At 47.5% G+C, this 57,671-nt stretch carries 37 protein-coding genes, 1 rRNA gene and 1 pseudogene (1 of these 39 running past the window's edge); 35 read left to right on the top strand and 4 right to left on the bottom strand.

The window, feature by feature from the left end; translation table 11 throughout:
* The 6 genes from AC1DLI_RS06465 to fliT form a co-directional block, all read left to right on the top strand.
* Positions 1-2,984 carry the 3' portion of an Ig-like domain-containing protein gene (locus AC1DLI_RS06465; protein ID WP_477600738.1) on the top strand. 1,054 nt of this gene lie to the left of the window's left edge, so only the last 2,984 of its 4,038 coding nucleotides appear in the window; the start codon falls outside the window, past its left edge; the stop codon is at positions 2,982-2,984.
* 110 nt (positions 2,985-3,094) lie between these two features.
* A complete protein-coding gene (locus AC1DLI_RS06460) occupies positions 3,095-4,162 on the top strand; it encodes a glycosyltransferase (RefSeq protein WP_477600736.1) in 1,068 nt (355 codons plus the stop codon).
* A gap of 94 nt (positions 4,163-4,256) precedes the next feature.
* On the top strand, positions 4,257-4,670 hold the full coding sequence (locus tag AC1DLI_RS06455) for a flagellar protein FlaG (protein WP_477600734.1): 414 nt from the start codon (positions 4,257-4,259) through the stop codon (positions 4,668-4,670).
* Between the two features lie 28 nt (positions 4,671-4,698).
* Complete coding sequence (gene fliD, locus AC1DLI_RS06450; protein WP_477600732.1) at positions 4,699-6,165, top strand: flagellar filament capping protein FliD; 1,467 nt, start codon at positions 4,699-4,701, stop codon at positions 6,163-6,165.
* 11 nt (positions 6,166-6,176) lie between these two features.
* Entirely contained in the window at positions 6,177-6,602 is a 426-nt protein-coding gene (gene fliS / locus AC1DLI_RS06445; RefSeq protein WP_477600730.1) for a flagellar export chaperone FliS, read from the top strand.
* Positions 6,562-6,900, top strand: coding sequence for a flagellar protein FliT (gene fliT / locus AC1DLI_RS06440; RefSeq protein ID WP_477600728.1), 339 nt, complete (start codon positions 6,562-6,564; stop codon positions 6,898-6,900). The genes fliS and fliT overlap by 41 nt, the downstream gene beginning before the upstream one ends.
* 209 nt (positions 6,901-7,109) lie before the next feature.
* Here the strand turns inward: fliT and AC1DLI_RS06435 are convergent, their stop codons facing one another.
* Complete coding sequence (locus AC1DLI_RS06435) at positions 7,110-7,277, bottom strand: transposase (protein WP_477601177.1); 168 nt, start codon at positions 7,275-7,277, stop codon at positions 7,110-7,112.
* Between the two features lie 72 nt (positions 7,278-7,349).
* Here AC1DLI_RS06435 and AC1DLI_RS06430 point away from each other — a divergent pair.
* From AC1DLI_RS06430 to argH, 13 genes and pseudogenes are all read left to right on the top strand, one after another.
* A pseudogene (locus tag AC1DLI_RS06430) lies at positions 7,350-7,595 on the top strand (type II toxin-antitoxin system PemK/MazF family toxin); the annotation flags it as partial.
* Positions 7,596-7,792: 197 nt separating this feature from the next.
* The gene (locus AC1DLI_RS06425; protein WP_028608231.1) at positions 7,793-7,990 is read left to right on the top strand and encodes a cold-shock protein; all 198 of its coding nucleotides are present in this window, start codon (positions 7,793-7,795) and stop codon (positions 7,988-7,990) included.
* Between the two features lie 254 nt (positions 7,991-8,244).
* Positions 8,245-8,790, top strand: coding sequence for a ribosome hibernation-promoting factor, HPF/YfiA family (hpf, locus tag AC1DLI_RS06420; RefSeq protein ID WP_477600726.1), 546 nt, complete (start codon positions 8,245-8,247; stop codon positions 8,788-8,790).
* Positions 8,791-8,929: 139 nt separating this feature from the next.
* On the top strand, positions 8,930-11,437 hold the full coding sequence (gene secA, locus AC1DLI_RS06415; RefSeq protein WP_477600724.1) for a preprotein translocase subunit SecA: 2,508 nt from the start codon (positions 8,930-8,932) through the stop codon (positions 11,435-11,437).
* Between the two features lie 67 nt (positions 11,438-11,504).
* A protein-coding gene (gene prfB / locus AC1DLI_RS06410; RefSeq protein WP_477600722.1) for a peptide chain release factor 2 occupies positions 11,505-12,612 on the top strand; the annotation gives its coding sequence in 2 pieces (ribosomal slippage) (positions 11,505-11,576 and positions 11,578-12,612; 1,107 coding nt in all).
* An 87-nt stretch (positions 12,613-12,699) separates the two neighbouring features.
* Positions 12,700-13,584, top strand: coding sequence for a YitT family protein (locus tag AC1DLI_RS06405; protein WP_477600720.1), 885 nt, complete (start codon positions 12,700-12,702; stop codon positions 13,582-13,584).
* Between the two features lie 302 nt (positions 13,585-13,886).
* Entirely contained in the window at positions 13,887-14,936 is a 1,050-nt protein-coding gene (gene argC / locus AC1DLI_RS06400) for an N-acetyl-gamma-glutamyl-phosphate reductase (RefSeq protein WP_477600718.1), read from the top strand.
* 64 nt (positions 14,937-15,000) lie between these two features.
* The gene (gene argJ, locus AC1DLI_RS06395; RefSeq protein WP_477600716.1) at positions 15,001-16,242 is read left to right on the top strand and encodes a bifunctional ornithine acetyltransferase/N-acetylglutamate synthase; all 1,242 of its coding nucleotides are present in this window, start codon (positions 15,001-15,003) and stop codon (positions 16,240-16,242) included.
* Between the two features lie 51 nt (positions 16,243-16,293).
* The gene (argB, locus tag AC1DLI_RS06390; protein ID WP_477601175.1) at positions 16,294-17,079 is read left to right on the top strand and encodes an acetylglutamate kinase; all 786 of its coding nucleotides are present in this window, start codon (positions 16,294-16,296) and stop codon (positions 17,077-17,079) included.
* 5 nt (positions 17,080-17,084) lie between these two features.
* Complete coding sequence (locus tag AC1DLI_RS06385) at positions 17,085-18,287, top strand: acetylornithine transaminase (RefSeq protein ID WP_477600714.1); 1,203 nt, start codon at positions 17,085-17,087, stop codon at positions 18,285-18,287.
* Positions 18,288-18,332: 45 nt separating this feature from the next.
* Complete coding sequence (gene argF / locus AC1DLI_RS06380; RefSeq protein WP_477600712.1) at positions 18,333-19,292, top strand: ornithine carbamoyltransferase; 960 nt, start codon at positions 18,333-18,335, stop codon at positions 19,290-19,292.
* Between the two features lie 50 nt (positions 19,293-19,342).
* Positions 19,343-20,572 carry an argininosuccinate synthase gene (locus AC1DLI_RS06375; RefSeq protein ID WP_477600710.1) on the top strand — a complete coding sequence of 410 codons (1,230 nt, stop codon included), beginning with the start codon at positions 19,343-19,345 and terminating at the stop codon, positions 20,570-20,572.
* A 26-nt stretch (positions 20,573-20,598) separates the two neighbouring features.
* The gene (argH, locus tag AC1DLI_RS06370; RefSeq protein ID WP_477600708.1) at positions 20,599-22,014 is read left to right on the top strand and encodes an argininosuccinate lyase; all 1,416 of its coding nucleotides are present in this window, start codon (positions 20,599-20,601) and stop codon (positions 22,012-22,014) included.
* A 202-nt stretch (positions 22,015-22,216) separates the two neighbouring features.
* Here the strand turns inward: argH and AC1DLI_RS06365 are convergent, their stop codons facing one another.
* A complete protein-coding gene (locus tag AC1DLI_RS06365) occupies positions 22,217-23,671 on the bottom strand; it encodes a VanW family protein (RefSeq protein ID WP_477600706.1) in 1,455 nt (484 codons plus the stop codon).
* A 203-nt stretch (positions 23,672-23,874) separates the two neighbouring features.
* Here AC1DLI_RS06365 and ftsE point away from each other — a divergent pair, with 203 nt between their 5' ends.
* From ftsE to AC1DLI_RS06340, 5 genes are all read left to right on the top strand, one after another.
* On the top strand, positions 23,875-24,561 hold the full coding sequence (gene ftsE / locus AC1DLI_RS06360) for a cell division ATP-binding protein FtsE (RefSeq protein ID WP_477600704.1): 687 nt from the start codon (positions 23,875-23,877) through the stop codon (positions 24,559-24,561).
* Positions 24,551-25,468 carry a permease-like cell division protein FtsX gene (gene ftsX, locus AC1DLI_RS06355; RefSeq protein ID WP_477600702.1) on the top strand — a complete coding sequence of 306 codons (918 nt, stop codon included), beginning with the start codon at positions 24,551-24,553 and terminating at the stop codon, positions 25,466-25,468. The genes ftsE and ftsX overlap by 11 nt, the downstream gene beginning before the upstream one ends.
* Positions 25,469-25,480: 12 nt before the next feature.
* Complete coding sequence (locus AC1DLI_RS06350) at positions 25,481-26,740, top strand: murein hydrolase activator EnvC family protein (RefSeq protein ID WP_477600700.1); 1,260 nt, start codon at positions 25,481-25,483, stop codon at positions 26,738-26,740.
* Positions 26,741-26,921: 181 nt separating this feature from the next.
* Entirely contained in the window at positions 26,922-28,379 is a 1,458-nt protein-coding gene (locus AC1DLI_RS06345; protein ID WP_477600698.1) for a S41 family peptidase, read from the top strand.
* A 205-nt stretch (positions 28,380-28,584) separates the two neighbouring features.
* The gene (locus AC1DLI_RS06340; protein ID WP_477600696.1) at positions 28,585-29,889 is read left to right on the top strand and encodes a serine protease; all 1,305 of its coding nucleotides are present in this window, start codon (positions 28,585-28,587) and stop codon (positions 29,887-29,889) included.
* 63 nt (positions 29,890-29,952) lie between these two features.
* Here AC1DLI_RS06340 and AC1DLI_RS06335 read toward each other — a convergent pair whose 3' ends face one another.
* Positions 29,953-36,915, bottom strand: a complete 6,963-nt coding sequence (locus AC1DLI_RS06335; RefSeq protein ID WP_477600694.1) for an SdrD B-like domain-containing protein — start codon at positions 36,913-36,915, stop codon at positions 29,953-29,955.
* A 372-nt stretch (positions 36,916-37,287) separates the two neighbouring features.
* On the opposite strand from AC1DLI_RS06335, the gene AC1DLI_RS06330 reads away from it, so the two are divergent.
* The 4 genes from AC1DLI_RS06330 to AC1DLI_RS06315 all read left to right on the top strand — a co-directional run bounded on the left by AC1DLI_RS06330 (position 37,288) and on the right by AC1DLI_RS06315 (position 44,277).
* A complete protein-coding gene (locus AC1DLI_RS06330; RefSeq protein ID WP_477601173.1) occupies positions 37,288-38,451 on the top strand; it encodes a response regulator in 1,164 nt (387 codons plus the stop codon).
* Positions 38,452-38,670: 219 nt separating this feature from the next.
* Positions 38,671-40,671 carry an excinuclease ABC subunit UvrB gene (gene uvrB / locus AC1DLI_RS06325; protein WP_477600692.1) on the top strand — a complete coding sequence of 667 codons (2,001 nt, stop codon included), beginning with the start codon at positions 38,671-38,673 and terminating at the stop codon, positions 40,669-40,671.
* 16 nt (positions 40,672-40,687) lie between these two features.
* Positions 40,688-43,570 (top strand): excinuclease ABC subunit UvrA, encoded by a 2,883-nt coding sequence (gene uvrA / locus AC1DLI_RS06320; protein ID WP_477600690.1) that lies wholly within the window; start codon positions 40,688-40,690, stop codon positions 43,568-43,570.
* 491 nt (positions 43,571-44,061) lie between these two features.
* Complete coding sequence (locus AC1DLI_RS06315) at positions 44,062-44,277, top strand: hypothetical protein (RefSeq protein ID WP_477600688.1); 216 nt, start codon at positions 44,062-44,064, stop codon at positions 44,275-44,277.
* Between the two features lie 164 nt (positions 44,278-44,441).
* On the opposite strand, the gene AC1DLI_RS06310 is transcribed toward AC1DLI_RS06315, so the two are convergent.
* Complete coding sequence (locus AC1DLI_RS06310) at positions 44,442-45,410, bottom strand: sugar phosphate isomerase/epimerase family protein (protein WP_477600686.1); 969 nt, start codon at positions 45,408-45,410, stop codon at positions 44,442-44,444.
* 312 nt (positions 45,411-45,722) lie between these two features.
* On the opposite strand from AC1DLI_RS06310, the gene AC1DLI_RS06305 reads away from it, so the two are divergent.
* The 7 genes from AC1DLI_RS06305 to AC1DLI_RS06275 form a co-directional block, all read left to right on the top strand.
* Positions 45,723-46,838, top strand: a complete 1,116-nt coding sequence (locus AC1DLI_RS06305) for a S1C family serine protease (RefSeq protein WP_477600684.1) — start codon at positions 45,723-45,725, stop codon at positions 46,836-46,838.
* 56 nt (positions 46,839-46,894) lie between these two features.
* The gene (locus AC1DLI_RS06300) at positions 46,895-48,820 is read left to right on the top strand and encodes a stalk domain-containing protein (RefSeq protein ID WP_477600682.1); all 1,926 of its coding nucleotides are present in this window, start codon (positions 46,895-46,897) and stop codon (positions 48,818-48,820) included.
* A 200-nt stretch (positions 48,821-49,020) separates the two neighbouring features.
* Positions 49,021-51,537 (top strand): U32 family peptidase, encoded by a 2,517-nt coding sequence (locus tag AC1DLI_RS06295; RefSeq protein WP_477600680.1) that lies wholly within the window; start codon positions 49,021-49,023, stop codon positions 51,535-51,537.
* 185 nt (positions 51,538-51,722) lie between these two features.
* The gene (gene pcrB / locus AC1DLI_RS06290; protein ID WP_477600678.1) at positions 51,723-52,442 is read left to right on the top strand and encodes a heptaprenylglyceryl phosphate synthase; all 720 of its coding nucleotides are present in this window, start codon (positions 51,723-51,725) and stop codon (positions 52,440-52,442) included.
* A 258-nt stretch (positions 52,443-52,700) separates the two neighbouring features.
* Entirely contained in the window at positions 52,701-55,079 is a 2,379-nt protein-coding gene (pcrA, locus tag AC1DLI_RS06285; protein ID WP_477600676.1) for a DNA helicase PcrA, read from the top strand.
* Between the two features lie 64 nt (positions 55,080-55,143).
* Positions 55,144-57,147: an NAD-dependent DNA ligase LigA gene (gene ligA, locus AC1DLI_RS06280; RefSeq protein ID WP_477601171.1), complete on the top strand. Its 2,004-nt coding sequence runs from the start codon at positions 55,144-55,146 to the stop codon at positions 57,145-57,147.
* Positions 57,148-57,531: 384 nt separating this feature from the next.
* Positions 57,532-57,671: ribosomal RNA gene (locus AC1DLI_RS06275) — 16S ribosomal RNA — on the top strand; the annotation flags it as partial.

Raw genomic sequence — 57,671 nt, 5'->3', positions numbered from 1 at the left:
GATCAATCCCTATCGACAAATACGACCAGCTAGGCGTGTACAAGCTTAACTCTATTACTTTATATGACAATAAGTCGAATGCAAGGCAGATCTATGACAGCAATGTGATGAACTTATATCAGAATACGATAGACTTTAGCTCTTTCCATTTTGTGGTTAGAGGTGTCATAACTGTACCGCCGGCAGTTCCTTTCAGTGTGTTATTAACGCCAAAGGAGTTAACGCTGGAGCCAGGTCAGAGCAAGCAGCTTCAAGCTATTTTGCATATGACTGATGCAAGCTCACAGGATGTTACATTGCAAACTGCGGAAACGGAATATACAAGTTCTGATCCTTCCAAGATTGAAGTGGATCAGAATGGCCTGATAACGGTTGCTCCGGACGCTAGTCCAGGCATTGTCTATATCGAGGCTTTGAACAGCGGGTTAAGTGGGCAAACTGTAATCACGATTTCAGGAGAGCCTGTAGAAGAGTTTAAAGGCAATCTTAGGATCAATCCGCTGAAAACCAGTTTAGCTCCTGGAGATTCGAAGCAGTTCAATGTCATTGTTACATTGCCGGACGGAACGGCAAAGGATGTGACTTTAGGCTCCGCGGGTACGCAATACGTCAGCATGAATGAGACGGCAGTCAGCGTGAGCCCTGATGGGTTAATTCAGACATCCGCTGATGCGCAAGTAGGAAGGTATATTATTAAGATTAGCAATAACGGATTAAATGCAACCAGTACGGTCATTGTAACCCCTCCTCCTACGGTGAGAAGTCTGTTGGCGTCCCCCGCTACTGCGGAGGTTGTTGCTGKACAGACGGTTCAAATGAGCGTAAGGGCATATATGACTAACGGTTCGACGCGGGATGTCACACTAGGTGAAAGTGGAACGATCTATTCCTCTACGAATACCAATAGAGCAACCGTTGACGATAATGGTTTGATTACGTTACCGGCAGATGCTACTAGCGGAATGGTTTACATTTATGCGAAAAATAGCGGGGGCATAGCTCGAACAGCCATTACGGTAATTAATGATCCTGCGAATCAAGTAATGGAGATGAGCATTGATCCGGAAACTGCAATTCTAGCTCCTGGAATGACACAACAGATGACGGTAAACGCTCTGATGGGTGACGGCAATCAGAAAGATCTAACTGCAGCATCAACTGGAACAATCTATAAAGTTAGTAATGCAAGAGCGACAGTGGATTCACAAGGAAAAGTGTGGATATCTTCGACCTCCACCTATGGTCCAGTTGTCATTACAGCTATCAATAAAGGGAAGAGCGCGACGTTGAGTATTACCGTGCAGAATCAGACGTCGAATGTGGATAGCATTATTGTAGAACCAAACGTCGCTGTGATGGGAAGAGGCGACAGTTTATCTTTAAAAGTAACAGCATCGATGTCGGATGGGATGGCAAAGGACGTTACTGCGGTGGCTAGCGGAACGAGCTACAAAACAAGCAATAACCGCGCAACAGTGGATGAGCTAGGGAACGTGACGATTCCCGCGACGACCACACTCGGCCCAGTAGTCATTACAGCAAATAACGGAGGTAAGGTTGCAACCGTTAGTATCACGGTACAAGAATCGACAAAAAAAGTAGAGAGTTTGAGCATAGAACCTAATGTTACGGTGCTTGCTAAAGGTCAAAGTTTTGCCTTAAAAACAACAGCAACGCTGACGGATGGAACAACAAAGGACGTTACTGCGGTCGCCAGCGGCACAACCTACAAAACGAGCAATAACCGCGCGACGGTGGACGATCAAGGAATCGTAACGATCCCGGCAACAACCACGAATGGACCGGTAGTCATTACTGCGAATAATGAGGGCAAGGTTGCATCCGTCAGCATCACTGTACAAGACTCGACGACAAAAATAGAGAGTCTAGTAGTGGAACCTAACAACGTGGCAATTGGGAAAGGCGACAGTGTCGCATTGAAGGTAACAGCGACGCTGATGGATGGTACGACAAAGGATGTTACTGCGGTCGCTAGTGGAACAACCTATAAGACGAGCAATAGCCGCGCAACAGTGGATGAGCAAGGAAACGTGACGATCCCAGTATCGGCTACCTATGGCCCAGTGCTTGTTACAGCGACCAACGAAGGGAAAATGGCCACCGTCAGTATTACGGTGAAGGACACAAGTCTCTCAGTAACCAGCATAAGCGTTACGCCGAGTGTCGCAACGATTCAGAAGGGTGACAGCTTGCAATTGGCGGTAACGGCGGCGATGGCGGATGGAACGACAAAGGATGTTACTACGGTCGTCAGCGGAACCAGCTATAAGACGAGCAACAGTCGCGCTACAGTGGATGAGCAAGGAAACGTGACGATCCCAGTTTCGGCTACCAATGGCCCAGTGGTTGTTACGACGACCAACGAAGGGAAAACGGCTACCGTCAGTATTACGGTGAAGGACACAAGTCTCTCAGTAATAAGCATAAGCGTCACACCGAGTGTAGCAACGATTCAGAGGGGTGACAGCTTGCAATTGGGAGTAACGGCGGCGATGGCAGATGGAACGACAAAGGATGTTACTGCGGTCGCCAGCGGAACCAGCTATAAGACGAGCAACAGTCGCGCTACAGTGGATGCGCAAGGAAATGTGACAATCCCGGTATCGGCTACCAATGGCCCAGTGGTTGTTACAGCGACTAATGGAGGGAAAACGGCAACCGTCAGCATTACGGTGAAGGAAACCAATCCTACGGCAACGAGCTTGAGCATAACACCAACCGTTGCTACACTTCGACTCGGAGAAAGCATCCAATTGACAGTAACGGGGACGATGTCGGATGGAACGACTAAGGACGTTACATTAGGTACGAGCGGAACAACATACAAGACGAGCAACAGTCGTGCAACAGTAGATGCTAATGGTCTTGTGACAATTGCCTCCGGCGGCACCGTTGGTCCGGTCGTGATCACAGCAGTCAATGGCAGTCAAAAAGTAACTACATCAATTACTGTTCAAAAATAAACTCATAAGTAAGAGGTCTTGGTATTATCTAGGGTCTCTTGCTTATGTAATACCTTCTCGGATACCCTAAATTGAATTACGTCACCATAAGAGCATGAGGAGTTGAGGAATTGAGTACGATCTCATTAGTAATGATTGTTAAGAACGAAGAAAAAAAATTGGAAAGATGTTTGCAGAGCGCGCGGCATCTAGTGGATGAGATTGTCATTGTCGATACTGGCTCGTCTGACCTTACGAAGCAAATTGCATATTCATATCAAGCGATGGTTTATGACTATGGATGGGTCAACGACTTTTCCTCCGCAAGAAATTTTGCTCTGGAGCAATCGAATGGTGATTGGAATCTCATATTGGATGCGGACGAATATATCATGAATGATTGTGGTAAGAAGTTGAAGCAGTTCATCAGCCAAGGTAAATCGATTGGGCGGGTAAAACGGATTGATGAATTTTTTCAAGATGGAGAGCTTAAAAGGTCACAATCTTTTTTATCAAGACTTATTCCAAGAGGAGTACGTTTTACGGGAAGCATACATGAGCAAGTCGTATCGGATATGCCTCGAGTTAACGTAGAAATTGAGATTTTTCATGATGGTTACATCGAGGATGACAAAACCGAAAGAAACCTGAACCTTCTGATAAGGGAATTAGAAAAGAATCCTTCCGATGCTTATATGCTTTATCAAACGGGAAAACAGTTTAAACTAATGAAAGCATTTGGAGAAGCAGAGACTTATTTTATTGATAGTTATAACCGGGGAAATTCAAAGGAGTGGTATAGTCATTCGCTGGTCATTGATCTTTTGTATACAAATATAGCAACAAAAAATTTCCAGGCAGGCGTTGATCTTATCAACATGGAAAGAGAACGCTTTACGCTATTTCCGGATTTTCATTTTGTTTGTGGGCTTTTTTTTACGGAACTCATATTCAGTGATGTAAAGAAGTACTCTTATATTTTCCCAAATATCGAGCAAATGTATCTGGAGTGCATGAAAATTGGAGAGACGAATGACTATGATAGTGTGTTAGGAGTTGGTAGCTTTCTGCCAGCTTACAACTTAGGAGTCCTTTATGAACTGATGGGTCAAATAGAAAAGGCTGTTGATTATTATCAAATATCATCAGTATTAGGCTATAAAAAAGCAAAGACTCAATTAGAAAGCTTAAATAATTGACAAGGTTTTATTACGTTCAATATATTAGCTAATCATTTGTAAAATAATCGCCGATATAAGAAGTAGAATATTATTGTTGGAGGATTGATTTGGAATGAATATTCATACCTCTACAACAGGAGCGGGTGGGTATGTCGAACGTAATAATTCAGCAACCGATTCTACAGAATTTGCTGCTCAGCAGGTCGAGCTGAATTCGCCTAATTCATCTAGATCTGTCTCGACGATTACGAATACAGGCGAACTAAAAAAAGCGGAACTGCAGGGTGAACACTACACTGTAAGCGATGAGCAAATTGTCAAAGCAATCGAAAGAGCGATCAAGGCCATGCAGGGTAAGGCAACCACTCTTGAATTCTCTATCCACGAGGAGACAAAATTAATTGCTGTAAAAGTTATGGATAGAGATTCAGGTGAGGTTATCCGTGAGATACCGCCGGAAAAAACATTGGATTTTGTAGCGAAACTTTGGGAGATGGCAGGTATTCTTGTCGATGAAAAAAGATAATGATATTTAAAATGAAGGAGTGATGATAATGCGTCTAAGCGGACTTGCGTCTGGTATGGATACAGATGAAATTGTAAAGAAGTTGATGAGTGCACAGCGAATTCCACTGGATAATATGTCGCAAAAAAAGCAATTACTGGAGTGGAAGCGCGACGATTATCGGGCGCTAAACAACAAAATACTGGAGTTTCGTAATGCAGCATTCGATATGAAGCTTCAGTCCAGTTATTTGACAAAGAAGGTTAGTTCAACACATGAGCAAATTGTATCTGCAGTTGGATCGGCTGTTACGAACGATGGCCAGTATACAATTAAGATAAAGGATTTGGCAAAACCGCCGGCGATTAATTCCGCTGCGCTTACTGGCAAAACTGGTAGCTCGGCAGTAGGTTTAACTGCTGATGCAACACTTGCTATTGAGGGGAGTAAAGGTACGGCAAACATTATMATCGATCAAGACGAAACAATTGATGGTTTAGTAAAGGCCATTAATCAAGAATCGGYAGCAACTGGTGTGAAAGCATCATTCGATAATACGATGAAACGAATTTTTTTTACATCGACTACAACAGGAGACGCATCGGAGATCAAACTTAATAATGGAGCTTCCAATGATTTGAATACCGTTTTGGGAATCGGCACTTACGCGAAAGGAACCGACGCTGTAGTTGAATTTAATGGAATCGAATCAAGATATTCGTCGAATACATTTACGATTTCTGGCATAACGTTTACCGCCAAAGAGAAGAGCGACACCGTTGTGAATGTAAATGTCGCTCAAGATACACAGGCAACGGTTGATGTTATTAAAAACTTTGTTGATAAATACAATTCACTTATAGATGAAGTTAACAAAGAGTTGCTCGAGAAGAGAGAAAGGAACTATCAACCGCTAACTAGCTCTCAACGCGATGAGATGAGCGATGACGAAATTGAAAAGTGGGAAGCCAAGGCAAGGAACGGAATGTTGGCTCAAGACCAGTTATTAACCAGCGGTTTGACGAATTTACGCCGTTCTTTATCTGATGCTGTAGGTGGACTTCCTACAGGCCAATTAAATAGCTTGGCAGATATCGGTATTTCAAACACGAATATTAAGAGTTCGGGTATCAGTGGATCTTATTTAGATTTAGGTAAACTCTACATTGATGAAACAAAACTCAAGAATGCAATAACTAACAATCCTGAAGAAGTGATGGCATTATTTACTACGGATAGCACGACAGAAGCGAATGACGGTATTGCAACTCGATTGTATGTGAAAGCGTCTGGTTTGTTTCAACAAATAGCTGATAAGGCGGGTAGTAAAGAATCCCTCGAGAGCAACTATTTGATTGGTAAAGAGAGTATTGCGATAAGCAAACAGATGTCTAATCTCACCGTCAGATTGCAAGATCTTGAAACTCGGTATTATAAACAATTTTCTGTTATGGAATCTTACATTAATAAAATGAACTCCCAAAGCACTTGGCTTAGCCAACAGTTTAGCTCATAGGAGGATATGGAATGCAATTACAGCAGCGTAACAAGTACTTGGAAACAACAATTCAAACAGCTACTCCAGCTCAACTACTCCTAATGCTGTATGATGGCGCAATACGTTTTTGTCGCCAGGGTATTGAAGCGATAAAAGAAAATAGGTACGCGGATGCCAATACTTTTTTAATAAAAACACAGAATATAATAAATGAGTTTATTATTACTATTGACAGATCATCTCCAGTTGCAGAAAATTTGCTTCGCTTATACGATTATTTCAATGTGAAGTTAATAGAATCGAATACAAAGAAGAGGACTGAACCTGCCGAAGAAGTGCTCGCCCATCTAGTAGAATTAAAAGAAACCTGGATGCAAGCCGCCAAACAGCATAATCAATTGGCTGGTCAAACAAATGGAAACACGTATACAACAACTCATTCAACTGTCGTCTAACTTAATTGCTACTATTGATAGCTGGGAGTTTGAGGATTTGGAGGCATATATGGAGGAGCGGGACCATATATTCACTGAATTAAACCAAGTCCTTTCTGTATCTGAGCAGACTTCATCCTTTCGTTCCCAAGTGGAAAGAATAATAGAAATGGATACCGTTATTATCGGCAGAATGACGGTTAAGCTTGCTGAAATTAATATTGAAATAGATAAAATTACTAAAGGGCGCCGAACGAAAACTTTATATGATTCTGGCTCTTATGGCGATGGAAGCCTTTTTTTTGACGCAAAAAGATAATTAAATGGACCTGTTTCGTTAAGGACGTCATGTCTCTAGTGGACAGGTTTTTTTGTGTCAACAAATATTAAACATCTAGGGTAAGGAATTAAGCCTCTTCGCAACTAGCAATGATACTCGAGCAAAGGTGTTCTACCAATTACCAATAAGTTTTTGGAATTCGGACAAGGGAATTGGTTCAGGTACGAGCGAAGAGTGAATCCAGTCCTTTAGCACCATCGGTGAGAATACGACTGGGTAATGGCAGATATCTTGTAAAATCTAGCGTATTCGGTACGCCTTGCTTCATCAACAGCGTCGTTTACAGCTTGAATAATATGAAACAACTTATCAAAGGTAATCAAGGCACCAGGGTAGTACTCTGTTGCTCCCGTGATTGAATAACATTTGGTGCAGGTAGGTGCTACTGGATCACGGTATGGAGAAAGCAGGGTTCTTCGGGATAACCTATGTCTGAAACCGAATTTAATGATCTAACCGGATTTGCAGTTGTGTGTCCTATCACCAACCAAGCAAAAGATTACGTCTTTGAAGTTCTACTGCCGGAAGGCCTTCCGTTTACTGGAGTCATTCTAACGGATCAATTAAAGAGCTTAGATGTGAGAAAGCGCAAAATTAAAGTCGTTGGCAGCAATTCGAATGATTCGGAAGTCATGAAGGTATTCCTCCGGAATAATCGATCAATCTTTGCATAAGACAAACCTACTATAAATACGGGAGTTGAATGTATCTTTTTCGACATGAATCGCCAACCGAAATCTCCCGTAAACCCTCAAATGAATTCGCTTACAATAAATTGTTTGACAATTCCGTGAAGTGGGTGTTATAGTCAAATTGTGGGTTATACAATGAGATGCCTCACAGTATTTGAAGATGAAGGGAATGTTTGCACATGCAAGGTAAAGTTAAATGGTTTAACGCAGAAAAAGGTTATGGATTTATCGAGACTGAGCAAGGCGGCGACGTATTTGTTCATTTCTCCGCTATCCAAACCGAAGGTTTCAAAACACTTGAAGAAGGCCAATCCGTCGAATTCGATATCGTTGAAGGCGCTCGTGGTCCACAAGCAGCAAACGTAGTTAAACTGTAATCATTCGGCTGATCCAGCCAACCTATATTTTGGATCATTAAACAAGTAAATAACATAAGCTCCGGGAAACCGGGGCTTTTTTTTGTGCATGATAAGCTCATTGACTGTACTGTATCGCGAGGCTTAGCTGCGTTGATTTTAAATCTACTAGTTCTACAGCATTAATTATCTGAAAATTCTAAATAAAACAAAAACTATTTTGATTCGAGCACTTACATATGATATAATAAACCCATGTAAAGGAGGAGTTCCCCATGAACTACAACATTCGAGGTCAACACTTTCAAGTGACAGACGCATTGAGAGACTACGTCGAAAAAAAACTCAGCCGATTGGATAAATATTTTGAAGCACCAATCACCTCCGATATTAACGCAACATTATCCGTCACCAAAGGTAGACATGCAGTTGAGGTGACCATTCCGCTCACCGGTGTCATGCTAAGAGCCGAGGAGAAAAGCGAGGATATGTACGCATCCATTGATTTGGTCGCGGACAAACTCGAACGACAAATACGCAAACATAAAACGAAAGTAAATCGTAAGTTCCGCCAAGGCAGCGGCGTACGCTCCTTATTCAAGGAGGAAGGCTCAGCAGTGGGCGTTCTGGAGGAAGAAGACGATTTGGAACTCGTACGTACCAAACGTTTTGCGCTCAAGCCTATGGATGTGGAAGAAGCGATTTTGCAAATGAATATGGTAGGGCATAATTTCTTCGTTTTTTCGAATGTAGACAACAAAGAGATTAGCGTTGTTTACAAACGCAGCGACGGAAAATATGGATTAATTGAGCAAGGCTAACCGTCATTATACTTAAATAAAAGGGCCTTTTCTCCAATATGGGGAAAGGCTTTTTCTTTTAGATGCATCCTCGTTGCGGCGGTGTCGACAAACTGATACAATTTAATGCAAAGAGGCGTCATTACGAAAGGGGAATTCCATGCTCGGATTAGTGAAGAAGATATTTGGTGACCATAACGAGCGCGAGGTAAAACGGCTCCAGCGGACGGTAGATGAAATAAATGCGATAGAGTCGAAGTTTACGTCTTTATCCGATGAAGCGCTGCGCGCGAAGACTGAGGAATTCAGAGCGAGAATTGAAAAAGGCGAAACGCTAGACAAAATTTTGCCGGAGGCTTTTGCAACGGTGAGAGAGGCTTCCAAGCGTACGCTTGGCATGCGTCACTTTGATGTGCAACTGCTCGGCGGTATGGTTCTGCACGAAGGCAAGATCGCGGAGATGAGAACAGGTGAAGGTAAGACGCTTGTTGCGACGCTCCCGGTTTATTTGAATGCTTTGCTGGGCAAAGGCGTTCACGTAATTACGGTCAATAACTACCTGGCTCAGCGTGACAGCGAGCTTATGGGTGAGTTGTATGGCTTCCTAGGCATGACAGTCGGCTGTAACCTACACGGCTTGTCGCATGACGAGAAGCAAGAGGCTTATGCTTGTGATATAACTTACGGTACGAACAATGAATTTGGATTCGATTATTTGCGCGACAACATGGTTCTTTACAAGGAACAAATGGTTCAGCGCCCGCTTTATTTTGCCATTATCGATGAAGTGGATTCCATTCTAGTCGATGAAGCGCGGACGCCGCTTATTATTTCGGGACAAGCTGCGAAATCGACAGAGCTTTATTTTGCCGCTGACCGCTTTATTAGCCGTTTGAAACCTGAAGAGGACTTCACGATTGATATTAAGCTGCGCAGCGTTATGCTGACGGAATCAGGCGTTGAGAAAACAGAGAAGGCTTTCCAAATCGAGAACCTATTCGACCATGCGAACGTAACGCTCAACCACCACATTCAACAAGCGCTGAAAGCTAACTTTATTATGAAGCGCGATGTTGATTATGTCGTGGAAGAAGAAGAGGTTGTCATTGTCGATGAGTTCACGGGCCGTCTAATGTCTGGACGCCGTTACAGCGATGGCTTGCACCAAGCGATTGAAGCGAAAGAGCAGCTGAAGGTTCAGAACGAGAGCATGACGCTTGCGACGATTACCTTCCAGAACTATTTCCGTATGTATCGCAAGCTTGCAGGTATGACGGGTACGGCGAAAACAGAGGAAGAAGAGTTCAAGCGTATATATGGTCTTGATGTTATTCAAGTGCCTACAAACCGTTCTATGATCCGTAAAGATATTGCGGACGTTGTCTATAAATCCGAGAATGGCAAATTCAAAGCGGTTGTAGAAGAGATCGTCGAGCGCCACAGCAAAAACCAACCGGTACTGGTAGGTACGATTTCCATTGAGAACTCTGAGAAGCTGTCGGATATGCTGAAACGCCGAGGCGTGACGCATAAGGTGCTAAATGCGAAGTTCCATGCAGAGGAAGCGGAAATCATTTCACGCGCGGGACAAGCCGGCTCTGTTACGATTGCAACGAACATGGCTGGTCGTGGTACGGATATTTTGCTGGGCGAATCCGTTGCTGATCTTGGCGGCTTGCATATTATCGGTACTGAGCGTCATGAAAGCCGTCGTATCGATAATCAGCTGCGCGGTCGTGCAGGACGTCAAGGTGATCCGGGTTCTTCGCAGTTTTACTTGTCGCTTGAAGATGAACTGATGCGCCGCTTCGGTTCGGAAAATATTATGGGCATGATGGATAAGCTGGGACTCGATGAGGATCAGCCGATTGAAAGCCGCATGATTTCGAGAGCAATTGAGTCGGCTCAGAAGCGTGTTGAGGGCAATAACTTCGACATCCGGAAGGTCGTCTTGCAATACGATGATGTAATGAACCAACAACGTGAGGTTATTTATAAGCAGCGCCGTGACATTCTTGGATCGGAGAACATCCGCCAGGAAGTAATGGATATGATCAAACCTGTTATCGACCGCATTGTTGAAGCACACTGTTCAGAGGATATTCCGGAGGAGTGGGATCTTCAGGCCATTGTGGATTACGCGCACGCTACCTTCCTTCAGGAAGGATCTTTGTCCAAGGAAGAAATTTGGGGCAAAGAGAAAGAGGAGATTATCGACTATATTTATGAAGAGGTCGTTGCTTCTTACGATGAGCGCGAGGAAGAGCTTGGGCCTGAAACGATGCGTGAATTCGAGAAAGTTGTCGTGCTGCGTGCAGTAGACAGCAAATGGATGGATCACATCGATGCGATGGACCAGCTTCGTCAAGGTATCCATTTGCGTGCATATGGCGGTACGGATCCGCTTCGCGAGTATCAATTCGAAGGCTTCGAGATGTTCAAGGAAATGGTCGAGAGCATTCAAGAGGAAGTCGCTAGATATATCATGAAGGCGCGCGTGGAAAGCAACCTTGAGCGTCAAGAAGTAGCTCAAGGCCAAACGACGACGACTAGCGGCGGCGGGGAAGCGATCGAGAAACGTCCGGCTAAACGTGAGGAACGCGTTGGCCGCAATGATGTTTGTCCTTGCGGTAGCGGCAAGAAGTATAAGCTTTGTCACGGCAAGTAAGGAACAGCCATTGAGTGCCTGGCATAAAATAGAGAATGAACAATCATTTTGAGGTGAAGCGGAAGCTATGATAGACATAACGGTTAAACAAGACCTGCGTGAAATGGCCAAGCGTCTCCAAGAACTCAGGGGGTCTCTTTGACTTAGATCTTAAGCAGGAGATCATTGCCAATTTCGAAGAGAAAATGACGATGCCGGATTTCTGGGATGATAATGAAAAGGCGCAAGGCGTTATTTCCGAAATGAATGCGGTGAAGTCGGTCGTTGATCATTACGATAGGCTAAAAAGCGAGCAGGAAGACCTTCAGATGATGCTAGAGCTGGCCGAAGAGGAAAGCGACGAGTCACTCGCCGCAGACGTTGTAAACGGCACTCAGAAGCTTATGCGCAAAGTGAGCGATTTTGAGCTTCAGCTGCTGCTCAATCAGCCTTACGATAAGCTCAATGCGATTCTAGAGCTGCATCCTGGAGCAGGCGGTACGGAGTCGCAGGACTGGGGACTCATGCTTTACAGGATGTATACGCGCTGGGCAGAGAAGAGCGGCTTCAAGGTAGAGCTTCTTGATTACTTGCCTGGCGATGAGGCTGGTATTAAAAGCGTCACGATTTTGGTAAAAGGCTTTAACGCTTATGGTTATCTAAAGGCCGAGAAGGGCGTACACAGGCTTGTCCGTATTTCTCCATTTGATTCCGCGGGCCGTCGTCATACGTCGTTTGCTTCTTGCGATGTCGTTCCCGAAATCGATGACAGCATCGAGATTGAGATTCGTACTGAGGATTTGAAGGTGGACACGTACCGTGCAAGCGGTGCGGGCGGCCAGCACGTCAATAAGACGGAATCGGCGATCCGGATCACGCATATTCCTTCAGGGATTGTGGTAGCCTGTCAACAGGAACGTTCACAAATTCAGAACCGGGAGCGAGCGATGAAGACGCTTCGTTCCAAGCTGTATGAACGGAAAATAGAAGAGCAAATCAAGCATCTCGCTGAAATTCGCGGCGAGCAGTCCGAGATTGCATGGGGCAGCCAAATTCGTTCTTATGTATTCCACCCGTACAGCATGGTGAAGGATCACCGTACTTCGGTGGAGACGGGAAATGTAGGCGCAGTTATGGATGGCGATATCGATGCTTTTATTGACGGGTATTTGCGTCATCAGATTCGTCATGATTAAATAAACAGCTTTGGGGAAGAGTTCCGACACGATATGCGTGTGGAGCTCTTCTTTTTGCGAAAATCAGCTTGCGAGGAGATAAAAGGCATGAAAGAGAGCACGATGAAACGAAGAAAGGGAGGACGCAGCTTAAGTCCCAGAGCCCAGTCGGCGTGGAGCATTGTCCAACTGCTGATTGGTTCGGTTATTGTGGCGATTAGCTTCAATATGTTTATGGTGCCAAATGGGATTGCTTCAGGCGGGGTTTCGGGGGCGTCTATTCTAGTTCAGAGAGTGGCAGGCATAACGCCTGCGCTGACGCAGTGGGCAATCAATATACCGTTGTTTATCGCAGGCTTATGGCTGCTGGGCAAACGATTCGGGGCGAAAACGGCGCTTGGCTCCGTCATATTGCCGCTGTTCGTATTATTGACGGACGGCTTCAAATCTCCGACCGACAATCCCCTTCTTGCAGCAATTTACGGTGGCATTGGGGTCGGTCTAGGCCTTGGGCTTGTTTTTCGAGGGGGTGCTTCAACCGGAGGTTTGGATTTAGCTGCACAAATTTTACATCGTTATACAGGGCTTCCGCTAAGTCTAGCCATCGTTTGCTTTGACGGATGTGTGATCGTGGCAGCCGGCTTTATCATATCGCCAGAGGTTGCGCTTTACGCATTGATCGGGTTGTTCGTGACAAGCAAGACGATTGATTTTGTACAAAGCGGATTGCAGCTCTCTAAAGTGGCTTTTATTATTAGCGAACGTTCAGAGGAGGTCTCTGCGTCAATATTGAATGATTTGGACCGGGGCCTGACGCGGCTTGATGGACAGGGGGGCTACACGGGAGCTGGGCGCACGGTCCTGATGGTTGTCGTGGGGCAGAATGAAGTGCCGAAGCTGAAACAGATTGTGCGAACGATCGATCCGGGAGCTTTTGTTATTATTAGCAATACAGCTGAAGTGCTGGGGCAGGGATTTAAGTTGGAGAGCTAATTGGCCAATTGTATATCATTTTTAATGGTTGTATGATATTGTTAAATGAGAACAAATGTTCTTGTTTTTAATCGAATAAAACTGTTAAACTGCCTAAATAGTCGATAATTGTTCGTTGTATTAATATTAATTCGAATGTATAATAATACGAAGTAATGTGCGTATTTCCATCAACTGCCGAATGTTGTACAATTATAAGTTGAGGAAGAAGACAACCTTTCCGCATGCGGAAAGAGCAATAGATACAGCTGCAGCACCGTTCATATTACGAATGCAGCATTTCGTTTCGGGGAGAGATTAACATGAGCACAAAGGTGAAAATAGCGATTATCGGATCAACCGGCTACGGCGGTGTAGAGCTCATTCGATTGCTCGCATCGCATCCGCTCGCAGAGGTTACATCGGTCATTTCTTCATCCAGCGCGGGGACGTCAATTACGGAAGGCTATCCGCATTTAACAGGCATTCGCGAGGAACTGCTCGATGATGTCGAGCCTGCAGCGATTAAAGCAAAAGCAGATGTCGTTTTTCTTGCTACGCCTGCCGGAGTGGCAGCTAAGCTGGTTCCTTCATTACTTGAGGCTGGTTTGAAAATCATTGATTTGTCCGGGGATTTCCGATTGAAAGCACCCGGCCTATACGAGCAGTGGTATAAAAAGCCTGCTGCAGATGAGGCATACTTGAATCAAGCGGTATTCGGTCTGGCAGAAATATACGGGGATCAGGTTCAGGATGCTCCCTTTATTTCGAATCCGGGCTGCTACCCGACTGCCACGCTGCTTGGGCTTATCCCTGCGGTCAAAGCGGGCTGGATTGATCCTTCTACTATTATTATTGATGCTAAATCCGGTGTTTCTGGTGCGGGCCGCGGCGCATCGCTGGGCACCCACTACTCCGAGCTGAATGAAAATTTAAGAGCTTATAAGTTAAATAAGCATCAACATATCCCGGAAATTGAAATGGTGTTATCCGATGCGGCTAATGAGCCTGTTGTGACCACCTTTACGACGCATCTCGTGCCGATGACACGCGGCATTATGTCTACGATGTACGCTTCGGTTCAAGGTGAGCATAGCACGAATGATTTCATCGAGCTGTATCGCAACTACTATGAAGGCCGTAAGTTTGTTCGTATTCGCCCGGATGGCCAGTGGCCTTCTACGAAGGAAGTATGGGGCTCCAACTATTGCGATATCGGCTTTGCTGTCGATGAGCGTACGGGACGTATAACCATTGTTTCGGTAATCGACAATTTGGTTAAAGGCGCTGCGGGTCAAGCGATCCAAAACTTGAACCTGATGATGGGCTGGGACGAGACGCTTGGTTTGCAGTTTGTTCCCGTATATCCTTAAAGCGAAATTATATCTTTTGATCTCATATCCATATTCATACAGGTGAAGGAGAAACGATTTTACGATGGGACAGGATAATACGACAGCTTTGTTCTCGGTCGTCACGGACGGCTCGATAACAACGCCTCAAGGCTTTACGGCAGGCGGACTGCACTGCGGTCTGAAGAAAACGACACGCCATGATCTTGGCGCAATTGTTTGCGAGGTGCAGGCTTCGACAGCCGGCGTGTATACAACGAATGCGTTTCAAGCTGCTCCGCTGCAAGTCACTCGTGAGAGTATTGCCTCTGGCGGCGTGCTGCGCGCTGTGCTTGTCAACAGCGGAAATGCCAATGCTTGCACAGGCAAGCAAGGCGAAGCGGATGCGTACGAGATGCGGTCCCGATTCGCGGAATCTATCGGGGTGTCGGCGGATCATGTTGCGGTTGCTTCAACCGGCGTAATCGGTGAGCTGCTCAAAATGGACAAAGTGCGCAGCGGCATTGACGGTCTTCCGGCTAAGCTGGGTGGCGATCGCGCAGGCGCGGATGATTTTTGCCAAGCGATACTGACGACCGATTTGGTTCAGAAAATGGTATGCGTAGAGCTTGAGCTGGACGGCAAACGCGTTTACGTGGCAGGTGCGGCCAAAGGCTCGGGCATGATTCATCCGAATATGGCAACGATGCTTGGCTTTGTGACGACGGATGCGGCTATTGGCAGCGACGCGCTTCAGCAGTTGCTGCGCCAATCGACTGATTTGACGTTCAATATGATAACGGTTGACGGCGATACCAGCACGAACGATATGCTCGTGGCTATGGCGAGCGGACTTGCAGGCAATAAGGAGCTAACGCCTGAGCATGAGGGCTGGGCAGCATATGCGGCAGCGATTCGTTATGTGTGCGAGGTGCTGGCGAAAGCTATCGCACGCGACGGAGAAGGCGCAACCAAGCTCGTTGAGGTGCAGGTGAACGGAGCGATCAGCGACGATTCTGCCCAAGCGATTGCGAAGACGGTTATCGGATCGTCGCTCGTGAAGTCCGCCGTATTCGGCGCGGACGCGAACTGGGGCCGTATTATCGCGGCGGTAGGCCGGGCAGGCCAGCCGGTTAATCCAGAGACGGTAGACATCCGTCTGGGAGATATTTTAACGTTAGAGCAATCTCGTCCTGTTAGATTTGATGAAGAGATTGCCTTGGAATATTTAAAAGGCGATACGGTCGTCATTCGTGTAGACCTACATAATGGTGAAGGACAAGCAACGGCATGGGGCTGCGATTTAACCTATGATTATGTCCGGATCAATGCGGCATATCGGACATAAGCAAAGTAAACGCTTGGAGGGTATGAATCAGTGACGGAGCAACGGTTTGTTATGAAATGCGGAGGCAGTACGCTTGCGGCGCTTCCGAATAGCTTTTTTGATGAGCTGCGCGAGCTGCAGCTTGCAGGTATTCTTCCGGTCATCGTGCACGGCGGCGGTCCTGCTATATCGGAGACGCTCGTTAAGCTAGGCATCGAGACCGGATTCGTGAATGGCTTGCGTATTACGAATGATGCTGTTCTCGATGTAGTTGAGATGGTGCTTGCGGGACGTATCAATAAAGAAATCGTACGTAAGATCCAGATCAATGGCGCGAAGGCGCTCGGTTTATCAGGCGTTGACGGTATGCTCATTCAGGCTCAGCCGGTATCGAATGCGGCGGAAATCGGTTTCGTTGGCGACGTCACGGACGTGAACGCGGCGATTATAGAGGGCGTCATGGGAATGGGTTATATTCCAGTCATTGCCCCAATCGGGATTGACGATCAAGGCCAGCGCTACAATATCAATGCGGATACAGCGGCAGGCGCTGTCGCTTCTCATCTAGGGGTAGAACGTATGATTGTCGTGACGGATGTTCCGGGTATTTTGAAAACGGTCGATGGAGAGAAGCAAGTGCTTCCCGTTGTTTCCGTGGCAGAAATCGAAGAGATGATCGTTAGCGGTGAAATCTACGGCGGCATGATTCCGAAAGTGCGCGCAGCGATACAGTGCATACAAGGCCGCGTGCGTGAGGTTGTCATAGTAAGCGGCGAGGTGCAGGGTGTGTTGACCAAGGCTGTCCGCGAGGGCGGCGTCGGTACTCGAATTGTTCAGACGAATGAAGGGCGGGTGTAAGGTCGATGAGCGAGACAAATACAGCTTCGGCTGTTGACCAATCATTATTTCCTACCTATGCAAGGTATCCGATCGCATTGGTGAAGGGCGACGGAAGCTGGCTATGGGATGACCAAGGAAATAAATACCTAGATTTCATGAGCGGTATTGCCGTTACGAATCTCGGGCATGCTCCTAAACAAATCAAAGAAGCTTTAATCAAGCAGCTGGATGAGCTGTGGCATGTATCTAATTTGTTTCATATTCCAAACCAAGCGGATGCAGGCAAGCTTATCACCGATAACAGCTGCGCGGATGCTGTTTTTTTCTGCAATTCGGGCGCCGAGGCGAACGAAGCAGCGATAAAGCTGGCTCGTCGTTACAATCAGAAGGTTTTGAATAACGGCCGTTTTGAAATCATTACTTTCGAACAATCCTTTCATGGCCGGACCCTTGCAACGCTTACGGCAACGGGCCAAGCCAAGGTGAAGGAAGGTTTTGCACCGCTTCCCGAAGGTTTCAAAACCATCCCATTGAACGATCTGGCTGCGCTTGAAGCGGCTGTTTCGGATCAGACAGCAGCCATTATGCTGGAGATGGTTCAAGCGGAGGGCGGTATTTATCCGGTTGATCCTGTCTATTTGAAGGAGCTTGTCGCTTTATGCGAGAGGCAAGGCGTTCTGCTTATCGTGGATGAGATTCAGACTGGAATGGGGCGTACGGGCAAGCTGTTCGCGTATGAGCATTACGGCATTGAACCTGATATTTTCACCATGGCAAAGGGTCTCGGAAGCGGCTTCCCGGTCGGCGCTATGGCAGCGAAGGAGAAGCTTCGCGAAGGCTTTACCGCAGGCAGTCATGGTTCGACGTTCGGAGGAACTCCAATCGCGACAGCCGTTGTGAAAGCGACGCTTGAGACGATTGTGGGAGAAGGTCTTTCTGAGCGTGCTGCGCAAAAGGGGAAGTATTTGATTTCGCAGCTTCGGGAGAAGCTGGCAGGGAATGCTTTCGTAAAAGAGGTGCGCGGTCTTGGTCTGCTAGTAGGCATCGAATGCGTGGAGCCGATTGCGGAAATATTGAACCAAGCGCAGAAGCGCGGACTGATCGTTATTTCGGCAGGACCGAATGTCATTCGCCTATTGCCTAATTTGTTAGTTACGGATGAAGAAATCGATTTGGCAGTTTCGCTTTTGGCAGAACTGCTGGAAGAGAAGCGGCCCGTCGTTTAATAAGATAGACATGCAGATTGTTTGAACCTGAAGGAGGGCTATACCATGCAAGGAACTGTAAACGAGGAATTGGCGCAAAGCTTAAAGGGGCGCGACTTTCTAATGCTGGTGGATTTCAAGCCGGAGGAAATCCGATACTTGATCGATCTTGCCATTGACCTGAAACAAAAGCAAAAAGCAGGCGAAACCCACCATGTGTTAAAAGGAAAAACGCTCGGAATGATTTTTGAAAAATCCTCGACGCGTACGCGCGTTTCGTTTGAGGTCGGCATGTACCAGCTGGGCGGACAAGGGCTTTTCCTTAGCGGAAATGACCTGCAGATCGGTCGCGGTGAGACGATCTGGGATACAGCTCAGACGCTGTCCCGCTATCTTGATGGTATTATGATTCGTACATTCGCGCACCGTAAAGTAGTTGAGCTTGCCCGCGGGGCGACGATTCCGGTTATCAACGGTTTGACGGATCTTTCGCATCCTTGCCAAGCCCTAGCGGATTACCAAACAATTCTTGAGCAAAAGGGCCGTCTGGAAGGCTTGAAAATCGCTTACATTGGCGATGGCAATAACATGACGCATTCCTTGCTGATGGGTGCTGCAAAGCTTGGTCTTCATATGTCGGTTGCGACGCCTGAAGGCTATGAGCCGGATGCGGATATCATTCAGCAAACGAAGGATCATGCCGCTGAGACGGGATCGAAAATTCATATTTGCCGCGATCCGAAGGAAGCGATTGCTGATGCAGATATCGTATACACTGACGTGTGGGCGAGTATGGGGCAGGAAGCGGAGCAGAAGGAACGTGAGGTTGCTTTTGCCGCTTATCAGGTGAACGAGGCGTTAACGAAGTACGCGAAAAAGGATTACCTCTTTATGCACTGCTTGCCGGCTCATCGCGGCGAAGAAGTGAGCGAGGGTGTAATCGACGGCGACAGCTCCATTATTTTTGACCAGGCGGAAAACCGTCTCCATGCGCAAAAAGCGATCATGGCTGCAATTATGTCCTAGCTTAACCGCTTAACGATATGAATTCATTCGAAGGGAAGTAAAATACTACTATGGCAAAAGAAAAAATCGTGCTCGCCTATTCAGGCGGCCTGGATACATCGGTTATCCTCAAATGGTTGAAAGAAACATATGACGCTGAAATTATCGCATTCACGGCTGATATCGGCCAAAAGGACGAGCTTGACGGCTTGGAAGCCAAAGCACTCGCAACAGGCGCTTCCAAAGTATACATTGACGATCTTCGCGATGAGTTCGCAAAGGACTTTATCTATCCGATGTTCCAAGCAGGAACATTGTATGAAGGCCAATACCTGCTCGGCACATCGATTGCCCGCCCGCTTATCGCAAAGCGTATGGTTGATATCGCACGTGCGGAAGGCGCGGCTTATATTGCGCATGGCGCAACAGGCAAAGGCAACGACCAAGTTCGTTTCGAGCTGACTGCTGCCGCGCTTGCTCCGGAGATCGGCGTTATTGCTCCTTGGAGACTTGAAGCATTCCGCGAGGAATTCCCGGGCCGTGCTGAAATGATCGCTTACGCGGAAAAACACAACATTCCGGTTACCGCATCCGCTGCGAAGCCGTATTCGACTGACCGCAACCTGCTGCATATCAGCTTTGAGAGCGGCATGCTGGAAGATCCTTGGTTTGATCCAAGCTCCGAAGAGAACGAGAGCATGTATGTGCTGAGCGTTTCGCCAGAGAACGCGCCGGATAAAGCCGAATATGTCGAACTTACTTTTGCAGAAGGCAATTGTACGGCAATTAACGGCAAGGAGCTTAGCCCGCTTGAGGTGATGGATACGCTCAACGAGCTTGGCGGCAAGCACGGCATTGGACGTGTTGACATGGTAGAAAACCGTTTCGTCGGCATGAAGAGCCGCGGCGTATATGAAACACCGGGCGGAACGATCTTGTTCACCGCTCACCGCAAAATGGAATCCTTGACTATGGACCGCGAGGTTATGCATCTTCGTGACTCCTTGATTGCAAAATACAGCCAGCTTGTTTATAACGGCTTCTGGTTTGCACCAGAGCGTCTTGCTCTGCAAGCATTGGTAACAGAATCACAAAAGAACGTGAGCGGCGTCGTTCGAATGAAGCTTTATAAAGGAAACGTTATCGGAGCAGGCGTGCAAAGCCCGGTTAGCTTGTACAATCCTGACATTGCAACGATGGAAGCAGATCCGTCAAAAGCATACGATCAAGGCGACGCGACAGGCTTCATCCGTCTAAATGCATTGCGTCTGAAGGTATCCTCTGCTGTCAGCAATAAATAAGCTTTACAAGGGAGTGTAACGAACCAGTGAGTAAATTATGGGGCGGTCGTTTTACGAAAAAAACGGACCAATTGGTAGAGGAATACACAGCTTCGATTATGTTCGACAAAGAGCTGGCTGAAGAGGATATTCAAGGCAGTCTGGCTCATGTAACGATGCTGGGCAAGCAGGGCATACTTCCAGCCGATGACGTGGAGAAGATCAAGGACGGTTTGCACCGCGTCCTTCAACGCATTAAACGCGATGATATTGAATTCACTATTGGCGATGAAGACATTCATATGAATATTGAGAAAACACTGATTGACGATGTAGGCTCGGTAGGCGGCAAGCTGCATACGGGTCGCAGCCGGAATGACCAAGTGGCAACGGACATGCATTTATGGCTTCGCAAACGCGTTGTTGAGTTCGTTGATATGCTCTATAAGCTGCAATTCGCGCTTATCGAGCAAGCGAAAGCGAATATCGACACGATTGTGCCGGGTTATACGCATTTGCAGCGCGCGCAGCCGATTCTATTCGCTCATCATTTGATGGCGTATGTATCGATGTTCGGACGTGATATTGAACGTCTGCAGGACAGCTACAAGCGCATCAACGTGCTTCCGCTTGGAGCGGGTGCCCTTGCTGGGACTACCTTCCCAATCGACCGCCATTTCGTAGCCAGCCAGTTGAAGTTCGACCGTGTGTATGAGAACAGTCTAGACGCGGTCAGCGACCGTGACTTTATTGTTGAGTTTCTAGCGGACGCTTCGATCATCATGATGCATCTATCGCGTTTAAGCGAAGAACTTATTCTTTGGTCAAGCACGGAGTTTCATTTTGTTGAGCTGGATGATGCGTTCTGCACAGGAAGCAGCATTATGCCGCAAAAGAAAAATCCGGACGTTCCCGAGCTTGTTCGCGGCAAAACCGGACGGGTTTACGGTGATCTTGTTGGCTTGCTGACGGTGCTCAAATCGCTGCCGCTTGCTTATAACAAGGATATGCAGGAAGACAAAGAAGGTATGTTCGACACTGTGAAGACGCTGCAAGGCGCGCTTCAGTTGTTCGCTCCGATGATCGCGACGATGAAGGTGAACAAGGAACGCATGCGTCAAGCGGTCAATCAGGATTTCTCGAACGCAACGGATATTGCCGACTTCCTCGTTGGCAAAGGCTTGCCTTTCCGCCAAGCGCATGAGGTGATTGGCAAAACGGTATTGTATTGCATTGAGCAAAACAAGTACCTGCTGGACCTTACGCTAGAGGAATTCAAGCAGTTCTCTTCACTGTTCGACGATCGTATCTATGCCGTGCTTCAGCCAGAGCAGGTCGTGAATGCGCGTAACGTCTACGGCGGTACGGCAAAAACGCAGGTTCAGGATGCAATTGGACGCGCGGAGCTTGCTCTAGAGCAAACGGCAGCATGGGTAACCGAATATTTAGTGCGCAGCAGATAAGCAAAATCGCATTCATCAGCAATATAATAGAAAAGCAGTTCGGCAAAGCCTGTGCAGGCTTAGGGCCGAACTGCTTTTTTTTGAAATATAAGAAAGTAGGAATTTTAACCTTATACGATGCTTAAATTTCACCGCGAAACGAGCTTTTACCGCCAAGGATGGCGTCAGCCGTTTACGCTTGACCTAAAATTTAAGCAATAGCTTATTGAATGCCATCCTCCAGCAGCGGTTCAGGTGTACTTGGTGTAGGCGTCGGCGTTGCCGACGGACCGTTGCTGCCTTTAAGCGGACCCACTTCGATAACGGTAGGCTGCGCCTTGTAAGTATCACGTGATATGCGATCTCGTGACACTGTTTTGCCATCGCGAAGAAGAATGCGGTAAGTTTCGACAACAAAACCTTGTTTGCCTTGTTCAACGGTGACCTTTTGACCCGGTGATAATTTGGGATTTCTAACCTCCTGAACGGTGGGATTTATCGTCTTCAGAGTAACGGAATCGATATCATATCTCACATCCGCGTCCATCGTACCGAACAGCTTGACGGTGAGCGTGCGGTTCTCCACTGTAGTACGGATTATGAGATGTTTGCCCGTCGTATTTTTGAAACGGAAGTTAATCGCTCCGCCCGCGTAGGTAGCATCCTGTCCAATAGGCAAATAAGCAACAGGCAGCGAGTGGTTGCGGCGTTCAACAATTTCTAGGCCGGCTCGAAGCGCCGCATTGTATAGGGTGCTCGATACCTGACAAATCCCGCCTCCGATGCCCGGAACTAGCTTTCCGTTCAAAATAACCGGAGCCTCGCGATAGTCGTACAGCTCCTCGGCTCTCTCGATCAGCTTGTTGTAGTCGAATATTTCATTAGGTGCGAGCTCCCAATCGTTAAGCGCCTCCGCAGTGATGGTTACGTTATGGGCACGTCCCTCCGCGCTCGTCTTGAAATCGGTGGAAAACTCAAGGATTTTTCGCTCGATCCCCTCATCCTTTAATAGATCAAGCGTGAGCTCAGGATGAATGGTGGTAACGGGCAATGCAGCTGTAAATGATTTTTCTACCGGAGCCCCGATTTGCTCCTTCTCCAGAACAACCCACTCATCGACCTTTTCAGTGAGCTCTCTAGTATCCAGGCGGTAGGCATCGACATGAGGCTCATAGATGACCTTATCCTCCTTTGTAATGGTTCGTGTAGCATTTTTGGTTTCGTTCTTTTCAATCCAGCTCCACTGCTTGCGGACAGCGGCATCGAAAGCCTCAGGTTTCCAGCTCTGCAAAAGCGCATACGATTTCTGGAATTGATACCGGTAGACAGCGCGATCCCATATATCTCCTTCGCCAAGCTTTTTTAAGGCTTTGCGGGCTTCATCGAATTTTGCCGTATAACCGAGCTCGGAGACGGTCCATTGCTTGCTGTCGCTCGCCGCAGCAGTCGCATGAATCGTTATCGTGCGCTCACGCAGCGATTTCTCATATTGATCGAGCAGATCCACGGCTTCCTGCACGGGCAGGCCGCCAATTTGTATGCCGCCTGCATCCACCTGCTCAGGAACGGTTTTTTGAAGCGCGTAATTCCAGACAAAGCCCCAACCGACAGCTGCAATAAGCAGCAGCGAAGCGATGACGATAATACCAATGTGTATACGTTTGACGATACGAATCACTCCTTTCTGCGCGTTTAAAACAAGGCAGTCTTACATGTATATGCTGCATACCTTGTAATTTTGTCTATAGCGCAGTCAGTGCCTGATTCGACAAATGACTTTTCGATGAGATTTGTGAAAAATGAGGAAAGCCAGCTTCTTATGAAGGAATTCAGCACAAACTGTCGAAATAGTATTACTGACTATAAACAGGATGTGATAATGTGATTGAGATGCAAGACATATGGAAAACGTACACCGACGGAACGCATGCGTTAAGAGGCGTCTCTGTTCGTATAGATCGCAATGAGTTTGTTTATTTAGTAGGACCATCAGGAGCAGGTAAATCGACATTTATGAAATTGATTTATCGTGAGGAAGTACCGACTAAAGGCCAGCTTTCAGTTAACGGATTTAATATCGGTAAGCTGAAGCCGCGTAAAATTCCGTTTGTTCGACGAAATATAGGCGTTATTTTTCAGGATTTCAGACTACTACCCAAATTAACGGTGTTTGAAAACGTCGCTTTTGCTATGGAGGTTATTGAAGCGCCGACTCGCGTCATCAAGAAAAGGACGCTGGAGGTGCTTGACCTCGTCGGTCTGAAGCATAAACATGCGAGCCTGCCCGCGCAGTTATCTGGCGGCGAACAGCAGCGGGTATCGATCGCGAGGGCGATTGTAAATAATCCCACCGTAATTGTGGCGGACGAGCCTACTGGAAACTTGGATCCAGAAACATCGCTCGGCATCATGAATCTGCTCGAAGAGATCAATTTTCGCGGTACGACTATCGTAATGGCTACTCATAACAAGGATATCGTTAACTCTATGCGCAAACGCGTCATTGCAATCGAGAACGGCAATATCGTACGTGACGAGGCTAGAGGGGAGTACGGCTATGAAACTTAGAACCGTAACCCGGCACCTGCGAGAAGGCGCCAAAAACATCATTCGAAACGGATGGATGTCTTTTGCCTCGATGAGCTCCATTTTTATATCGTTGTTCATTCTCGGCATCTTTTTATTGCTGGCATTGAACGTTAATCACATGGCTGCGCAAATCGAAAGCCAGGTACAAATTCGCGTGTTCCTTCAACTGAACGTCGATAAAGCGAAGATTACGGAGCTTCAGAATAAAATCGGCAATCTTACCGAGGTAAGAAAAGTAACGTTTGTGTCCAAAGCAGAGGGACTGGAGCTGCTGCGTAAAAACTTGGGTGAAGATAATAAAGATCTATTAGATGGTTATGAAAATGAAAAAAATCCGCTGCCGGATTCCTTCACGGTGGAGGTTTATGAACCGCAAACGATCGATGCTGCAGCGAAGCAGATCGAAGCGATCAATAAAGCAGATGAGCTAATACCTATTGCTAAAGTCAAATATGGGCAAGGCACAGTTGAGACATTATTTAAAATTACAAATGCCGTGCGTTACATTGGTATCGTCGTCGTCATTGGTTTATCGGTAACAGCCATGTTCCTTATCTCAAACACGATTAAAATGACCATCATTGCTAGGAGACGGGAAATCGGCATCATGAAGCTGGTCGGAGCTACGAATTCATTTATTCGCTGGCCGTTCTTCATCGAAGGCGCCTTAATTGGAATCATAAGCTCGGTTATTACAACGATAGCCGTATTGCTCAGTTATTCGCAACTGGTAAAGATTACCCAAATGGAATTATCGCTCATGATGATTAAGCTGGTTACTTTACAAGAGTCGGGCCTGTTGACTGCTGCACTGCTTATCGGTCTGGGAACAATTATTGGAGTTTGGGGCAGTACGATTTCGATACGAAAGTATTTGAAAGTGTAGGTGGATGCACACGTGAAGAAGAGGAAATGGCTATTATTTATCGCTACGATGATGCTTACGGTATTTGTATTACAACCAACAGGAGGAGAGGCAGCTTCTCTTAGTAATATCAAGAAACAAATTGCAGCCGCGAAAGCGGAAATGAGGGCAGCGGAGCAGCGTGCTGCCAAAGCGGAGCGGGAAGCAGCGAGCGTGCATCAGCAGGCGGCGTCGGCTAAGAACGAGAAGGTCGGTATTGAAAGCAAGAAGACGGAAGCTGAAGCTTCCATTACGAATCTGATGGCAGAGATTGATAATGTCGTCATTAACAAAACAAAAACACAAGCGCAAAGCGATGCAAAGGAAGAGGAACTGCTGCAAACCGGACTTGAGCTGGAGCAGGCCGAAGAACGCGTTCAGACACGGGATGAGCTTTTGCAATCACGCATGCGCCTTATGTATACAAACGGATTTGTTTCCTATATGGACGTGCTGCTAAGTGCGACGAGCTTTACTGATTTTATTGATCGTTTTGATGCGCTCCAATCGATCCTTTCACAGGATCGCGACATCTTAGCTGAGCAAAGAGCGGAAAAAGAGCTCGTAGCGCTTAAGAAGGTAGAAGTAGAGAAGCAGTTTGCTGAAGTTAAGGCAATCTATGTGAAGCTGGAGCAATATGAGGCGCATTTGGTAAAGAAGGAACAAGAAAAAGAAGTCATGATTGCCAGCTATAACAGCAATATCAAACAGCTCAACAGCAAGCTTCAACAGATTGACAGCACGCTGGAGGAGCTTGAAGGAATAAGCGAGGAGCAGGAAGCTTTGCTCATGGAGCTGGCGGCGAAAGTATCCAAGCTGAATGCCCAGAAAAACAGCATTTCAAATCCCTATTCTGGCGGGAAACTGGGCATGCCAATTAGGGATAGTTATCGGGTAAGCTCAAACTTTGGCACAAGGGTTCATCCGATTACCGGTAAGAAGCATACGCATACGGGGATAGATTTTGCCGCCCCGCAGGGCACGGATATTTATGCAGCCGAGGATGGCGTCGTTCTAGTCGCGCAAACATGGAGCAGCTATGGCAACTGTGTCATTATCGATCATGGTAACGGCTTGTGGACGCTTTATGGGCATATTCGCAATGGCGGAATCAAAGTCGAAAAGGGCGAGAAGGTTAAAAAAGGCCAGAAGATTGCCGAGGTGGGCAGTACGGGCAACTCGACAGGACCACATTTGCATTTTGAGGTGCGCAAAAACCAAACGCCGGTTAACCCAAGCAGCTATCTAAAATAAGCAATCATTCATAATTTACATTCAGAGGCAGCCCATGTGGCTGCCTTGTTTGAAATCTAAGATCGTATAAACACGAAATGATCATCTTTACCGGTTGAGACAAATAATTGTAAGCGGGTTGTCATATACTAGGGTGGTCTTAAATCTAAGACCGTGGAAGATGAGAAGGTGGTGTAGACAGGTGCATTTCAAAGGACGTACAGTATTCGCGTTCGTTATGCTAACGATGATAGCGTCAGTACTCGTTACGCTGACGATCGCGGATCAAACGATTAAGCCCGATAAGTACTCGAAGCCTGCTCTCTCAGCATCGGCAGCCGATGAGGGCGAGCGTTTTAGGCTGAAAGAGGACGAGCTGAAGAAGCTTAACGCGGTGCTAGAATTAATCGAAACAAAATATTATCAAAAAGTCGATCGCCATGAACTGCTTGATGGTGCAGTGAGCGGAATGATGTCTTCGCTGGATGATCCTTACTCCGTTTATATGGAGAAGGACGTTGCGCAGCATTTTTCAGAATCGATTGAAGGCTCATTCACGGGCATCGGCGCTGAAGTTACACTCGAGAATGGACGGATCGTTGTCGTTTCTCCAATTAAGGGTTCACCGGCTGAACGCTCTGGTTTACTCGCAAAGGACGTGCTGCTATCGGTAAACGGAGCGAAGCTTGACGGCTTGAATTTGCAGGATGCTGTCGCCAAAATCCGTGGCCCCAAAGGAACAAAAGCAAAAATCCAGGTGCAGCGGGCAGGTTTCTCGGAGCCGATACAGCTCGTACTCATCCGCGATGATATCGATGTGGAAACCGTGTACGGCAGTCTGCGTCCCGACGGGACAGGCATTATTGAAATTAGGCAGTTTTCTTTGCATACGGCGGAACGCTTTAAGCAAGAGCTTGCTAAGTTAGAGGAGCAAGGGATGAAGGGCCTCGTGCTGGATGTGCGAAACAATCCGGGAGGTGTGCTGCCGGTTGTCGTGGAGATCGCCCAGACCTTCTTGCCGAAGGGCAAGACGGTGGTCCAGGTGGAGGACCGGGAAGGGAATCGGGAGAAGACGCTGTCTGAGGGACAAAGCAAAACGTACCCGATTGCTGTTCTTATGAACAATGGCAGCGCCAGCGCATCGGAGATCTTAGCGGGCGCTTTGCAGGAAAGCGCGGGAGCGAAGCTGGTCGGCGAAACTTCATTTGGCAAAGGCACCGTGCAGGTGAGTTATAATAAAGCTCTCGGAGACGGCAGCTTATTGAAGATGACCATCGCTAAATGGTTAACGCCAAACGGCAATTGGATCCATGAAAATGGGATTAAGCCTGATATTGCTATTCAGCCACCTGACTTATATACAGTAGCCAGACTTGCTCTTGCTGAGACTCTGAAGCAGGATACACTGGGCGAACAGGTGCGCAGCGTACAAATTATGCTGCACGGGCTTGGGTACGAACCGAAGCGCGAGGACGGCTATTACGGAGCGGAAACGGCAGAAGCCGTGAAAAAATTCCAAACGGAGCACAGCTTGCCGGCTACGGGACAAGTCGATAAGCAAACCGGAGAGGCTCTCGAGAAAGCTGTTATTAAATGGATACAGGATGAAAAGAACGACACGCAGCTGCATGAGGCAATTAAAGCGGTAAGCAGGAAATGATCAAGCGGTGTCGAATGAATAAGAGGTTGACTCTGTTTAACGGAGTCAGCCTTTTATTTATATATAAGTATTAATCAGTTTCACAGTATAAGTGTGTTTATATCTCTCTGCGAAACGAGCTTATGCCGCCAGAGGACGGATACAGCCGTTTACGCTTGTTTAATGCTTAAAAGGGAAATGCGGAACGAGCGAAGGAGTGTTAGCTTTGGAAACGGCGATCGAGTTACTGGAAATGCTCGGGAAAGCGGCTGTCCAATTAGTTGCACAGCCATTTTATTATATTGCGGTATTATTCATTATTTTACAATATATGAGGCAAATTCGGATGGAACGGCAAATGTTTGCGGTTAAGCTGCACAATTGGCCAAGCCTGGTTTTTAAAGCGATGTTGGCTGGTTTGCTGATTGGTTTAGCCGTGTCTTTAGCAGGAGCGTTCATCGGCGTAACCTTAACTGGATCGACAGTGATGTGGCTGTGGGCGGTTGCGGCCGTTCTCATGATTATACGGATTCGATATTTGTGTTTTGCGTATAGCGCGGGGGTCATTACTCTTCTTCAATGGCTCGTTGGATGGACTTCGTTAGCCGAGAGGACAGATTGGCTAGGCTCCTTAACTGCATCACTTGCAAACATTGATACAGCAGGGCTGCTCGTTCTGGTAGCATTGCTTCATTTGGCCGAAGCTGTGCTTGTTCGCTGGCAAGGGGATCGACTGGCAACGCCGTTATTTCTTGAAGGAAAAAGAGGCAAGCTCATCGGCGGTTATATGCTGCAGGGCTTTTGGCCTGTTCCGCTTCTCATGTTAGTGCCGACTAATGGAGTCGGAGCATCAACTTCAGTATTGCCCTGGACGCCGTTATTTGGAGCTGATTGGTCACAGGGTTGGTCATTCGTAGCTTTGCCCATGATCATTGGCTTTACGGAAATGACAAGATCATTATTGCCTCGCGAAAAAGCAAAACATGCAGCCAAAGGGCTGCTTCTGTACAGCGTATGCTTAGCGGGCGCAGCTATTTTAGCTTGGTGGCAGCCACTGCTGCTGCCGCTAGCGGCATTGACGTCGCTGCTGATGCATGAAGCTATTATTTGGAGAAGCCGTTCCAGGGAAGCGGCGCAATCCCCATTGTATGTCAATGACTCGCGCGGCTTGCGGATACTGGGCATCGTACCAGGTACGCCTGCCTCAGCAATGGGTCTCGTTACAGGCGAGATTTTGCATAAGGTGAACGGAATGCGCGTAAGAACAAAACAGGATCTGTATGAGGCGCTCGTTCAAAACTCCGCATTTTGCAAGCTTGAGGTTTTAAATCTGGAAGGTGAGCTGAAGTTCGCGCAGCGGGCGAGATTTGCTGGCGAGCATCATCAACTGGGTGTCATTCTAGCCCCGGATGAACAGGCTAACTATTATGCTTCGGCTGGGCCAGCTTCATTGCTGGAGCTGCTTCGCAGCTATCATGCCTCTAATCGGCGCGAGGCGCATTCGGAGAAAGCAGAGCGCCTAAGTGAATAAGCTGCTTATAAAAGAAAATAGACTGTATACGGGCCAAGATCGGCCGTATACAGTCTGTTTTTTTTATGCCTTCTTGCGTTTGAAACGAAGTGCCACTCCTAGAATAAGCAAGCTCAGGCCTAGAAGCTGCATGAGCAAGTAGCTTTGCTCGCCCGTTTTTGGAAGGGTAGGAACCGAAGGGGTAATGTTGATACCGCCTTGTGGTACTTCGACGTCAATCTCAAAGAAAATTTCTTCTTCATTTCCGTCTTTGTCCTTCACAATAATCGAGAAATTATCCTTTCCAGAGTAACCAGGATTAGGCGTATAAATCCAATTGCCTTTGTCGTCGATGGTGACAGTACCGTGCTCCGGTTTTTCACCGACGCTTGGCTTGCTGTCTTTTGGAACATCGACATGGCCTTCAATCGGTTTATCCTGTTCTGTTGTTTCATGCTCTACAGGAGGTTTGCCTTCATCTGGCTTTGATGGCTCGCCTGGTACGCTTGGTTCACCTGGACCTTCAGGATTAGGCACTCCTGGTGTAACTGGCGGTAAAACAGGTGGCAGTACAGGTGGCAATACCGGTGGATTAGGAGCTGTATATAAGCCCAGATCAATGGTTAGATCCTCCCAGCCTAGCGGAGCATTCTCGCCAATGGTTATCTCTTTGGTGTAGCCTTCTATGATAGCGTTGGAATCCTCCGCAGCCGATACTCCTACTGCCTCCGAGGTTGTTGGAACATAACCTGCAGGAACAATAAATTGAACATAATATTGACCGTTTAAAAGATGCTCAAATAAATAATATCCTGGATTGCCATCTAGATCGTTAGCTGTTTTGGTTTGTTCAAGGAAGTTTCTATCCTTATCGAACAGCTTAACGATGACATCGTTAAATCCACGTATAGCCAACTCGTCTTGCTTTCCGTTCACATTGCTGTCATACCAAACGTAATTACCGATTTTCCCCTTAGCAATCAGACCCAAATCGATGCTGTGATCAACCCATCCTTCGGTATGCCCGATCGTGATGACGGATGTTGTAATGCCTGCATCAGTTGTGTTGGAGTCGAGAGCGGTGTCAGTACCTGCTCCAGCAACGGTCTTCTCGTAATCAACCGGTATGACGAACTGTACGAAATAATTGCCTTCCCGCAAATTATCGAAAAGATAATAGCCAGGCTTGCCATTCTGGCCGGTTGTCGTTGTTGTTACCGCATAAGGAGCACCGGCTGCATTGTCTTTGTATAAGTTGACTGTGATGCCGTTAACGCCCAAAGCTTCGCTCTCATTTTGTATGCCGTCGCGGTTGCGGTCGAGCCATACATAATTACCGATCTCGCCTTTTGCGATCAATCCTAGATCAATGCTTGAATCGATCCATCCCGCTGTTTCACCGATTTCGATTTTTGCAGTGGTGTGGGTATTGTTCGTCGCGTTCGAATCGGTACCATCGTTTCCGCCGTTCTCCGCAGCCGTTTTTTCATAATCTGTCGGAAGAACGAATTGCACATAATAATCGCCTTCCAGCAGCTCTGTGAAGCTATAATAGCCAGGTTTACCGCTTGGATCATTAGCGGTTATGGTCTGAGTTGCGGGAATACCGGTAGCTGTACCCTTGTAGAGCTTAACGACAACGCCGTTAATGCCCTCCGCATCGGTTTCATTTTGAATGCCGTCGCGGTTGCGGTCATGCCACACGTAATCGCCGAGCTTACCGATACCAACGAGACCTAGATCGATCGTAAGGTCATGCCAGCCGTTTGGAGCTGCTGTACCAAGCTCGATGACCTGAGTAAGGCCATTCTCGGTTGGATTAGAATCATTTGCTCCAGTTGTACCTGCTGCTGATGCTTGCGTAAGACCAAAGATGCTTGGTACTTCGAATTCCACGTAATAGCTGCCGCCTACGAGGTGCTCGAACAAGTAGTAGCCAGGATCGCCAGAAGAATCATTTCCTGTTACGGTTTCTTCAAGCAGCACTTTGTCTTTATTGTAAAGCTTCACTTTAATGCCGTTGACGCCGTTCTGTTCGTCCTCGTCTTGCTTGCCGTTGTTGTCGCGATCAACCCATACATAGTTTCCGATACTGCCGTTCCCAACCAGACCCAAATCAATCGTATGATTGATCCAGCTTGTTGATTCGCCAATTACGATTTGCTGGGTGACGCCATTATTGTTTGTAACATTGGAATCCGTACCGGATCCAGGTACGCTTCCTTCAACGGTTTTACTGTAATCGTCAGAAATAACGAATTGCACGAAATAGCTGCCTGACAGCAAATGATCAAAGAGGTAGTAGCCGGGTTTTCCGCTGCTATCATTTACAGTTGTCGTCGTTGCTATAGGCGTACCGCCTGCGCTATCCTTGAACAGCTTCACGACAATTCCGTTCATGCCGTCTTTTTCTTGCTCGTCTTGAACGCCGTCACGATCGCGGTCCAGCCATACATAATTGCCGATTTCACCGCGAGGGTAAAGGCCAAGATCGATCGTCGGATCATCCGGTTCGGTGATTGTAAGTATAATGGCATCTGTTTTTCCATTGTTGTCAACTGCATTGGAGTCATTCTCGCCCACCGTTGCAGTTGAATCTGTCATGTCATAATCTTGCGGAATGATAAATTGTACGTGATAGGTTGCGAAAGGCAATCCTTTAAATGAATAATGACCTGCTTTGCCAGCCTTATCACGAGTAAATGTCGTAGCGATAACAACATTGTTGGAATCCAGCAGTTTCACGGTGATACCGTTAATTCCGTTTTCTCCCGGGTCTTGAATGCCATCCTCATTAAGGTCAAACCATACATAATCGCCAATGGACCCACGAGCATCGGTTGTAACCGGAATTTCATGTGTATCCGTCACAGGTGGCGTTTCTGCTGGATCAGCCGTAACCGTATTAACGATAGAAGCGGAGGCAGCATCAGTCGCCGTGAGTTGGTACGGATAAGTAATTTCAATCGATTTACCGGAATCTAACGACGGAATCGCCGGAATGCCCGATACCTTTGTATCCGTAATAACGATATTCGTTAGTTTGCTGCTGCCTGTGTTGGTTACAGTGACGAGATAATCGATCCAATCTCCCTCATCCGAGCTTGATGCAGCAGTTCGGCTACTTGTTTTTTCTACTTTGACGCCAGCGGTCGGAATGCTTGCTTGATCATCTAACGGATCAGGTGATTCGTTGTAGAAGATAGTGGCCTTGTTATCTAATTCCGTAAGGTCAAAATCGTTAGCTGTAACGGTATAGGCTCCTTCAAGCACAAGCTTCTCGCCTGGAGCTAATTTCTTGATGACAACATACGGTGCAGGACCGGAATTGCTCACACTAGAAATAATATCAGGACGTGAATGGCTGTTTCCGTTTATTGCGATGGAAGAACCGTTGTAGGTCAATTTATTAAAAGCAAATCCATCTTGATTACGGTCCAGTGTATCCATCACTTTAATGTTGTGTAAGGTAACGGACGATGTGTTTGTAAATTCAATTGCATAGTGAACTTGATTGCCGATAACGGCATAATCCGTTGTTGGAGCTGCCGATGAGGAGCCTTTTGCTACAGTTGTAATCTTTTTTTCGATAGCAGCAGAAGGATATGAAGGCGTTACAGCCCCTTCCTCAACAAGACCTAAGTCAATAGTAAAGTTTTTAATTTTATCTGCGGATAAAACATTGATTGTAATCGTATCCGTGCGATATGGCGTAAAATTGCCCACTTGTACAAGCTTGTCCGTTTTGTTGGAATCCGAGTTATTTAGATGAGCAGGATCTGCTCCCGGTGCGTTAGAAATCGTCGGAGTATATTGCTCCGGCAGAACAAACTCTACTTCATATTGACCGGTAGGAAGTCCTTGGAATAGATAGTAACCAGGTTTACCATTTTGATCATACCCTGTAATCGTTTCTTTAATCGGCGTGGATCCGCCAGGGTTATATAGGTTTACCTTGATGCCGTTAATCCCCGCGCCTTGACCGCTGTCTCCATCGTACTGCTCATTCTGAAGGCCGTCGCGGTTGCTGTCGAACCAAACGAAGTTTCCGATTTCCCCCAGCGGCACATGTTGATTGGCCGGATGAACGAGGAATCCTACTTTATTGGGCTCCGCAGGCAGCATGACTTTGTTGCTTGCTCCGCTAGTTGCTTGAATAGCGAACGAGTTCCAAGCTACCTTGCCGGATTGCGTACCGACTGGCGCGTTCATTTCCCAGTCCAAAACGATATAGTCTCCAGGAGCTAAATCGTTAGCGTTGTCACTGCCCTTGATATTTGTAATCTCAAAATAAAGAGACTGAATATCCGTTAGATCATTGCTGGCATATTGGGCTTGATTAATCCAGCCGTTTTTAATGCCAGCTGCATTAGCGAAATTGACGACTGAATTTTTGTCTGCCGAAAGGCTGTAATAAACTCGCAGATCATAGGTAACCGTCTTAGATGGTCCTCCGCCCTCTGGGGTATACGTAAAGGTCTTACCGGTTCCCGAGGTGGGGGTGGTTGCGAGATTCGGACGCCATTCAGAGCCACGGCCCGTTTCTGCCAATAATGCTTGATCTCCGATGAAAGGCAGGATATCGAGTGCATCTACTTTCGATAAGCGAGTATTGCCGCTGTTTTGAATAACAAGCTTGTAATCGGCTGATCCTCCTTCATAAGTGGAGCTGAATCTTGGGAATTCTGTGTATTCAGTATCTCCTACAACACGGTCGAAAGGAGTGTAAGGAATAGACGGAGGTCCGCTGTAACCGCCAGAATTTGTTACATCAAAAACAGGTGTTAGTTCGCCTTTATTCCATTTGGCAGATTTAACAACGGCTGCGAGGCTTACGGTTACAGGAGCGCTTGCGTGCACGTAATAGCGCTCAACAGGATCATTACTTGGATTGAAATTAAACGTCGTTCCTGAAATCCCGCTATTGGCTGCTGCCCATGCAGTGAAGCTTGATGGGTCATGCTGCGTTTTGTTTCCATCATGCCAAAATTGCACGTTGCTTGCTTCAGTTGAAGCATAAACGTCATTGATATAGCTAGATGAAGCAAGTGTGCCTGCACGAACCTTGCCTTTGTAAGTAATCGTCAGTGTGGTGCCTGGATCTAAAGAAAGACCAGCTGGCCAAGACCATTTAACGAGTGTTCTGTTATTGACGTCTGCAAGCTTTTCTAAAGTAGGTTTGACAGCGCTAGAAGGCAAACCGCTAATGGTAAATGAAGCAGCAAGCGCGTCAATTAGCTCCGTTTGCTTTGGATCAGTGTAGTAATCAAAGCTCTCAGGCAGTAAATCATAGATGACAGGATTAACCCAAGGACCTGTTGCATCCCATTTGTTGCTCACCGAAATGGTGAATGGAACAAGGCTGAGCGGGCCGTAGAAAGCGCCTCCTGGTTGATTTGCTTTGGTAGCAGTCAGCCAAGGCTTGGGTTCATTAATCAAGAAAGTTGCTGCAGCCTTGCCTGGCGTTTGCGGTTGGTAAGACCAGATACCGCTGTTAGCGGATGTTTCTGTTAAAGCCTCATATGTGACGATCGCACAGTTCTTGATTGTGTCGCCTTGCTCAACATTAGGATTGTTATTCACGATAGCCGCAGCACCGCAAGCTGTATTTTCGCTGGATCTTGTTCCTGTCGCAGCGGGCAATACCTTACCTTTGATTTCAATGTTTTTGATTTCTTCCCCAACCGGAAGCGAAGCGAAGGTCCAAGATACGCTTACCAGTGAATCATTTGTCGGCACTTCAAGGTCTCCCGCTGAGCCGATTGTGATTTCACTGCCTGCAGCGGCTTTTTCGAGCGCATTGCCGTTAGCATTTGGCGTAACAGTCGTTGAACCGCTATTCTTCAATACATAAGTGAAAGAGCTCCACGACTTGTTTGGCATCTTCAATTTTGTATACTGCAGCTCGGACGGTAATGTATCCGTAAGTACAATGTTGCGAAGCTCGGAGTTCACGCCCGGACCTGAATTTGTTATCCCGCTGATTAAAAATGTTTGTTCTTGCCCGTGCCAGCGATAATCAAAGGTTCGGTTTTTCGTTACTTGTCCGCCTCCGGAAACAGGAGGGCCGAATTTGGTTGTTACATCCGTTTCAGGCACCGTTACTTCGCCCTCGACCGGACCTTCAATCGTATAATTTGTAATTTCGAGATGGTTTGTTTTATCGATTGGGCCTGTCCACCCTAAATCGGCTGGGAAGGTAAGCTTAACGCGTGCCTCAAACTTTTGCCCGGATTCTAATCGAGTGATTTCCCATGTAATCGTACGGTTAACAGTGTCAATGACAGGTGTGACACTGGGTCCTGTTACATGAGTAATATCGGCTAAGCTGACGGTTGCCCCAGCCGGATAAGTATCCACAAGCGTAATAGATGTAAGGGCGCCGGCAGGTGATACATTGCCCTTTTGAACGGGATTGATCCCAATGTTGTAGGATATTTCTCCGCCGACATTAGCGACACTGCCTTTATAACCCGTGCTCTGGGTTTTGAATGCCGCCCATTTGTCATAGGTGGATTGAATGGGTGTAGGAGTAGGTGTTGGCGCCGGTGTCGGGCTTGGCGTAGCATCTGCGGAAATGGTGACGTCTACACTGCTTGAGCTGCTGCTGTTTGAATTTGTGGTATCTGTAGCTGTAGCGGTGTTCGTCTTAAGCACTGGTGAATTGGTATACGTATTGCCTACCTTTACAGTAATATCAATAAGTAGAGATTCGCCAGGCTCGAATGATCGGGTTAGACTTACCGCATTGCCTGTGTTGCTGGCGCCTTCTACACCAATTACAGTAAAAGGAGCTGGAACGACGTCCTCGATTCTCAGTTCCTTGCCTAACGAAACGGTGCTGGAGAGAGCTACTTTAATCGTGTAGACAAACTCATCTCCGACATTTACAGTGGATTTGCTTGCGGTTTTGATGATCGTAAGCCCGTCAATCGGCGTGCTCGCCATAACTGGAGCCGCGAAGGGCAGCAGCGCTGTTTGCAACAGCAAGGCGAACAGAATGATAATAGGGAGAGTACGACCTTTCCGCATGTTCTGAAATCGCATGGTTTCTTTCTTCCTTCCTTTCGGTATGTATTTACTTGTGCATGCAGCAGGATGACACATCATTCCAGGTAAACGAGAGCAAACCAGGATCAGCCTGAAATAATGAAGTCAAGAAAACGGATGGTTTCGAACAAATGAAAGCTCCGACCCGTCAGATTTCGTCAAGGCACGACTTTATTTGCATCTTGATTAGTATATAAATGCCATCTGTACATTTTCTGAACAATCTAGTTCTTAAGGTTCATATTTTTTTGTCCAAACATAAACGAATGACCTATATATGCCGATATAAATAATTGGAAGAATTTAAATCTTATACATATCAAATAGTAATTTTTCATGACAGATATAGGAGTGAAGCAAGTGAAGGTGATGATAATAGACGATGAAAGACTGGCACTCGTTCAGCTGGAACGCATGCTTAGCCAATCCATCGAGCTGACGGCAATCGACATGTTTCAAAGCCCTTTGCTAGCGGTGGAGCAAGCGGGCAGGCTGCAGCCTGATGTCGTATTTTTAGATATCCATATGCCTGAAATAACCGGGCTTCAAGCCGCGGAGCTCATTCAACAGATTTGCCCTCAGGCGGAAATTGTTTTTGTAACGGCGCATGATGAATATGCCATTAAAGCCTTTGAATTGAATGCGGTGGATTATGTGCTTAAACCTCTGCAAAAATCTCGTATTCAGAAAACGATTGAACGGCTGGTAAGGCGCAGAGAAGGAAAGCAGCAGCCAAAGACAGGCGAGGATCAAGGGCAGAAGATATTTTGCTTCAAAACGTTACGTTTCCAATCGCTGGGACAATCGGCTCAGCTTCCGAGATGGCGTACGTCAAAAGCACAGGAGCTTTTTTTATACTTGCTTCATCACCGCAAGCAGCTTGTTCATAAGTCAACGCTGCTGGAGCTGTTTTTTTCCGATATGGATATGAAGCGGGCAATGACTCAGCTCTATACGGCAATTTATCAAATCAGGCAATGCTTGCAAAAAATGCACATGGAGATCGTCATACAAAACTCGAGTATTCATGAGGGCTATATTCTCGATATTGGGCAAGTTGTTTTGGATACCGAGCGATGGGAGCAAGAGCTGGAGAAGCTGGGCGGACCGGCATCGCGGCATCGGGATCAAGTATGGCAGCTGCTTGAAGAATACGAAGGCGACTACTTGCAAGACTATGGATATGTGTGGGCTGAGCATGAGCGGGAACGCCTGCGCCAGATTTGGCTGAACAACGCAAGGCAGCTGGCACAGCATAATATGGAAAGTGGAGAAAGCAGGCCAAATGCGCTGCTATTATATGAAAGAATCCAAACGGCGGACCCTTATAATGAAGAGGAAGGACTCATCTTAATGAAACTTTATGATGAGCTGGGCCATTACGATAAGGTTGCGGGTCATTATGAGCGGCTTAATCAAACGTTATCGAAAGAGTTGGGTGTGGACATTTCTTTTCAGTTGAGAGAATGGTATGAACAATGGTGTGAGCATAGAATCGGGAAAGAACGGCTGTCACGGGCAAGCTTGGTTTGAGGTGCGGCCGTTCAAATGGGAATACGCCAGGGTGAATCGTTTAAGGATTCAGCTGCGCGTATTTTTTTTGAATTCAGAACATTGCGCCGCTTGACAGATAACGGTATAATATACGGGAACAAACATTCTTATTTTGTGAAAACATATGAAATGAAATTCCTATAATTGACTATACTGTTAAGATAATAACAATCGGAATGATGGGGGTGGAGATTAGGCGTGAGTGAGCTTACCAAGGAAACAAAGCTGTTTGAACTAAAGTCTGAATATACGCCGCAAGGAGATCAGCCGAAAGCGATTGTGCAGCTTTTGGAGGGAATAAAGGCCGGTAAGAGGCACCAGACATTGCTGGGTGCAACGGGTACAGGTAAGACATATACGATAGCAAACATGGTCGAGAAGCTAAATCGGCCAACGCTCGTGATTGCGCATAATAAGACGCTTGCTGCTCAGCTGTGCAGCGAGTTCAAAACTTTTTTTCCGGATAACGCAGTAGAATATTTCGTGAGCTATTATGATTACTATCAGCCTGAAGCTTACATCCCTTCAACCGATACCTTCATTGAGAAGGATTCAAGCATCAATGACGAGATCGATAAGCTGCGACATTCAGCAACGAGCTCTCTGTTTGAGCGGCGTGACGTCATCATTGTAGCCAGCGTGTCCTGTATCTACGGTCTAGGGTCGCCGGAGGAATATGGAGGCCTTGTGTTTTCGCTCCGAGTAGGGATGGAAAAGCCGCGCGATGTCATTTTGCACAAATTGGTCGATATTCAGTATCAACGCAATGATATTAGCTTTACGCGGGGAACCTTCCGCGTACGCGGCGATATCGTCGAGATATTTCCTGTATCCAATAATGAGCGGGCTATTCGGGTGGAGCTGTTCGGGGACGAAATCGAGCGAATATCAGAAATTGATGTGCTGACGGGTGAAATTATCGGAGAACGCGAACACATTGCGATCTTTCCGGCATCTCACTTCGTAACCAAAGAAGAAACCATGAAGGTAGCGCTCGTCAACATTGAGAGAGAGCTTGAGGAACGTCTAGCCGAGCTGCGCGAGGCAGGTAAGCTGTTGGAAGCGCAGCGGCTGGAGCAGCGGACGCGGTACGATTTGGAAATGATGGCGGAAATGGGCTTTTGCTCGGGCATCGAGAACTATTCCGGGCCGCTCACGTTTAGGGAGCGGGGAGCGACGCCTTATACGCTGCTGGATTATTTCCCGGACGACATGGTTATCGTCATTGATGAATCGCATGTATCCTTGCCGCAAATCCGGGCCATGTACAATGGTGACCGCGCCCGTAAGGAGATGCTTGTTAATCACGGCTTCAGGCTTCCTTCGGCAATGGATAACCGGCCTCTCCGTTTTGAAGAATTTGAGGCAAAGGCGAAGCAGCTGGTTTATGTATCTGCAACACCGGGACCTTACGAGATTGAGCATACGGACAAAATGATCGAGCAAATCATACGGCCTACAGGTCTTATTGATCCGATCATTGACGTTCGCCCGACAAAAGGGCAAATCGATGACCTTCTGAACGAAATCCGTGATCGGATTGCGAAGGATGAACGGGTGCTTGTCACGACGCTGACCAAGAAGATGTCAGAGGATTTAACTGATTATATGAAGGAGATAGGTATTAAGGTTAGATATCTCCATTCCGATATAAAGACGCTGGAGCGACTGGCTATTTTGCGGGATCTCAGACTCGGCGTATTCCATGTGCTTATTGGAATCAACTTGCTCCGCGAAGGCTTGGATTTGCCGGAGGTTTCGCTGGTTACGATTCTCGACGCGGACAAGGAAGGTTTTCTCCGGTCCGACCGTGCGCTTATCCAAACGATTGGACGTGCGGCGCGGAACAGCGAGGGCCGTGTAATCATGTACGGGGATAAAATAACCGATTCTATGGACCGCGCGATAAAGGAAACGGAACGCCGCCGCACGATACAGCTTGCCTACAACGAGAAGCATGGCGTTACGCCGCAAACGATACGCAAGAAAGTGCATGACGTAATTGAAGCGACGAAGGTAGCGGAACAGAAGGCCGATTACTTGACCGGAGCCGGTGCGGGCAAGATGAACAAAAAGGAACGTCTGGCGCTTCTTCAAAGGCTGGAAGCGGAAATGAAGGACGCAGCGAAAAATCTGCAGTTCGAACGTGCAGCAGAGCTGCGGGATGCGCTGCTTGAGCTGCGCGCAGAGATGGGCTAAGTAGGAGGAGAAACGATTGGCTAGCGATAAAATAGTTATTAAGGGCGCTCGTGCCCACAATCTCAAAAATATTGACGTCACGATACCGCGCGACAAGTTTGTGGTGCTGACGGGATTAAGCGGCTCGGGTAAATCCTCGCTCGCATTTGATACGATCTATGCGGAAGGACAGCGCCGCTACGTGGAATCCTTATCCGCCTATGCGCGTCAATTTCTCGGGCAAATGGAAAAACCGGATGTCGATTCGATCGACGGACTATCGCCGGCCATTTCCATTGATCAGAAGACGACAAGCCGGAATCCGCGTTCCACAGTCGGTACGGTAACAGAAATTTATGACTATTTGCGGCTGTTGTTTGCCCGTATCGGCAAACCGCATTGTCCGGAGCATGGCATTGAAATTACTTCGCAGACCGTTGAACAAATGGTCGATCGGATTATGGAGTATCCCGAGAAGACAAAGCTTCAAATTCTGGCGCCTCTTATTTCCGGGCGCAAGGGTGAACATACGAAGCTGCTGGCTGATATTCAGAAGCAGGGTTTCGTTCGGGTACGCGTGAATGGCGAGCTGCGTGAGCTTAGCGAGAAGATTGAACTCGAGAAAAACAAGAAACACAGCATCGAAGTCGTTGTTGACCGCATTGTTGTGAAATCCGATATCCAAACTAGGCTCGCTGATTCTTTGGAAACGGCTCTTAAACTATCCGAGGGCCGCGTACTCGTTGACATTATTGATCAAGAGGAGCTGCTCTTCAGCTCCAACCTTGCTTGTCCGGAGTGCGGCTTTAGTATTGATGAGCTGGAGCCGCGTATGTTCTCCTTTAATAGTCCATACGGCGCATGCCCGGATTGCGACGGATTAGGCGTCAAAATGATCGTGGATCCAGACTTGCTTGTCCCTGACACTAGCAAGTCGATCGATGATGCGGCATTCCTGGCATGGGCAGGCAGCACATCAAACTATTATCCTCAGTTTCTGAGCGCAGTTTGCGTACACTATGGCATACGGCAAGATGTGCCGGTATCTGAGCTTGAGCCTGAGCAAATGAAGAAGCTCCTATATGGAACTGGCGGGGAACGTGTTCGCTTCCTATATGAAAATGATTTTGGCCATCGGAAAGAAGCATATGTGCCATTCGAGGGTATCGTTCATAATTTGGAGCGCCGATACAGAGATACAGCATCTGATATGATGCGCGAGCATATTGAGAACTACATGAGTGCCAAGCCATGTGCTGGCTGTAAGGGACAGCGGCTGCGCAAGGAGAGTTTGGCAGTTACTATCCATACTCAAAATATATCCCAAGTTACCTCCTTCTCGATTGGCGATGCGCAGCGTTATTTCGAGTCGCTTAAGCTTTCGCAGAAGGAGCTGGCGATTGCGAGCCTTATTTTGAAGGAAATCAACAGCCGTCTAGGTTTCCTAGTTAATGTCGGGCTTGAATATTTGTCGTTAAGCCGTGCGGCGGGAACATTGTCTGGCGGTGAAGCGCAGCGGATTCGCTTAGCGACACAGATCGGCTCCAGCTTGATGGGCGTCCTCTATATATTGGACGAGCCGAGTATCGGCCTGCATCAGCGTGACAATGACCGATTGATCGAGACACTTGAGCATATGCGAAATCTAGGCAATACGCTGATTGTCGTCGAGCATGATGAGGATACGATGCTCGCTGCCGATTATATCATCGATATCGGTCCAGGAGCAGGCATACATGGCGGGATGGTCATTGCAGAAGGTACGCCGGAAGAAGTCATGGCGAATGAAAATTCGCTAACGGGCCAGTACTTGAGCGGACGCAAGTTCATCGAGGTGCCTGCAGAGCGTCGGAAAACGAATGAAAAATGGTTAGAGGTTCGCGGAGCGAAGGAAAATAACCTTAGAAACGTCAACGTAAAAATTCCGCTCGGCGTATTCTCAGCCGTAACGGGCGTATCCGGATCAGGCAAATCGACCTTCGTAAACGAAATTCTTTATAAGACTTTAGCTCGGGACCTCAACAAAGCGAAGACACGCCCAGGTCAATACAAAGAACTGCGCGGCATTGAGCATCTGGAAAAGGTTATCGACATTGACCAATCACCGATCGGTAGAACGCCAAGATCAAACCCGGCTACTTATACAGGCGTGTTTGATGACATTCGTGATCTATACGCGAGTACAACGGAATCCAAGGTTCGCGGATACAAGAAAGGCAGATTCAGCTTTAACGTCAAGGGCGGACGTTGCGAGGCATGCCGCGGAGACGGAATCATTAAGATCGAGATGCATTTCCTTCCTGATGTTTATGTCCCTTGTGAAATTTGCAAAGGGAAACGCTACAACCGCGAGACGCTTGAGGTGAAATACAAAGGTAAAAACATTGCAGAAGTTCTGGATATGACAATCGAGGATGGCTGTGCCTTCTTCGAGAACATTCCTCGTATTCACCGTAAGGTACAGACCTTACTCGATGTTGGTCTTGGTTATATGAAGCTTGGTCAGCCGGCAACGACGTTATCCGGCGGCGAGGCGCAGCGGGTGAAATTAGCGGCTGAGCTCTATCGTCGTTCGACGGGCAAGACGCTCTACATTTTGGATGAGCCAACTACAGGATTGCATGTGCATGACATCGACAGATTACTGACTGTACTGCACCGTTTGGTTGATTCAGGCGAATCTGTGCTTGTCATTGAACATAACCTGGATGTCATCAAGACAGCGGACTACTTAATTGACCTAGGGCCGGAGGGCGGCAGCGGCGGCGGTATGATCGTTGCAACTGGGACACCGGAGCAGGTAATTAAAGTAGAGCAATCATATACCGGCAAGTATTTGAAGCCAATTCTAGAGCGCGACCGTGCACGCACGGCAGCTCAGCATAAAGAGAAGCAGAAGGTAGCGGCTTCGGCAGAATAATACTGAAACAGCAGACTGGAATCGCCAGTCTGCTGTTTTTAATTTCATATCTGAATGCACCATGAAAGGAAAAGAGACATCAGGTTGTAAATAGACAAAAAATGATTAATAAAATAAGCGGAAAACTCCTATAAATAAAGGAAAAAAAGAAAATGTATTGTGGGTATATAGTCAAATGTGGTAATCGAAGATATCTTATTTAGATTTATTTGCACACTCAGGTACGTACAGTATTTGGATATACAGTTAGAATAAAAACGGGTTGATTGTGATCCGGTTGTATTTCTGAAGAAGCATAGTTATAGATCATGGAAGAGATGGACAATTTATTACTGCAGGATAACTTGGAGAAGCCAGGTTTTGAGAAAAAGAAATTTTTTTTTGAATTCGTGACAAAGTTGTTACGAATCCCGTTTCAGACTTGCATCGGAAGCCACAAAAAGCTAACATATAGTAATATAGGTTACGTGCGAAAAAAAGGAGGCCCCTTCATGTTTTTAGCAGCAGAAGCAGCTCACACTGCAAGTAAAATTGGTACTTTTGATTGGTTTATGCTTGCATTTACCGTATTGATTGCAATCGGTTTTGTTCGTCTTTTGAACGCTCGTCCAAAGAAAAACATCTTCGCGATTGGCTTTACGGCCGTATCACTCGGATTATTCTTGTTGATCGATTACATTATGATCACCAAAGTATGGTTAGCTTAGCATTTCGCATAGAAAAAGGTCTGCCGGACAAGTCCGGCAGACCTTTTTTTATATATATAAGAATATATAAGTTTTCATTTATAAATGAGCTTATATATCTCCGCGAAACGACAGCTTTAGTCACATAGGACGGCGACTGCCGTTTACACTTGTGTCTATGAAGATTAAACCCACCACATCTCGCCAAGCGGCTCGCGGATAAGGATTTGTTGTAGATTTTGAACAGCTTTCGTGAAGCCTTCGTCAACCGACATCAGGCCGTCCTCATGCTCGATGCTGACAACATAGTCATAGCCGACCAAACGGAGTGCGCTAAGGATGTCTGCCCATGTTTTTAAGTCATGGCCATAACCGACAGTACGGAACTGCCAAGCGCGATCAAGCATTAGAGCGTATGATTGCATATCCGTTACGCCATGGTGGTTGACGTTGATCGGGTCAATCGTTGTGTCCTTCGCGTGGAAGTGATGAATAGCTCCAGCGCGTCCGAGGATATGTACGGCTTGTACAGGATCAATGCCTTGCCACCACATGTGGCTCGGATCAAGGTTAGCGCCAATTGCATTGCCAGCCGCTTCACGAAGACGAAGAAGGGTAGCGGGACTGTGCACGGAGAAGCCGCCATGAAGCTCTAGACCGATTTTTACGCCGCTCGCTGTAGCAAGCTTTCCGATCTCAGACCAATAAGGAATAACTTTTGCTTCCCATTGCCATTTCAAAATGTCTTGGAAATCATTCGGCCAAGGAGCAACCGGCCAGTTTGGATATTTCGCATCCTCATGATCGCCAGGGCAACCGGAGAAAGTATTTACAACGGATACTTCAAGGCGGTTAGCAAGCTCGATGGTTTTACGAATAACTTCATCATGCTCTGTCGAAATTGCCTTTTGTGGATGCAGTGGATTGGCATGGCAGCTTAGTGCGCTAATCATCAATCCACGCGATTCTATCGCATGCTTAAACGCTTTCAGCTTTCCTTCGTCAGCAAGCAATCCATCAAGATCGCAATGTGCATCTCCTGGGTAACCACCTGTTCCGATTTCGATGGCGTCTAGCCCTTTGGAGGCGATATAGTCGAGAGCTTCCTCGAATGGCTTTTGTGCAAAAAGAACGCTAAATACTCCTAATTTCATTTAATCATTTACCTCCCGAATCCATCAAATGGATTGATTTAGTAGTCCCACATAGTATACCACTTCTGTAATCAGAACACATAACCGAAACCACATTTGACAAAATAGCATAATAACTAAACAAAACCAGCATATTGCGGGACTTGAGATCCAATTACTTATTGCTATTGAACTAATGGAAGTTCTGATTTTCATTGTCGTTATTGGGAATATATGCTATATTACAGTCTGATTACTATATTTGGAATGCTGACAATTTACTAGAAATAGTCTGGATTCAAAAGAGAGAGAAGGATAGAGGAGAGTGAATTCATGAAGAGCAAAATGCTCCGCATATGCAGCGTCATCATGCTGGGAGCAATGGTCACCGCAGGAACGGCCTGGGCAGCTAGTACTGGCAATGTATCTACACATGCATTGAACGCAAAAAAAATTAATGGCGAGGTTTATGTCAAGGCAAGCTCACTAACGAGCGTGCTTGGCGGAACCGGGACCTTTGATTCAAAGTCCAACACTTACGTATATACGCCAACCGATATTCCATCGGTCGTAAAGAAAGTTTCGCCGTCGGTTGTCGCTATTATAGGAAAACCAACGGATATCGGGTCTGCGGATCCAAGATACGCGCTGGCACATGGAACGGGTGTCATTATACGGGCGGATGGCTGGATTGTGACAAATGCTCATGTCGTGGAGGATATGACCAATTTGGTTGTCGTAACGGCGGACGGCAAGAAATATGATGCAGTAAGAACGCATCACGATGAGGCGAGCGACCTGGCATTGGTGAAAATCAAAGCAACAAAGCTTCCTATTGCAAAACTGGCTGCATCTCCGCTTAAAGTACAGGTTGGGGAAACGGTTGTTGCGATCGGCACACCGGTATCGTTCTCGCTGCGCAATACGGCTACAAGCGGAATTTTGAGCGGTATGAACCGCAGCGTGTCGTCCGCATACAATCTCCTTCAGACGGATGCGGCAATTAATCCAGGAAACAGCGGCGGTCCGCTCGTTAACATGAAAGGCGAAGTCATCGGCATTAATTCTCTGAAGTTTGTAGAGGTGGGCGTTGATAATCTCGGGTTTTCCATCCCGGCGGATACGGTTCAATATGTGACCAATCATTTCTTCAAATACGGACATGTCAAACGCGCAGCGCTGGGACTAGAGCTTGAGGAAAGCTGGTCTGCGCTCATCGGCATTCCAACATCAGATCCTTTGACCGTCAAAACCGTAACCTCGGCGGCGGCCAAAAAAGCAGGCATTCAAAACGGCGATTTACTCTATAAGGTTGCAGGCAAGCAAGTATCGACAATTGTAGAGTTAAATGAGCTTTTAAAAAGCTATTTGCCTGGCCAGCAGGTTGAAGTCATGCTGCAAATCGATGGCGATCTCGTCACTCGAAAACTGACTTTAGTTGAGGGTTAAGCAACAAGCAAGATCAAGATAACCGCACTTATATGATGAGGGGAAGAAATTAAAAGATGAAATTAAATGTTATCAAGAGAATGATCATGCTGCTATTGCCTGCATTGCTAGTCCTATCGCTGCTTCCGGCAGCGGCGTTCGCGGCAGATACGGGCACTCAAGTTGAGGTTCGATTGAAGGCGGGCAGTAAAACGGTCAAAATAAACGGCGCACCCTCTACGGTAGAAGCGCCTTTTGTAAGCAGCGGTACAACGATGGTTCCATTGAAAGTGATAACGAATGCATTCGGTGCAGGGCTTAAATTAGAAAATGGCAATGTCATTACCCTTACATATAACGATCGCAAGGTCATTCTAACTTTTGGAAGCAAAACAGTTAAAGTAAACGGCGCAACCAAAGCCGTCGCTGTAGCTCCAGTCGTTGTAAAAGGCTCCACAATGGTACCGCTTCGCGTTATTGTTGAAGCCTTCGGCGCAAAAATCACGGCGGACAGCGCAACAAAAGAAACCGTCATTATCGGCGTACGTGCACAATCAGCTGGAACGGGCGGCACGTCCATCGATTCCGATTACGGGAAAACAAAAGTCGGCGACAGCTACTATGGCTGGTCTTTGAACTACCCGGCTGGTTTAGTGCAGGTTATGCAAAGCGATAACGGCGATTACGTAAAATGGGCGGATACCGCGGATGCATCAAAGGTAGCTGCTCAAGTTAACGTGGTTACGGAGCATGTCGGAAACGATACGCTGACAAGCGAAGAGCAGCGCGATGTTCTTTACAATTATTATGATGAAGACGAAATTACGGTCGACAAGCGGACGATCACCGTAAATGGTCTTATCTTCGAAAAACAAATTACCTATACAAAAGAAACGAAAATGTACTATGAGTATCGCGGGATTCAAAAAGACGATCTCTATTTTATCGTCATTGTTGGTTTGAAAGGCACGGACAAATCGGTGTTGAACAGCTATGCCGCTTTGCTTAACAGCTTCACGCCTTCATATAATCAAGCGGATAAGGCGATCAAAAATATTACGAAGGTTAAGGATGGTTTTATTACCTTTAAGGATGCTGATTACGGATTTACCGTTAAGCTGCCCACAGATTGGTACAGCGATAGAGATAGCATCACTCCGGCGTACACCAACGAAACTGACGTTTTGGCGTTTAACCTATCTTCGCTGGTAGCAGGCGATACGCTTGAAAACTGGGCAACCCGGAGAGAAGCGCGTATACGTGAGGACTTCATCAGCTCGAATGTACGCAACTTTGTTACGGCGCCTTTAGATCTTAAAGACGGCAAGGCTTTATCGTTGAGCTACGAATATACCTATGGCAGCAATGTATGGTTTACTTATAATGAGGTATTGCTCATATCGGGGAATTACCGCTATTCGCTGGATTACGGTTACCTTTCCTCAAACAGTGCGAAGAGCAGCGCTTCTTTCAAGCAAGTGATCGCTTCCGTTGACATTGACACGGCTTTCATCGAGAAAAATTTCGGTCTGGTCGAGGATGATTACGATCTTGTGGATCGTAGCAAAAGAGTAACGAAGCGCAGTACGGAATATGGCTATTCGATAGATATTCCGGCGTATTGGTATGGCGYTCAAAATAATTTCAACAAGGATGAAGTGTTGTATACATCCGGTGCGGGGGAAATGGGCGTATTCGAATCAGAACATAACGCTTCTACATTTGCTTCCGGCATTGTACAATACGCGAACACGCCAGAAAACATTGCGCAAGGGGTGACCGTAAGGGAGTCCACGACCGTAACGATTAACGGGAAAACGGCGCAGAAAGTGGTTTTGTATGTAGCTAAGCCGGAAGAAGACCTGCCGCACACGCAAACCTTTTATCTATTCGATACAAAAAATGGATCGATGGTGTTTCTCTTTGCCATTTATGATGTGCACGCAACAGAAAGCAACCTGAAGATTATCAATGATACAGTTCAATCGATTCGCTTTAATTAATAGAAATAACACTGGAAAGACTGGTCTCCCTAAGGGGATGGCCGGTCTTTTTTTGATGCATGCTGCTTCGAGCGGGTTGGATAAGGCACCGAGAACGCTTATCCATGCGCTAGTGCCAGTATTGTGTAGTGGTATAGAAGTCCGCGGTTTGTTAAGATAGTAATAGCAGGTGTTAAGGATGAGAGGAATGGACCGTTAAAATGACAGATACAATAGTAAGATCGGATATAGAGCTGTTGGCTCCGGCCGGCGATTGGGATTGCATGAGGGCGGCTGTCGCCAATGGCGCGGATGCGATATTTTTTGGCGTGGAGAAGTTCAATGCGCGCGCTCGCGCGAATAACTTCCGCAGCGAGGAACTGCCGGAAATAATGGCGTTTCTTCATACGTATGGGGTAAAAGGTTTTCTGACGTTTAACATACTTGTGTTCGAGGATGAGCTGAGAGATGCGCAGAAGCTGATTGAAATGTGTATCGATGCGGGCGTGGATGCCGTTATCGTACAAGACTTAGGACTTGTAAAGCTGATTCGGGAGCTCTCGCCGGACTTCCCGATTCACGGCTCCACGCAAATGACGATTACCTCGCCCGAAGCGGTCGAGTTTACGAAACCTTTTGGTATTGAGCGGGTTGTGCTCGGACGTGAGAATAACCTGAAGCAGATTCGCACGATCGGCGAGCAAGCGAAGCTTCCGATGGAAGTATTCGTACATGGCGCGTTATGTGTATCGTATTCGGGGCAGTGCCTAACGTCCGAGATGTGGGGAGGACGTTCGGCCAATCGCGGCGAATGCGCGCAGGCTTGCCGGCTGCCTTATGACTTGATGGTTGATGGCGAGGTGCAGCCGATGGGAGACATCGCGTATTTGCTGTCGCCGAAGGATTTGGCGGCAATCGATATTGTGCCGGAGCTCATCCAAGCAGGCGTAAAGTCATTTAAAATAGAAGGACGTCTCAAAAGTCCGGAATATGTCGCGAATGTCGTGAGCAAGTATCGGCGCGCGATCGATAAATATTTCGACGGCGATTTGTCGAAGCCGTCGGTGGAGGATGTGCGTGAGCTGCAGCAAAGCTTCTCGCGCGGCTTCACGCATGGTTTCTTGTCGGGAACGAACAACAAGATGCTTGTTGAGGGCACGTTCCCGAAAAGCCGCGGCGTCTACCTCGGCCGTGTGGAGCGCATTATGCGCGATGCGGTTACGCTGCGGATCGATGCGCCTTTGAAGCGCGGCGATGGCATTGTGTTTGACGCAGGCGACCCGACGAAGAAGGAAGAGGGCGGCCGCGTTTATGATATTCGCCGGCAGGGCGTGAAAATTGAAGGCGAAGCGCAGGAAGGCACGATGATTGAATTGGTATCGGGCCGAAACGACGTGGATCTGCGTAAAGTGCATGTCGGCGACCGCGTATGGAAGACCAATGACCCGGCGCTGGACAAGCGTCTGAGAGCTTCTTTCGAAACCGAAAAGCCTTACCGCGTTTTTCCGCTTCATATAAGAGTCACTGGCGCGCTGGGACAGCCGATGCGAACCTGGTGGACGGATGTTCAAAAAGGTACGACCATCGAGGTGGTTACGGAGCTGGAGCTGGAGCAAGCGCAGAAACGTCCAATGGATGCGGCGCTGCTTGAGGATCAATTGGGCCGTCTCGGCGGTACCGTATATCAACTGGAGAAGCTTGAAGTTGAACTGCAGGGTGATTTGATCGTACCAATCCGCGAGCTGAACCGTTTGCGCCGCGAAGCGGTTGAACTGCTCGCAGGCGAGCGGCCAAAGCCGCCGGTCTACGTGAAAAATCCGGTTGATGCGCGTGCGGACGTGCCGGAGAAGGATGTTCTGGCTCCGCAAAGCGGGAAAGATGCGAAGTTGATCGCGTTATGCCGTACCTTGGAGCAGGTGCAGGCGGCCGTCAAAACCGATGTCGCATACGTATATGCCGATTTTGAATTTATTAAGCAGTTTCCGGCAGCGATCGCTGCTGCGCGCGATGCCGGCAAACCGATCGCGCTTGCAACGCCGCGCATTCATATGCCGGGCGAGAACGGCTACCATGCAAATATTTTGAAGCTGCAGCCTGACGCCGTGCTCGTGCGGAACACCGGAGCGCTTTATTACTACCTCCGTGCGCGCGCAGCTAATCCGGATAAGCCTTTCCCTAAGCTGATTGGCGATTTCTCGCTAAATGTAGCTAACCATAAAGCGGTGAACCTGTTCACTGAAGTCGGGCTTGATCTCATCACCCCGTCCTATGATTTGAACATTCAGCAGATGGTCGATCTGCTTGAAAGCTCGGATACATCGATGCTGGAAATGGTCATTCATCAGCATTTGCCGATGTTCCACACGGAGCACTGCGTGTATTGCACCTTTATGAGCGAAGGGACGGACTTCACCAACTGTGGCCGTCCATGCGAGGAGAAGCGCGCATCCTTGCAGGATCGTATCGGAATGGCGCATCCTGTTCGAGTTGACGAGGGCTGCCGCAATACCGTTTACAATGCGATCGAGCAATCGGGAGCCGAATATATCCGCAATTTCGTAAGTATGGGCGTATCCAACTTCCGTGTTGAATTCTTGGAAGAAACGCCGGAGAAGGTGCATGAGGTGCTCGGACTTTATCGCGATGCCCTTGATGGCCGCATTAGCGGAACGCAAGTGTGGCGGAGTCTCAAGGCGATCAATCAGCTTGGCGTTACGCGCGGACAGCTGGTTAAATAACAAACACGATTCAGTGTATTTAAGGCAAAACCGTCTTCTCTTTTCTCGAGAGGACGGTTTTTTATTTCTAGTTGCAGCGAGGATAAGCGTAATGATTTGACACGGTATTCGACCTGACATAGCATAGTAGAATAGCGCAATTATGAGGCATTAGATTTTTGTGAAAAAGCGAGGCGTGATCATCTATGAATGATGCTTGGTTTTCCGGCTGGAGGCATGTGTTTAAGCTCGACCCGGATCGAGAAATATCCGATGAAACGCTGGATGCCATCTGTACATCAGGTACCGATGCGGTAATCGTCGGCGGCTCCAGCGGCGTTACATTTGAAAATATAGTTGATCTTATGGCGCGTATCCGCAGATATGAGGTAGACTGCGCTCTTGAGGTATCTACTTTAGATGGCGCGGTTCCCGGATTTGACGGATACTTTATACCGCTTGTTCTCAACTCGAGCAAGGCGGAATGGATAACGGGCTGGCAAACCGAGGGGCTGAAGGAATATGGCAATTTTGTTCCTTGGGAAGAAACGGCGGCGCAGGGATACATTATTTTGAATGAGGAAGCTACCGCGGCAAAGCTGACCGAAGCGAAGACGGACCTGGATGAAGCGGAGCTGATTGCGCATGTTCGCATGGCCGACCGTTTAATGAGGCTTCCGGTTATTTATTTGGAGTATAGCGGAAAGTTTGGCGACATGCAGCTGGTGAAGCGGGCAAGAATGGCAGCGGTTCAAGCGCAAATTTTTTACGGCGGCGGCATTGATAACCCGGAAAGCGCGCGTCAAGCCGCAGAGGTCGCTCATACCGTTGTTGTTGGAAATGTGATATACAGCGATCTAACGGCCGCTTTGTCCACTGTGGATGCCGTACGAGAKGTCGTTAGCAGCAGTCTGCAGGTGAAGTAGCTTTTAAGAACAACAAGATCGACATTCAGCGTGATGAAAATGGTGCTGCACGGCATAAGAAGAAACGGTCTTCTTATGAAGTTCGGCGCTATTTTTCTGTATAAGCGTATCAATAGAAAAGACGGACGAGGTGCACTCGTTTTTAGGCCTCTGATGACGGAAATTGGACGGTGTTTTTTTGGGTTTGCAAATTGACACAGGGATGGTCGTTGTCTACACTGAGAAGAGGCGAACATATGCGAACAAAGGAGTCGGAGCATGTTGAATTATATTAGCATCGAGCAAGCGGTACAGAAGCTGAATCCGCCGCAGCGTGAGGCTGTTCAAGCGACTGACGGGCCGCTGTTGATTATGGCCGGAGCGGGCAGCGGCAAGACGCGCGTACTGACGCATCGAATTGCTTACTTAATAGAAAAGAAGCGTGTAGCGCCATGGAGTATTCTCGCTATCACCTTTACGAATAAAGCATCACGGGAAATGCAGGATCGGGTAAGCGCGCTCGTTGGACCATCGGGACGGGATATATGGGTATCTACCTTTCACTCGATGTGCGTGCGCATTCTGCGCAGAGATATCGATCGGATCGGCTTTACATCTAGCTTTTCTATACTGGATTCTTCGGACCAGCTGTCGGTAATCCGCGGTTGCATGAAGGACATGAATATCGATACGAAGAAATTTGAGCCAAAGGCGGTTCAGGCCGCAATCAGCAGCTCAAAAAATGAACTGATTTCGCCTGAACAATTCGAGCAGAAGGTCGGCGATTATTTTGACGGCATCGTGGCCCAGGTGTTCACAAAATACCAGAAGAAGCTGAGAGCCAATAACTCTCTAGACTTTGACGATCTCATCATGATGACGATTCAATTGTTCAAAGATGTGCCTGAGGTGCTTGAGTTCTACCAGAACAAGTTCCGCTACATTCACGTCGATGAGTATCAGGATACGAATAGGGCGCAATATATGTTGACGCGGATGCTTGCGGATAAGCATCATAACATTTGCGTAGTCGGCGACAGCGATCAGTCCATTTATCGTTGGCGGGGCGCGGATATTACGAACATTTTGAATTTCGAAGGCGATTATCCTGAAGCTCGGACGATCATGCTGGAGCAGAACTACCGGTCGACAGCAAATATCCTGGATGCCGCGAATGCGGTCATAAAGCTGAATACCGGCCGGAAGCCGAAGAAGCTGTGGACGGATCAAGGAGCAGGCGACCTAATCGCTCTTTATCAAGCGGATACAGAGCATGATGAAGGTTACTTCGTAACGGGCGAAATTCGCAAAAACATAAATAAAGGTCATAAATTTGCCGATCATGCAATTTTGTATCGTACGAATGCGCAGTCGCGGGTTATAGAGGAAATACTCATAAAATCGGATATTCCGTACCAGATCGTCGGGGGCATCAAGTTCTACGATCGCAAAGAGATCAAAGACATTCTTGGTTACTTGAAGCTTGTTTCTAATCCGGATGATGATATCAGCTTAGTGCGTATCATTAACGTGCCGAAGCGGGGGATCGGTGATACCACAGTCGGCAAGCTCGCTGATGAAGCGGCGCGGAGAGGTACCTCGATCTATCGCGTATTGAATGATTTGGGCGAGGTTGAGGTCAACGGTCGAACACGGACATTGCTGCGCGAGTTTTATGAGATTATCGACAATCTCACCCGTATGGTTGATTACTTATCGGTGACGGAGCTGACAGAGAAGGTGCTTGAGCTGTCGCAGTACCGCCTTGAGCTCCATCAGGAAAATACACTGGAGTCGAAAGCGCGCCTCGAAAATATCGATGAGTTTTTATCCGTGACTATGGATTTCGAGAAGCGGAACGAAGACAGGACACTCGTTGCCTTTCTTACGGATTTAGCACTCATTGCCGATATTGATTCTTTGAACAAGGACGAAGAGGAAGCGGAGAAGAACAAGGATGCCATCACATTGATGACGATGCACAGCGCCAAGGGACTTGAGTTTCCTGTCGTGTTCATTATCGGGATGGAGGAAAGCGTGTTTCCGCATAGCCGTGCGCTCGCTGACAACGAAGAGCTGGAGGAGGAGCGCAGACTTGCTTATGTAGGCATTACCCGCGCGGAGAAACGCTTGTATCTGACCTGCGCGCGCATGCGGACCTTGTTCGGCCGTACGAGCAGTAATCTGCCTTCACGGTTTTTGCAAGAAATACCCGAGAGCGTCAGAGAAGGCGCATCAAGCGGCAGCGGGGGCTACTCGCGAGCAGGTACTCGCAGCAGCGTAAGCGTAACAGGCGGTACAGGCGCGGCAGCGCCAGGCAGCCGGGGAGTTCCGGGTCGTGCGCCAGCTAACAGTGCTGGCGGCCGTTCCCCAGGTATTGGAGGAGCTAGTCCGGCATCGGCGGGCGGCAGAGGCGGCGTGCGAGTAAGCACACCGCTGCAGGATGCTGCTCGGACAGCGCAGGGAGGCGGCGCGGCAGGTGGTTCAGCGCCTGGAGAATTTGCGTCAGGCGAGAGAGTGTCACATGGCAAATGGGGCATAGGCGTCATCGTTTCCGTCAAAGGGACTGGCAAGGATATGGAGCTCAATATAGCCTTTCCGGCACCGATCGGCATCAAGCGTTTGCTTGCCGGCTTCGCGCCAATAACGAAAGTGTAAAATTGCTTAGTACATTTTGTACGATTAGAAGGAGGAGCCTTCCGTGAATGCTCAATTAGAGAGGATGCAACAGCTTGTTGAGAGTATTACAGAGCATAACTATCTTTACTACACGCTAGATCAGCCGACGATTAACGATGCTGATTATGACAAGCTTTACGACGAGCTCGTTGCGCTCGAAGCCGGACTCGGCATGGTATTGCCAGAATCGCCGACCCAGCGTGTTGGCGGGGATTTGCTCAAAGGCTTCGAGCCTTACAAGCATCGCGCTCGGTTGTGGAGTCTAGACAAGGCGCAGAATGTCGAAGATCTGCTCACATGGAATACGAGATTGCTCAAAGCGGTCGCCGACTATAATGCGAAGCATCCGGAAGAAGAGCCGCTTCCGCAGCCGACCTATGTGGTTGAGCTGAAGTTTGACGGATTGACCCTAAATCTGACTTACGAGGATGGACAGCTGGTTCAAGCGGCGACTCGAGGGAACGGTACGATCGGGGAAGGCATTTTGCAGCAGGTTCGCACCATTCGTTCAGTTCCGCTTACGATTCCGTTTAACGACGGCATCGTAGAGGTTCAGGGTGAAGGCATCATGCAGCTTTCGGTGCTGGCGAAGTACAATGAGACTGCGGCTGAGCCGCTCAAAAATGCCCGCAACGCAGCGGCGGGCGCTCTGCGTAATCTCAATCCGAGAGTTACGTCCGAGCGGAAGCTGAACGCCTTCTTCTATAATGTCGGTTTTGCTGACGGCGTTGCTTTTGCGGATCATCGTGAAATGCAGCAGTTTCTAAAAGAAAACCGTTTTAAAGTGAATCCGTATGTAACCTATCTGAATACGATCGAAGAAGTACAGGAAGAGCTGGTTTGCGTAACGGCGCAGCGGGAGCAGTTGGACTTCCTGATTGACGGTGCGGTTATTAAAGTTGTGGATATGCGGACGCGTGAGGCACTTGGCTATACAGACAAGTTTCCCCGCTGGGCGGTTGCATTTAAATTTGAAGCGGAAGAAGCGGCAACGGTGCTTGAAGCTGTTTCCTGGGAGGTAGGACGCACGGGCAAAATAACCCCGGTTGCCCGCGTCGAGGCTGTAGAACTCGCTGGTGTAACGGTTCAAAACTGTACGCTTAATAATATTGGCGACATTGAGCGTAAAAACCTAAAGCATGCCTTAGGCACGCTCGTTACGATTCGCCGCTCGAATGACGTCATTCCCGAAATATTAGGCAAAGCGGATGAAGAGCCTGGTATGGAGATTGTGTTCCCGACGGTTTGCCCTTCCTGCGGCACGGAGCTCGAGCAACGTGGTGCCCATCTGTTTTGTAATAATAAGCTTGGCTGTCAGCCGCAAATCATTGGCCGGATTACGCATTTTGCCTCTCGGGATGCGATGGATATCGATACGTTCAGCGTGATGACGGCAGACCAGCTTTACAAAGATTGCGAAGTGCGCGATCCTGCCGATTTATATGCACTCACTTACGATGATCTTATTAAGCTTGAACGCTTCGGTGAGAAGAAGGCCCTTAAGCTGCTTGCTGCCTTCGAGAAATCCAAGGATCGCGAGCTGGCGTCTTTCTTATTCGCCTTGGGTATTCCGAATACCGGAAAAGCTACGACAAAAATGCTCGCTGATCATTATGGAAACTTAGATGCGATTATGCAAGCGGATGCCGCAGAGCTGATTACTCTTCCGGATGTCGGTGGGATCGTGGCAGACAGTATAGTGAGCTTTTTCCAAGACCCGATTATTATGGCCAGCATTGCAATAATGCGCGAGCTAGGCGTGAAGGCTGAAGCCGAGCAGCAGCTGGTTGCAAGGAACGATAGTGTATTTAGCGGAAAAACCGTCGTCTTAACCGGCACGCTGCCAACCATGTCTAGAGATGAGGCTGCAAAGCTTCTTGAAGCATGCGGCGCTAAGATTTCAGGAAGCGTATCGAAAAAAACTGATTTCGTAGTGGCGGGTGAAAGTGCCGGAAGCAAGCTGACGAAAGCGCGTGAGCTAGGCATTACCGTTATAGAAGAAGAGGCAGAGCTGCTTCGTCTGTTGGGGGAAACGGTCACCCAGTAATGTTCTTTCATTAAGAACTGATCTGAAAGAGGCTAATCAAAGGTTATTGACCTTTTTAGCCTCTTCTTTTTATATAATGGAACTGATGAAGTAATTCAATGCTGAGGGTCAAAATTAAACTTGCATTTGTAAAATTTTTCAACTTGTAATCCGTTTGCGTAAGTGATATATTATTTCTTGTCGCTTCTGAGGCACACGGAAACAACCGAATGGAACACAAACATTTGTGAAACAAACTGTTGACAGTGTCGAATGAAGATGATAATATGATCTCTTGTCACGACAAAATGTGACAAACAAGTTCTTTGAAAACTGAACAAATGGATCACGTCGATCCGATAATGTTTTAAAATAGCTAGTTAAGTATTGAGCAAGTCAAACACCAATTTGGAGAGTTTGATCCTGGCTCAGGACGAACGCTGGCGGCGTGCCTAATACATGCAAGTCGAGCGGATCTTGTCCTTCGGGACAAGRTTAGCGGCGGACGGGTGAGTAACACGTGGGTAACCTGCCTGTAAGACTGG

Source organism: Paenibacillus sp. 01T443 (assembly GCF_056398325.1).
The sequence above is the reverse complement of the archived record's forward strand: the minus strand, read 5'-3'. Positions and strand labels throughout refer to the sequence as shown.

What these genes read in the sequence shown, in the direction of transcription:
- AC1DLI_RS06375 (WP_477600710.1), top strand. Translation starts at nt 19,343, where the DNA reads ATGGCAAAAGAAAAAATCGTGCTCGCCTATTCAGGCGGCCTGGATACA.
- argB (WP_477601175.1), top strand. Translation starts at nt 16,294, where the DNA reads ATGAAATGCGGAGGCAGTACGCTTGCGGCGCTTCCGAATAGCTTTTTT.
- fliT (WP_477600728.1), top strand. Translation starts at nt 6,562, where the DNA reads ATGGAAACACGTATACAACAACTCATTCAACTGTCGTCTAACTTAATT.
- AC1DLI_RS06315 (WP_477600688.1), top strand. Translation starts at nt 44,062, where the DNA reads ATGTTTTTAGCAGCAGAAGCAGCTCACACTGCAAGTAAAATTGGTACT.
- AC1DLI_RS06385 (WP_477600714.1), top strand. Translation starts at nt 17,085, where the DNA reads ATGAGCGAGACAAATACAGCTTCGGCTGTTGACCAATCATTATTTCCT.
- AC1DLI_RS06295 (WP_477600680.1), top strand. Translation starts at nt 49,021, where the DNA reads ATGACAGATACAATAGTAAGATCGGATATAGAGCTGTTGGCTCCGGCC.
- pcrA (WP_477600676.1), top strand. Translation starts at nt 52,701, where the DNA reads ATGTTGAATTATATTAGCATCGAGCAAGCGGTACAGAAGCTGAATCCG.
- AC1DLI_RS06405 (WP_477600720.1), top strand. Translation starts at nt 12,700, where the DNA reads ATGAAAGAGAGCACGATGAAACGAAGAAAGGGAGGACGCAGCTTAAGT.
- hpf (WP_477600726.1), top strand. Translation starts at nt 8,245, where the DNA reads ATGAACTACAACATTCGAGGTCAACACTTTCAAGTGACAGACGCATTG.
- AC1DLI_RS06310 (WP_477600686.1), bottom strand. Translation starts at nt 45,410, where the DNA reads ATGAAATTAGGAGTATTTAGCGTTCTTTTTGCACAAAAGCCATTCGAG.
- ftsX (WP_477600702.1), top strand. Translation starts at nt 24,551, where the DNA reads ATGAAACTTAGAACCGTAACCCGGCACCTGCGAGAAGGCGCCAAAAAC.
- AC1DLI_RS06425 (WP_028608231.1), top strand. Translation starts at nt 7,793, where the DNA reads ATGCAAGGTAAAGTTAAATGGTTTAACGCAGAAAAAGGTTATGGATTT.
- ligA (WP_477601171.1), top strand. Translation starts at nt 55,144, where the DNA reads ATGCAACAGCTTGTTGAGAGTATTACAGAGCATAACTATCTTTACTAC.
- argJ (WP_477600716.1), top strand. Translation starts at nt 15,001, where the DNA reads ATGGGACAGGATAATACGACAGCTTTGTTCTCGGTCGTCACGGACGGC.
- argF (WP_477600712.1), top strand. Translation starts at nt 18,333, where the DNA reads ATGCAAGGAACTGTAAACGAGGAATTGGCGCAAAGCTTAAAGGGGCGC.
- fliS (WP_477600730.1), top strand. Translation starts at nt 6,177, where the DNA reads ATGCAATTACAGCAGCGTAACAAGTACTTGGAAACAACAATTCAAACA.
- secA (WP_477600724.1), top strand. Translation starts at nt 8,930, where the DNA reads ATGCTCGGATTAGTGAAGAAGATATTTGGTGACCATAACGAGCGCGAG.
- AC1DLI_RS06335 (WP_477600694.1), bottom strand. Translation starts at nt 36,915, where the DNA reads ATGCGATTTCAGAACATGCGGAAAGGTCGTACTCTCCCTATTATCATT.
- argC (WP_477600718.1), top strand. Translation starts at nt 13,887, where the DNA reads ATGAGCACAAAGGTGAAAATAGCGATTATCGGATCAACCGGCTACGGC.
- AC1DLI_RS06330 (WP_477601173.1), top strand. Translation starts at nt 37,288, where the DNA reads ATGATAATAGACGATGAAAGACTGGCACTCGTTCAGCTGGAACGCATG.
- AC1DLI_RS06305 (WP_477600684.1), top strand. Translation starts at nt 45,723, where the DNA reads ATGAAGAGCAAAATGCTCCGCATATGCAGCGTCATCATGCTGGGAGCA.
- AC1DLI_RS06455 (WP_477600734.1), top strand. Translation starts at nt 4,257, where the DNA reads ATGAATATTCATACCTCTACAACAGGAGCGGGTGGGTATGTCGAACGT.